The following is a 43,070-nucleotide window of genomic DNA, read 5'->3' as shown; positions in this document are numbered from 1 at the left end:
GGTGCGGGGCGCAACGGGTTGTGGCGGGCCACCTGCGGGGCAGGCATGCGCTCGCGGTCGGAGGTGGGGTCGCGGCTGCGATCGGTGAGCGTGGGGGTGTCGGCAGGGCCGCTCAGTGCCTCATGCCGACGCCGCAGCATGCGTTCACGCACATAGTCCTGAAAGGAGAGTGTGCTCATGGCCAGCTGCTCTGTGTCTTCTTCCACCGGATTGCGCCCAGCCGGAGTCGGGGTGCTTTGCACGGTGCGCGCCGCCCGTTGCGGTGCGGGTGTCAGCAGAGCCTGTGTGCCCAAAGCCGCGCTGCCGTTGTCCAGGGCCGACAGTGTGTCCTCGGCCGTGGCCACCACCTCCACACCATTGGCCGTGGGGCGGTTGGACAGGATGAGCGTGCCTTCGCCAAACGCCATGCGCGCTTTGGCCAGGGCCTCCCGTGACGTGGGAGCGTGAAAGCGTTGGATGTTCATGCGGATGCACCTTTGAGGATGGGCCCAATACGGATGGTGTGGGTCTCGGGAATTTCACTGTGCGCCAGCACCTGCAGGCGCGGCGCTACGCGGCGCACCAGCCGGGCAATGGCGGTGCGAATCTGGTCGGGAACCAGCAGGCAGGCGGGCAAGCCCATCTCTTCCTGCTTGAGCGCCACTTCGGCAGCTTTTTGCGTCAGGATGTCTGCCACGCCCGGGTCGAGTGCCGGGCCGGCCGCATTGCCCAGGGCCTGCACCAACAGGCGCTCCAGACCGGGTTCGATGGCGATGACGTTGAGCTCGCGCGTCGGGCCGTAGATCTGCTGCACGATGGCGGGCGACAGCGCAATGCGCACCCGCCGCGCCAGTTCTGCCGGATCCGAAATGCTGACGGCGTGCTCGGCCAGCGTCTCGATGATGGTGCGGATATCGCGAATGTGCACAGATTCCTCCAGCAGCAGCTGCAGGACTTTCTGGAACGTTGCGATAGAAACCATTTTCGGGACCACTTCTTCGATGAGCTTGGGGGCCAGCTTGGCCACATGCTCCACCAGCTGCTGGGTTTCCGTGCGGCTGAGGAGCTTGGCGGCCTGCACTTGCATCAAGTGTGACAAATGGGTGGCCATCACGGTTTCTGAATCAACCACGGTAAAACCCGCCATTTGTGCCGCTTCCTTCTGGCGTTCGTCGATCCAGTGCGCTGGCAGGCCGAAAGCGGGGTCGGTGGTGGGGGTGCCGATCAGCGGCGTGGTGATGCCGCCGGGGTTGATGGCCAAAAACATGCCGGGGAACGCCTCGCCTTCGCCCACCACCACGCCACGCAGCGTGATGCGGTAACCGCTGGGCTTGAGTTCGAGGTTGTCGCGCACATGCACGGCGGGCGGCAGAAAGCCCACCTCTTGCGCAAACTTGCGGCGCACGCCCTTGATGCGGGTCAGCAGGTCGCCCTGGCGGCTCTTGTCCACCAGCGTGATCAGCCGGTAGCCCAGCTCCAGCCCCAGCAGGTCCACCGGCTGCAGGTCGTCCCAGGTGGCTTCGCCGTCGCTCACGGGGGCGGGCGGGGCCTCGACGGCTGGTGGCACCTTCTGGCGCTCGTGCAGTACCCACGCGCCATAGCCCAGCAGCCCGCCCATGGTCAGGAACACGATGTGTGGCATGCCGGGAATCAGCCCCAGCAGCAGCAGGATGCCGGCGGTCACGCCCAGCACGCGCGGCGACAGGAAGAGCTGCTCCACGATCTGGCGGCCCATGTCATGGTCTTTGCCTACGCGCGAGATCACCATGGCGGCTGCCACCGAGATCAGCAGGCCCGGAATCTGGGCCACCAGCGCATCACCAATGGCCAGCAAAATGTAGCTGTCGGCGGCCTGCTTGGCCGACAGGTCGTGCTGCAGCACGCCAATGGCAAAACCGCCCACGATATTGATCAGCAAAATCAGGATGCCGGCCACGGCATCGCCGCGCACAAACTTGGAGGCGCCGTCCATCGAGCCGAAAAAGTTGGCCTCTTCGGCCACTTCGGCGCGGCGGCGCTTGGCTTCTTTTTCGTCGATCAGGCCGGCGTTCAGGTCGGCATCCACCGCCATCTGCTTGCCGGGCATGGCGTCTAGCGTGAAGCGGGCCGACACCTCGGCAATGCGCTCCGCGCCCTTGGTCACCACCACGAAGTTGATCACCACCAAAATGGCGAACACGATCAGGCCCACGGCAAAGTTGCCGCCAATCAGGAAGTGGCCAAACGCCTCGATCACGGCACCCGCCGCGCCGGGGCCGGTGTGGCCTTCCAGCAGCACCACGCGGGTCGAGGCCACGTTCAGCGATAGGCGCATCAGCGTGGTCAGCAGCAGCACCGAGGGAAAGGCCGCGAAATCCAGCGGGCGCAGCATGTACGCCGCCACCATCATCACCATCAGCGCCACCGCGATGTTCAGCGTGAAGAACGCATCGAGCAGCCACGGCGGGATGGGCAATACCATCAGCGCCAGGATGGCAACCACCAGCAAAGGGGCCGACAGGCCCTGCAGCGCGCCGGCGTTGCTGCCCGCCCATTGCCGAAGAGACTTTACGGAGGTGTTCATACGGCAGGGCCTTGCGGTGCCACCCGGTTCAGCGGGTCAAGCTCAGGGGGGACATGGGGTTGCACCAGCGCGTCGGGCATCTTGCCCTCGCCACGCAGCGCAGCCTTGAGGCGATACACATAGGCCAGCACCTGGGCCACCGCCGTGTACAGCGTGGCGGGGATGGCCTGGTCAAGCTCGGCGTGGGCATACAGGGCACGCGCCAGCATGGGCGACTGCAGCACGGGCACGCCGTGGGTGCCCGCCAGATCGCGGATCTTCAGGGCGATCAAGTCGGTACCACGGGCAATCACCTGCGGGGCGCTCATGGTCTGTTCGTCGTACTTGAGCGCTACCGCATAGTGCGTAGGGTTCATCACCACAAAATCTGCCTTGGGCACGGCGCCCACGCTGGCGCGGTCGGCCATCTCGCGCTGGCGTTGCCGAATGCGGCCCTTGGTATGGGGGTTGCCGTCCGACTCCTTGTGCTCCTGCTTGACTTCTTCGTGCGACATCTTCAGCCGCGACTTGAAGAAATATGCCTGCAGCGGCACATCAATCACCGCCGCCAGAAACACCACCAGCAGCAGCAGGCTGGTGCCAGATATCAGCCACTGCGCCACATCGCGAAGGGCCAGGGGCGAGGGCTGCAAAACCAGCCTGGCTACGCGGTCGATGCTGTTGCCCATGAAGTTCCACGCCACAAACGAAAGAATGGCGGTCATCAGCACCATCTTGGCCACATTGGCCATCTGCTGCTTGGAGAACAGGTTGGCTGCACCAGAGATCGGATTGAGCCGGCTGAACTGCGGTGTGATGGGCTTGGCGCTGAAAATCCAGCCACCCGCACCAATGGCGCTGAGCAGCGCGGCGCCACCAGTCAACACGGCAAAAACAAGGCTGGCCACCAGGCCCACCAGCACCATGTCCTGAAGGCGGGAGAGCATGCTGCCGGTGGCCATCACGGTGGCGGCATCAAAACTCAGCTGCTGCCCCATGGCGCGCTGCATGTGCTCCATCAACTCGGGGGTCCACACCATCAGGCAACCCGCCCCTGCGCCCAAAATGGCCAGGTGCGAGAGATCGCGCGAGCGGGCGCCCTGGCCGTCTTCGCGCGTCTTCTGGAGCTTTCGCTCGGTCGCGGGGAGGCTTTTTTCTTGGCTGGATTCCATGGTGGCATGACGGCTGGTGTCATGCCATTGTCGTGAGCGACCTGGAAATCTAAAGCCCGATAAGAGGCCCGCTGGGCCTGCTTATCGGGTGGCGTGGATCAGAAACCCAGGCTTGCCAGCAGGTCGTCCACCTGCGACTGGTTGGTCACCACGTCGGGCGTGCGCTCGGGGTCTACCACCGGCCCCGCCAAGTGCTCGCGCGGAACCTCAATGGGCGCAGACTGCACGCTGGGTGGCGCGGTTTGAATGAGCAGCTGCACCAGTTGCGCCTCAATCGTGGCAGCCAGGTTGACCACGCGGGCAATCACCTGGCCCGTGAGATCGTGAAAGTCCTGCGCCATCATGATCTCGGTCAGGTGCGAGTCGGCTTCCTTGGTGACGCGCTCCACATCGGTGAGAAAGTTCATGATCTCACCCTTGGCTACGGCCGCCACAGGGTCTTTCACCAGCGAGGTGACGACTCGGCGGGTCTCCTGCGCAATGAAATCGTGCTGCGCCTTGGCCTGCTCCACACGGTTGAGCACTTTCTCGGCCGCTTCTCCTGTGAGGCGGGCGATGTAAGAGAGCCGGCTTTGCGCATCGGGCAACTCGCCCATGGAGCCGCGCAGCTTCTCGGCATAGCCCAGCTCGTTGAGCGAATCGTGCAACTGGCGTGTCAGTTGCCCGATCTTGTGGTGAACGTCGGCGGAATCCGCCAACGAAATCTCGGTTGGCACCATGGCGTCATAACCCCATCTTCTTGAGAATCAGGGTGACCTTCTCCTCGAGGGTTGCCTTGGTGAAGGGCTTGACGATGTAGCCCGCTGCGCCACCTTGGGCTGCGGCCACGATGTCTTCCTTGCGTGCCTCTGCCGTCACCATCAAAACGGGCAGGTGCTTGAGCTTGTCGTCCTTCTTGATTTCCGCCAGCAACTGAAAGCCGTTCATGTTCGGCATGTTGATGTCGGTTACTACGAAGTCGAACTTGCTGTTGCGCAACTTGTTGAGTGCGGCCACGCCGTCCTCGGCCTCATCGGCATCGGCAAATCCGCTTTCTTTGAGCAGATTGCGAACAATGCGTCGCATGGTGGAAAAGTCGTCAACGATCAAAAAGCGAAGGGCGGTGGTCACTTGGGACCCTTTCGGTCGAAATTGGCTGTATGTATTGTCATGGGGCGCAGGGGATGTGACAAGTCGTAACGAAAGTCGCAATGTTTACCTGGCGGGATCGACATTTTCCTGCTTTTCTTCCATCAGCTCCGTGGAGGTGACGGTCGGAATGCCTTTGCCCATGAGTCTTTCTTCGGCCTCACGCGTCAAAATGGTGATGGTGATGCGCCGATTGGCAGGTGCGAGCGGGTTGTCGGGCTCCAGCAAATCGCTGGCGGCCAAGCCTACAACCCGCCCCAGTTTAGCGTCTGGCATGCCCGCCGAAACCAGTTCGCGGCGCGAGGCATTGGCGCGGTCGGCCGACAGTTCCCAGTTGCTGTAGCCCCGGTCGCTGTTGCCGTAGGGCGCGGCGTCGGTATGGCCGGCCAGGCTGATGCGGTTTTCCACCCCGCCCAGCGCCGCGCCAATTTCGCGAAGAATATCGCGCATGTAGGGCTTGACCAGGGCGCTGCCACTGTCAAACATGGGGCGGTTCTGGTTGTCCACGATCTGGATCTGCAGGCCGTCCGGCGTGACATCGATGCGGATTTGCGACTTGTATTCATTGAGCCGCGGGTTTTCCGTGATCATGGCGTCGATCTTGGACTGCAGGGTCTTGATGCGCGCTGCGTCTTGCTTGGCCCGCTCGGCGCGGGCCGCTTCAATGCTTGCGCGGCGTTGCTTGTCCAGATCACTGTCCGATCGCTTCACCTGCCCGTGCACCTTGGTCAGATCGGTGCCCCCGCCCGGAATCACACTGGAGCTGTTGCCCGCGCCATCACCGCCCGCCATGGCCACCTTCAGCGGCGAGCTGAAATACTCGGCAATGCCCTGCAGCTCGCCCTTGGCGGTAGAGCCCAGCAGCCACATGAGCAAAAAGAAGGCCATCATGGCCGTCATGAAGTCGGCGTAGGCAATCTTCCACGCCCCGCCATGGGCGGCATGGCCGGTCTTCTTGACGCGCTTGATGATGATGGGCTGGAGTTTTTTTTCTGCCATGGCGTGGTGTTCTGGCGCGGCGCGCGCTTACTTCCTGCCCTTCACATGGCTCTCCAGCTCCAGGAAGCTGGGGCGGTCACCAGAGAAAAGCACCTTGCGGCCAAACTCGATGGCCGTGGCCGGGTTGTAGCCCTGCATGCTGGCCAGCAGCGTGTTTTTGATGCACTGCAGCTCTTTGGCCGCATCTTCGGCTTTTTGCTCCACCAGCCCTGCCAGCGGCTCCACAAAGGCATAGGCCAGCAAAATCCCCAGAAAGGTACCCACCAGCGCTGACCCGACCATGCCACCCAGCACCGACGGCGGCTGGCCCACCGATCCCATGGTGTTCACCACCCCCAGCACGGCGGCCACAATGCCGAAGGCCGGCAAGGCGCCGGCCACACGGTTGAGCGCCGCCACCGGCGCATGGGCTTCCTGGTGGTGGGTGTCGATCTCGCTCTCCATCAGCGCCTCGATTTCGTGCGAATTGAGGTTGCCCGACACCATCATGCGCAGGTAATCGGTCATGAACTCGATCACATGGTGGTCGCTGCCCACTGTGGGGTATTTGTTGAAAATTTCGGACTCTGCGGGCGCCTCGACATCCTTTTCAATCGCCATCAGCCCCTCTTTGCGGGCTTTTTGCAGGATGTCATAAAGCATCGCCATCAGCTCCATGTAGCGCGCCTTGGTGTATTTGGACCCCTTGAGCGCCACGGGGATGGCCTTCATGGTGGCCTTGATCACCTTGGGCTGGTTGTTGACCACAAAAGCCCCAACGGCCGCACCGCCGATGGTGGCCATTTCAAAGGGCAGCGCCTTCAGCACCACGCCAATGTTTCCGCCATGCAAAATGAAAACGCCAAAGACGCAGACCAGGCTGACGATGTAACCAATGATGACGAACATGCTGGGCGTGGGTTGTCAGGGTGAAAAACGATGCAGGTAGACCCCTTGGGTCAGGGATCCACTGTATCTGATTGTGTTGTGCGCAACTGTGCGAGTAGAGGGGAAATGTGCGGCTCTTCAGTGCGAAACCCATGCATTCGCCCATTCCTCGAGGTGCATCCCTTCCAGCATCCATCCAGACAGCACGGCATCGCGCAGGCGGTCGCCCATGCGGGCGCTGGCGTCCAGGTCGCTGGTGTGGCTCCGTATGGCGTCCACCCAGTCCTCGAAGCGGTTGTGCACCCGGGTGACTGGCAGTGTGCCGCGGTAGGGTGTCAGGTCGCTGCATACCACGGGGACGCCGCAGGCGCCGTATTCCAGCAGGCGCTGGTTGCTCTTGCATTCATTGAGCAGGCCCGGCTCCAAAGGCGCCACGGCCAGGTCAAGGTTCAGGCTGGCCAGCTTGCGTGGGTACTGGTCAATGGAAACAGCCTCATGCAGTTCGTGTACGAAGGGTCGCAGCGGCGCGGGGCAGGCACCCAGGAACACCCATTCCACCTCGTCGGCCAGCTCATTGACCATGTCGACGAGCAGTTCGAGCCCGTCGTGGTTGCCGACGTCGCCCACCCAGCCCACGCGCGCCCGTGTGCCCGCACGCCGGCGGCAGGGCAGTCCCGTCCACCAGGCGGGCGGCAGGCGTGTGGGCACGACCCGGATGTCCGGGTGACTGCCCGCCAGCGCTTCGGCCAGGGCGTCGGTGGGTACGACGAGACGGTCCGCTAGGCCCAAGGCGTTGCGGGAGGCGACGGGTAGCCAGGTGTCCAGCTCTGCCACTTTGAAGGCCCGCGTGAACTGCGCATGGCGCCGGATGAGCGCGGCCTGTGCGTCGTTGATCGGGTGCTGCAGCACCCACGCATCAGGCTGCAGCCGCTCCAACTCGGCCAGCGAGTAGTGGCGAACGCTCACGCGCACGTCGGCCAGTCCGCCAGCCGCCATCGACAGCGCCGGGTCGACGATGCGGGCATGACCTCTGGCCTGCGTATCGGCGGCGATGGCCAGCACCACCGGCAGGGGGCGCCAGGGCAGCGGGTTCCAGTTCAGACCGGTGTCCATTTCCAGCTCGAACGCGGCGCCCTGCAGCGACAGGTTAGGGTTGTACATGGCGTCGCGCGCGATGGTGGGTAGCCATTTGCGGTATAGGGCGTCCTGCTCGCCCTGGAACCGCGCGGCCTTGGCGGCGAGCGCGGCCGTGTCCACTTGCTTCTGACTCACGCTGCCTTCGTGCAGCAGCATGGCGTGCGGAGTCCAGACGATGAGGTGGCCGCTTTCGCGCACCTTCAGGCACAGGTCCACGTCGTTGTAGGAGACCTGGAAGCCCTCGTCCAGTCCGTCAACCTGCTCGTAGAGCGCGCGGCGCACCATCAGGCAGGCGCCGGTGACGGCGCTGTAGTTTTGGTCGATCTCCAGCCGCTGCATGTAGCCGGATGCGTTGCCGTCCATGTCGATGAACGGGTGTTCCGCCGGACCGCGCAGCCCCAGCACCACGCCGGCGTGCTGGATGGTGCCGTTGGGGTAGAACAGCTTGGCCCCGACGATTCCCACCTCGGGCCGCAGCGCATGGTTGAGCATGGCGTCCAGCCAGTCTTCGTGCAACGCGGCGGTGTCGTTGTTCAGCAGCACTAAGTACTCGCCGCGCGCCGCGCGCGCGGCCATGTTGTTGATGGCGGAGTAGTTGAACGGGTGCGGGTAGCGCAGTACGCGGATGCGCTCGTCCTGCTGGGCCTCCAGCGCATCCAGCCAGGCGCAGGCGTCCGGTGCGGTGCTGGCGTTATCCACCAGCAGGATTTCGTAGTGTGGATAGCCAGTCTTTTCCAGCACGGTGCGCACGCAGCGCTCCACCATCGCGAACTGGTCCTTGGTTGGGATGATGAGGGAGACCATCGGCGCGGTCGCGTGGCCGTAGTGGATGCGGTAGCAGCCGGGCAGGCGCGAGTCCACTGCGGCGTTCTCGTAGCCGCGCGCATGCAGGTGCTTTTCGAGGGCGGCGATTTCGTGCGCGTTGCTGGCGAGCTGGGGAACGCTGGCAATTAGCAGGGGTTCGCTGACATGACCCAGGCCGTTGAGGCCGCCGGTTTCCAGCAGGCGCAGCAGTAGTTCGAACTCGGGCGCCTGCCAGTACACCGGGTCGAATCCGCCGGCCTGCAGTAACACCTCACGCTGGAACAGCCAGTGCCTGGAAATGCCGGCGGGGCACGAGAGGAGCATGTCCAGGTTGAAGTCCGGGCGGAACAGGGAGCCGAGGTCGCCAGCCTCCGTCTGGACCAGTTCGTCCGCATAGACCGCGCGGCAGCCGGGGGCGTCGAGCAGCTCCAGCGCTACCATGAGCAGGCCGCTCGGGGTGAAGGTCTCGCCAGCCTCTACGGCCAGCAGCCAATCGGCCGTGCTGGCCGCCGCTTGCGCGTTGACGGCGGCGGGCCAGTCCTCGGATCGCTCCAGCGGCACGTGGTGCGTGCCGGGCGCGAGGCCGTCGCTGTTGGGTGAAAGCACGCTCACCCGCACACGGCCCTGCAGGCCGTGGACGGCCCGCAGGCTGTCGAGGGTGTCCATGAGCTGGGGTAAACATCCTTGTGGCGCATGCACGAAGACGTGGATGCCGAAGCTGGGGGCGGCCTGCGCCAGGCGCGCTTCGACCATCCGCATCTGGGCGTCTGAATGGCACCGCTGGGCCAGCCAGTTGCGCAGCGGCGGCTCAGACGGTGGCTGGGGAACAGGCTCGGAGAGCGGATGCTCTCCCCGCAGCATGCGACCCAGCCGCTGGCCCAGGTCGACAACCTCGAACTGTTGCGATGTGTCCAGCGCCGCTACGCGCACGAGATGGTTGTCCTGGTCCCGCTGCCAGCCGAACGCGCGGATGGTGCGCTGGAAGTAGGCGTAGCGCTCCTTGCCGATGCCGGGGTTTATCCGGCCCGTATGGCTGGTCTGCTCTGCGGAAATGCGCAGGCAGGACAGGGGTTGCTCCAGGAGAGCGAGATGCCCCTGGCGCAGTAGCTGGACGTGCATTGTCATGTCGCCAAGCCAGTACACGGGCTCGCCGTCGAGCGAGAACGGCCCCCCCGCCAGAGGCAGAAGTTGCGCGCGCCTGAGCATGACGGTGCTGGGCTCGCCGATGAAGTTCAAGGTCCAGTCGGCGAGGAAGGATGTCAGGTCGGCTCCATCGATCAGCACGTCCTGGTGGAACGGGAACAGGGTAGCCGCGATGTCGGGTTGCGAGGCGCCTGTCTCGTCGATCACCTGCCGACGCGACGAGGCGATGGAAACATGCGGATGCTGGTCGAGCACTTCGGACAGGGTTCGCAGGCAACCGGGCAGCAGCAGATCGTCGTCGTAGAGGAATTTGACGTAGGCGCCGCGTGCCAGCTGGATGCACCGGCCGACGTTGGACTCCTCGCCCAGCGGATGTGGGTTGCGATAGTAGTGGACGGGTACACGAGCCGCGTTCTGCAGGTAGGGTGCGACGGCACGGGCCACGGAATCATCCGGGCAGTCGTCGCAGACCACGATCTCGAAGCTGTCGAAGTCCTGCGTCAGGGCGCTTTGCAGGGCGGCGTCGAGAAAGGTCGCCTTGTAGGCCGGTATGGCCACGGTGACCTGTACCGGCGCTGCGGCTTCGTCGTCATCGCTCGCCAGGGGCGGTTGTGGCAGCAGTCGGCTGGGATGCTTCTCTCCCGCTGCAGCTGGCTTACGGCTGATGTACAGCACGGAGCCGGGCCGGATTCCGTGCGCCTGAAATACCGCCTCGCCAAATTCGGTCTGGCTCCATTCCTCGACCGTGAATCCGCCGCTACGTAGGCGTGCCACGAAGTCGCCTTTGGCGTACATGCGCACGTGGTCGTTTTGCCCGAAACGGCGCCAACGCTCTTCCACGCGGGTTTCCGCCGGATCCTCGTCGGTCTCGGTGGCCGTGGTCAGGATGGGCACCATCAGAATGGCGCAGCCGCCAGGAGCCAGCACCCGGTGCATTTCGCGAATGGCGGCGGCATCGTCATCAACGTGCTCCAGCACGTGGGAACAGATGACGAGGTCAAAGGAGTTGTCGGCATAGACCCGCATGTCGGTCACGTCCACCCGTTCGTCGGCCAGCGGCGACGCTAGATCCGCCGAGCGATAGCCACGTCCGCCAATGCCGCGCAGCAGGTCCGACAGGGCGGGGGCGGGGGCAATGTCCAGGATGCGCAGCGGAGGCAGGCCGGGGCGCAACAGATGGCGCCGGATGAAATGCGCGTACAGGCGATCGCGGTCGGATGCCTGGCATGAGGGGCAGTTGTACTGCTCGATATTCAGCGTCTCGAAATCCGACAGCGAGAACGGCGCGTTGAACTGGCGCAGGGTCTGGGCGTACTGGTCGGGCAGGGGGAGGAAATGAGCAGCGTTCTTTCCGCAGACTGGGCAGGAGAGCATGGGGCTATGTACCGTCACGATTGAATTGAGATTCCAGTTCCAGCAGCCGCTTGGATCTGCTTTTCAGGCGTTTTACGGGGCTGCCGAAGAAAATGCCCCAGGGCGGAAGGCTCTTGTTCACGAGCGATTGCGCCCCTACGGCGGAGCCCTCCTCAATGCAAACTCCCGGCAGCACGACGCTGCCTGAGCCAATGATGACGTGGCGCCCGAGGGCCACGGTGCCTTTAGTGGTGTTCTTGTATTTTTCCGGAACGGTGGGGTTTGTGAGGCTTTCGCCGCTGTAGTCATCCGTCTGGCTGTAGATCCTGACGCCCTGGGAGAGGCCGCTGAAGTCCCTCATTTGAATGCCATGGCCGGCGGCCAGGAAACAATAACCTCCAACGTGGATGTGTGACCCGATATCCAGCCATCCGCAGCCATGGGCCGCCAGCGTGGTGAAACCATCGATACGGACGTTGTCGCCGATAGCGATGTTTTCCAGGCCGACAATCGTACAGTTCTTCGCTATCCGGACATGCCTGCCCAGTGATTTGAAGCCGGCCTTCTGAAGATCTTGCTCCGTGTAGTAGCCCGGGTCGAAGGGGTTCATGGCGCCGCCTCTGGTTGTCGCACGATGTCTGCGATGAACTTCACGGTTTCATCTTCCAGCGCTGGATACATGGGCAGGCAGATCACTGACGCCGAGGCGCGGTAGGTGCTGGGCAGCGTGTGCGGTTCCGCAGACGGCAGCGCCTTGTACATTGGGAAGCTGCTGATGGGCGGGTGGAAGTAGCGGCGGCCGTAGATGCCGTGGCGCTTGAGCAACTCGTAGAGTTCGTCGCGTGACAGCGGGTAGCCTTCTCCCACCAGGATGGGGAAGTAGGCGTGGTTGTGCTGGTGCGCCAGGCTGCGGGTGGCGGAGATGCCCTCGATGCCCTGCAGGTGGTGGCGGTACAAGGCGTCGATTTCGGCGCGCCGCTGCAGCGCCTGCGGGATGTGCTTGAGCTGCAGCAGCCCAAAGGCGGCGTTGACCTCGCTCATTTTTCCGTTGATGCCGGGGGCCACCACGGTGACCTCATCGACGAAACCGAAGTTCTTCAGGTGGTCGATGCGTTTCTTGGTGCGTGCGTCGGGACTGACGATGGCACCGCCTTCGAAGGTGTTGAACACCTTGGTGGCGTGGAAGCTCAGCACCGACATGTCACCGTGGCGCACGATGCTGCCGCCTTCGTCACAAACGCCAAACGCGTGAGCCGCGTCGTAGATGACCTTGAGCCCGTAATTGTCGGCGATGCGCTGAATTGCCTCCACGTCGCATGGGTGGCCGTAGCAGTGCACTGGCAGGATGGCGGTGGTTTGTGGCGTGATGGCTGCCTCGATCTTGGACGGGTCCAGATTGAGGGTGGTGGGGTCGATGTCTACGAACACAGGCTTGATGCCATTCCACATCAGCGAATGGGCGGTCGCCACGAAGCTGTAGGGCGTGGTGATGACCTCGCCCGTGATGCGCAATGCCTGCAGCGCCGTGACCAGAGCGATGGTGCCGTTGGCGAAAAGTGAGATGTGGGCAACGCCTAGGTGTTCCTGCAAACGCGCTTCCAGCTCCTGGTGGTAGGGGCCGTTGTTGGTCAGGATCTTGCGGTCCCAGATCTCCTGCAGGTAAGGGATGAATTCTTCCAGCGGCGGCAGGTAGGGCTCCGTGACGTAGGTGGTTGCGGGAGACGGCATGGCAGGGCCTCGGTTTAGTCGAAGATGGCGTGGAACCACGCCTCTGAATGGTCGTCCAGCACGTAGCGCCGGTGCAGCCAGTCGTTCAGGGCTTGGCCGTGCGCTCGGCGCAGTTTCGCGTCCTGGATCAGGCGGCTCAGGGCCTGGAGCCAGGCGACGTCATCGTCGGGCACGCGCAGCACGGGAGGGTTGTCGGTCTGGTACGGATAAACGTCCGAGCACACGACCGGCCAGCCCATGGCGCCGTATTCCAGCAACCGCAGGTTGCTTTTGCAGGTGTTGAAGGGGTTGTTCTCTAGTGGTGCGATAGCGATGTCCAGGTCCAGGCTGGCGAGCTTGGCCGGATAGTCCTTGTAAGAGACGAAGCCGTGAAACTCTTTGATGTAAGGGCGCAACTCGTCTGGGCACATGCCCATGAAAATCCAGTCCACCTCATCAGCCAGTGTTTGCACCACGCGCTCCACCAGACGCAGATCGCCCAGGTGCTGCGCGGCGCCAGCCCACCCAACGCGCAGCCGTTCGCGGGGCTGCGGTGTGCGCTGGAGGTGACCCCAGTATTGCGGATCGAGCGCGTTGGGCACGAGACGGATATCCCGGCAATACGGGGCATAGTAGTCCGCCAAGGGCTGGGTGGAAACGATCAGTCGGTCGCTCAACTCCAGCGCCTGCAATGTGCGGGTATGCCCCTCTCGCTGGCCGAAGACATGGTTGGGGTGCGATGCGGGCAAATCCGAAGTGAGATCGTCCATCAGTTGAACGATGAAGGCTTGAGGGTGCGTTTCGCGGATGGCGCGCAGATTGGCAATGTCCTGGTCCGAAATGGAGTGCTGAACCAGAATGCGGTCTGGTTTGAATCGCGCCACATCCAGGGGGGTCAAGACCCGGCGGCTGCTGCTTCCCGACTTGGGGGGCGCAACCACGCAGGTTTCGGCCATGCTGCGCATCTGCAGTGCGTCCAGAGGTTCGATCACGCGGTACTGCCCGGACCCGCTGGAAATCGGCTGGGCCAGCACCCGGGGGCGGGTCCGGTAGTCCTGGCTCCAGCGGTTCGCCAAGTGCATGTCCAATGCATAAGGTTTGCTGCCCGAAAGGTGCTTGCTATAGATCGGGTGCTGGCCTGCGAAGGACAGCCATCGATTGCGTAGCTGGCGTGCCTCTGCCACGACAGCCTGCGTGAGAGCCAGTGCCTGTGCGGGGTCTCGGCGCAATGCATTCACGGTCATGCCGCCGGCATGCAAAGCATTGGCCTGTGGCGTCCAGACCAACCGCCAGCCCGACTGCTGCAGGCGGTAGCCCAGGTCGGTAACTGCCTGGAAGGTCGGCGTGCAGACTTCGTCCAGTGCACCTGCTGCCAATAAGGCGCTGCGGCGAGCCATCCAGCATGAGCCGTGCACGCCGACGACGTCCTGTGCCATTTGCAGGCGGTTGTGGAGTCCGCGCTCTGTCAGGCCTTGGCGTTCCCCCACATAGTTTTGCAGCCGTGCATCCTCGCCTGCCACATGAGGGCCGGCCACCACCAAGGGGAATCGATCCTTCTGCAGTACCAGTCGGGGCGCAGCCAGGGCCACCGACTCCTGCGTGAAAAACCGGCGCAGCGCAGGCAGAGCCTGGGCGTCCAGCCATTCGATGTCGTCGTCGCATACAACCACCAGTTCAGTGCGGGCTGCATGCAGCCCCAGGTTGATGCTGCGAGCGTGGTTGTATGCGCCGCTCCCTGTGGGCAGCAGTCGCAATGGCAGCGTGTTGGTATGCGGCCAGCTCTGCACGAATTCCTGCATCGACGGCAGATCATCGTCCTGCACCAGCAGCAGCGCTTCTTCGAAAACACCCGCCGGGTAGTAGCGGATACAAGACTGCAACAGTGCCCGCAGATAGCCCTGTTGCTTGCCTGTGGGAATGATCAACGACAGCGCCGTTCCAGGGTCGGGATACTGAACCGTCCAGCATCCGAGCAGGCTGCTGGCGATCAGCTCCGTGCCGGGGTGCAGCCGTTGCAGCTCCTCTTGGGCGACGCTGAACTCCTGCGCCTCCTGGTGAGTCGCCAACTGTGGAGCGGAATGGGACAGTACCTGATCCACGTAATGCACACTGGCAGCTCCATTGAGCGCACTGCTGCGCAGCGCGAGTCGGTAGGCCGATGCGTAGCGGCCCGGATCTGGCAGCTGCATCCAGTCAGCGCAGCGCACCGCCACGATACCGCCAAGGTAGTTGGTTCCACGCAGCCATTCCAGGTTGGCGCCCCCCGTGAAGTGGGGCAAGTGCTTGTCTGCCGATAGGGCTGCGTCGTGCGCTGCATAAACCATGCGGGCACTGCTTTGGTGATAGGCGCAGGCCAGTAGCTCTATCAGCGTGTACGGCTCCAGCCGGGTACCGGCGTCCAGCAGGATGGCCCATTCATCGTCATCGTGGTGCGGCAGCGTCAAGGGCCAGGCTTCGCCCGGACCCATCCATTGCACGTCACTTCCCAGCTCCTCCGGGGTAAAGGGTGCTGCTACATCGGCATGGATCACGATGCGTCGGGGGGGCAGCCAGCTCTTGCCCAGTTCGTCCATGGTGTCGGCCAAGGCGCTCTGATCTCGGCCATGACCGAAGATGTGCACAGTGGGTGGCCGCACTTTGCCGGAGTTAACGAGTTCGGCGCAAATGTCGCTGTAAATCTCGGTAGGCGCGGCCTTGACTTTCCATGCCTCATATGACTTGCACAGCTGGTCAGTGGCTTGTGCATCAGCACGGGCGGCGCGACTCTCAGGTGTGGAGGGCAGCAGATCCTCCAGCGCGTGCAGCTGGTGGGCACTCCATGCCAGCTGCGGTGGCAGCGCAGCGGCTGCTGCCTGCGTGGTTTCAATCAGGCGGTGCAGCAAGGCGGGCGCATCCTGCAGGAGTGCAAACAGTTTCTCCCGCAATGCCTGCGGACTGTAGTCTCGTGCATCCAGAGGCGTTTGCGGTGTATTCAGGCTCGTGCCCCAGGTTTCCAGCGGGTGCCGGGGCAGGTTCTGGAGTTGGTGGTCGTTGGCCACGTACACCACCTGGCATCCCAAGATGCGTGCCTCCGTGACGATGCAGCCCGCCGCATAGGCGAATAGCACCTGCGCCCCGGCCAGCAGCTGCCAACGCTCCTTGGCGCCCACGGGCTGCTGCGCGAAGGGCGATACATCGGTCAGGGCCGCATGTTCGGGCCGCAGCTTGAACTGCGGGCCGGGCAGATGCCCCGAATACACCAGTGAGCCTTGGCGCTGCACCGCACCCGGCGCACGATCAAGCAGCGCCGTGTCAAACCAGGGCAAGGCGGCCTTGACGGTGTAGCTCTCCGTGGTGGTTGCAAGGGTTCCGGGCATGCTGAAGTGCAGCCGCGCACACGCGTCCGCAGAGCCGTCGTTATGCAGTGCGGGTTCAAAGCGCACTTGCAGGCCTGGCAGCATGGGGTCGCCGCCAGCCCGCAACTGGATGGATATGGGGGTGAGCCCCGCCATCTGGTGCGCGGCCATGGTCTGGGGCGTGAGGATAGGCGTCCACCACATGCCGTACACCGTGGGGGCAGACGTCAGGTAAGCAGGGTAGCCCGCCCGGTTGAGCTGGTGGCACAGCATATGAAGCTGCGCCGTCAAGGTGGCGCCCTCATCCAGCCCCTGTGGCGCGTGGATGTAATAAGGCGAGGGGTGGGCGGACGAAGACTGTGGCATGTGGCTTTTGTGGAGTGTTTGCAGCCGCCGGGCGTCAGCCCTGCAGCAGCTTCAGCACATTCTGTGGCAGCTGGTTGGCCTGGGCAACCATCGCGGTGCCGGCCTGCTGCAGGATTTGTGTGCGGCTCAGGTTGGCGGTTTCTGCGGCAAAGTCCGCGTCCATGATGCGGCCTCGGGCGGCGGACTGGTTCTCGCTGGCCGTGCGCAGGTAGCTGATGGTGTTTTCAAACCGGCTTTGCAGGGCGCCCAAGTATGCGCGGCGGTCATTCACTGCGGAAATCGCGGAATCCAAAGCGGCGATGTTGGCCGTATTGGCGGCGGCGGCGCTGGTGTTCAGCGCCGACGCAGCGCCGCCACTGATTGCAACTGCCGAGAACGCACCATTCCCACTCAGAGTGATGTCGGCTGAACTGATCGTGATTTGATTTTCCGTCGTTGCGTTTGCCCCGACTTGGAAGACATAGTCAGTGGAGCCGTTCAGAACACTATCACCATTGAACTGTGTGGCACTGAGCATGCGGCTGAGTTCGGCGCCCAGTTGCTTGTATTCGTTGTCCAGCTTGGAGATATCGCCTCCGGTGCCCACAGAGTTGGGGGCGTTGGAGGCTTGCACCGCCAGTTCGCGCATGCGTTGCAGCAGGTCGTTCATGGTTGACAGGCCACCCTCGGCCACTTGTGCCATGGAGATGGCATCGCCGGCGTTGCGCACGGCCACGGTCATGCCGCGCACCTGGGTGTTCATGCGGTCGGCAATGGCCAGGCCGGCGGCGTCGTCCTTGGCGCTGTTGATGCGCAGGCCCGAGGACAGGCGCTGCATGGTGGTGTTCAGGCTCGCGCTGTTGGTGGCAGTGTTGCGCTGTGCGTTGAGAGAGGCGGCGTTGGTGTTGATGGTCATCGACATGGATGGGCTCCTTCAGATTCGAAGAGATAGCTTTCCACTCGGATGCATGCGATCAGTCGGCTGCGACCGTGCCCCATGACTTGCCGGGTGTTAAGGGCAATTCTGGTGGGCGCGGCCCAAAAAAAAGCCCCGATGAACGGGGCTTTTCCTGGCTATTTTGCTAGGAGGCTGTCGGACTTGGAGCGTCGATAGCGAAAATCGGCCCCAGCGAAGGACAGTTTTTGCCGGATTTGCAGCCCCATAGCCGGGCTATGGGGCAAAAGGACGGTGAAAAATGGACCGCTGCGGTCGATTTGCAGCCGACGATTTCCAAGTCCGACAGCCTCCTAGTCAGCTTTTATTCCATTGGCTGATTTGCGAGGTCATGAAGGAGTTGAGCGAACTCATGCTGCCCAGCTTGGTGTCCAGGGCCTGGTATTGCTTGAGCATATTTTGCTGGCGTTGCTCCAGGCGAAGACTCATTGCGTCCTGGTCACTTTGGTTGCGTTTTTTGGCGGCTTCCAGTGCCTTGCTGCGGCCGGTGATGTTGCCGTCGACACCGTTGGCACCAAACACGAAGTCGCGCATGCGGGTCACAAGGCCGTCAGTGCCTGGATTGCCGGTGCTGGCAGTCAGGGTCTTCTCCAGCTTGGGCAAATCGTTCAAGGCAGCATCCAGCTTGGTGGCGTTGATGTTCAGTGAACCATCACGTTGCAGCTCCAGCCCCACATTGGTGAAGTAGGTGCCTGTGGCGTTGGGCCGCCCCAGCAAGCCGCGCAATGCATTTTGTAGCCCGGTGGCCGTGCTGTCACCCTGCAGGGGCTGTGCTGTCTTGCTGCTTTGGTCGTAGCGTGTCAGATCGGCGAGCAGGGTGTTGATTTTGTTGTAGGCCTGCTGAAAGGCCTCCACCTTGTCGCGCACAGCCTTTTTGTCGGCACTGACGGTGACTTCCACCGGAGTGGTGGAGGTTTTGAGCAGATTCAGCGTGACGCCTGGCACCACATCGGCCACCGTGTTGGTGGCCGATGTGGCCTCAATGCCATTGATGGTGAAGGTGGCGTCACTGGCCGCCACCGTGCGTGACATGCCCGCTTGCGCTGCGGAAACGGAGGCCTGGTCATAGACCAGCTTGTTCAGGGCGCTGCCCGGCGCGGGGGCCGCAGGGGGGGTGCCATCGTCGAGTACGGACATAGAAAACCCGTTTTCCTGTCCCGTTTTGGTGCCGCGCACCAGCAATTGGTCGCCGTTGCTGCCTTTGACCACCACGGCCGAAACCCCGGCGTTCGCACCGTTGATCTTGCTGGCAACGTCGGCCAGTGTATCGGTGGCTGCGATCGAGATATCCACCTTTGCTCCCGCGCCCGTGAAGCCGGTGCCGGCGGCATCCCAGCGCCCTGTTTGCAGGCTGAGTGTTCCTGCGGAGCCCATCACGGCGCCGCTGGCGAAGCTGCCAGACGCCAAAGACTGGCTGCTGGCCAGCGCCGTGACCTGAAGGGAGAAGTTGCCGGCCACGGCCGCCGTGGACACCGATCCGGTGACGGCATCCTTGTCGGTGGTGGCGAACTGCTTGCTCTGCCAGACGGACGAGCTCATCAGGCCATTGGCCGCGTCATACAGCGCCGACAGGGCCGATTTGATCTGGCCGTACGAAGAAATTTTGGTGTCGATGCTGCTGGCATTGGTTTGCAGCAGCTGCAGCGGGCGCTTTTCCACGGCCATCATCTGGCTGACAATGGTATTGACATCCAGGCCGCTACCGATGCCGGGAGATGAAATGGAAGCCATGTTTCGCTCCTGTGCCAGGTGAAGTGGGTTGCCGACGGGCTTTGTGAGCCCATCTTACGCCGTGCAGTATGCGCTGAAAAGTGAAAAAGCCGGGTGCTTGTGGGCACCCCGGCTTGGTTCTCAGGCCTGCCCCGCAGGGCTTGCCATCAGCGCAGCAGGGCCAGCACTTGCTGTGGCGCTTGGTTGGCCTGGGCAAGCATGGCTGTGCCGGCCTGCTGCAGGACCTGTGTGCGGCTCAGGTTGGCGGTTTCTGCGGCAAAGTCCGCGTCCATGATGCGGCCCCGGGCGGCGGACTGGTTCTCGCTGGCGGTGCGCAGGTAGCTGACGGTGTTTTCAAATCGGCTTTGCAGGGCGCCCAAGGAAGCGCGGCGGTCATTCACTGCGGAAATTGCGGCATCCAAAGCGGTGATGTTGGCTGTATTGGCGGCGGCGGCGCTGGCCAGCGCCGAAGTGGCACCACCGGCGGCAACTGCCGAGAACGCACCATTCCCATTCAGACTGATGTCGGCTGAATTGATCGTGATTTGATTTTCCGTCGTTGCGTTTGCGCCCACTTGGAACACATAGTTGGCGGAGCCGTTCAGAACACTATCACCATTGAACTGTGTGGCGCTGAGCATGCGGTTGAGTTCGGCGCCCAGTTGCTTGTATTCGTTGTCCAGCTTGGCGATATCGCCCGAGCCATTGGTGGCATTGGAGGCCTGCACCGCCAGTTCGCGCATGCGTTGCAGCATGTCATTCATGGCCGACAGGCCGCCTTCGGCCACTTGCGCCATGGAGATGGCATCGCCGGCGTTGCGCGTGGCCACGGTCATGCCGCGCACCTGGGTGTTCATGCGGTCGGCAATGGCCAGGCCGGCGGCGTCGTCTTTGGCGCTGTTGATGCGCAGGCCCGAGGACAGGCGCTGCATGGTGGTGTTCAGGCTCGCGCTGTTGGTGGCAGTGTTGCGCTGTGCGTTGAGAGAAGCAACGTTGGTGTTGATGACCATTGACATGGGAAGGCTCCTTGGTGGTAAGTGCGGATCTTGTCCGGTGCCAGCTGTGCCCTATGCGCCTCTGGCAACGAGTCATTTCGAAGCTCGTTGAGGTAGTTTTCGGGTGCTGGCCGGGAAACTTTAGGGTGATCGGATCAAAAAAGGTTGACCTGGCAGCGCTTTGGCGGCTTATTCGTGGCATAGCCGGGCTGCCGTAGCGCAGAGAATCTGGTTGGGCCCCGTTTTCAAAACGTTTTTTGCGGTGGAAGTCTTAATTTGGGTGCGCATATGCCGATAACTGGATCAGCTCATAACAATATGGATGGCTTTCGCATGTACACACCTCCCAGCGCCAGGGTTTCGGCTGCCTACCGGCAGGTCGATTTGAGTTCCCAGGTCATGAGTGCTTCGCCCCATGGGTTGATCAGTCTTCTGTTTACCGAACTGCGGACCTGCCTTGTAGGCGCCAGAGACGCCGTGGCGCGCAAGGACGTTACGGCCAAGGTGCGCCTGATCGGCAAGGCCAGTCGTTTGCTGGACGAGGGCCTGATTGCAGGCCTGGACATGCGCGCCGGCGGAGCGCTGGCAGAAAATTTGCACAGTTTGTATTCGTATTGCTTGGTGCGCCTGACCCAAGCCAATGCACAGAACGATGCGGCCGTGATCGATGAAGTGCTCAAGGTGCTGCAGCCCGTGATGGACGGCTGGACCGAGATCGGAAACCAGGCGCGCACATGAGTCCGAACATGCCAACAACCGTCAACGGGGCAGGGCCCGAAATGCTGATTGACTATTACAAAGCCATCGAAGACAGCAGCGCCAAGATGCTGCAAGCCGCCCAAAGCAAGGACTGGGACGGTGTGGTGCGCTATGAAGGCGCCTGCGCGGTGTTGATTGAGCAGCTGCGCTTCAAGGCGCAAGAGCACGAGCTGCTGCCCGAGCACCGCCGTGAAAAGACCCGCATCATGCAGCGCATCTTGCGCAACGATGCCCAGATTCGCTGCCTGGCCGAGCCCTGGCTGGCGCAGATGGAGCACATGTTTGAAGGCCAGCCGCACATAGTGCACTGACACGTGTGCGGGCCCTCGGGGTTCAATGGCGCTGAACCATAAAAAAGCCGACGCGTGGAGCAGTCGGCTTTTTTGTGAGTAAAAATGGGCTGTGGCGCTTATCTGGAAAGCGCTGATAGCTATGAAATCAGGAGCTCACACCTGCATGTTCATGATGTCGGTGTAGGCCTGCACCATGCGGTTGCGCACATGCAGCGTGGCCTGAAAGCCGATTTGCGCTTTCTGGATGGCCACCATGGTCTGCTCCAGGCTGACGGAGGGGTTCTCCATCTGCACTTCTTGCTGAAGGCCGGTGGCGTGGTTCTGGGCGGCGCTGACCGATTGCAGCGCGCCTTTGAGCGCCCCCGAAAACCCGACCTCGTTGCCTTCGGCCTGGGGCGCTGCGGCACGGCGCGCCAGGCCGGCACCCGTGAGGGGGGCGGTAGAGCTAGAAATGCGGAGGTCCATGGCGGTGTGGTTTGGGAAGGGGGGATGGCGCAATACTAGGCCCTGGGGCGCCGGCCATCCGGGGGAATTGATGGTCAAATGCGCGGCTTATCCAGCGAACGTCCGGGTGATGCGCCCGAATAATCGAGTCAACGCAAGGTGCGCCCGCCGTGCCTGCCCTACTGGAAAGCGAAATGTCTGCAGTTGCTGAAATCCCCGTCACTCCCCCCGCAAGCTCTGGCTGGCTGCAGCGCCTGTCGGCGCTCGACCGGGCGCAGCGCATGCGGCTGGGTGTGGGGGTGGCGCTGCTGGTGGCGGTGGCCATTGCGGCCATTGTGGTGGGCCGCCAGCCCGACTACCGGGTGCTGTTTGCCAACCTGAATGACAAGGACGGGGGCGCCATCGTGGCCCAGCTGTCGCAGATGAACGTGCCTTACAAGCACGCCGATGGCGGCGGCGCCATTTTGATTCCGGCCGACCGCGTGCACGACGTGCGCCTGCGCCTGGCCACGCAGGGGCTGCCCAAGGGGTCGGTGGCGGGTTTCGAGCTGATGGAGTCGAGCAAGTTCGGCATGACGCAGTTCCAGGAGCGGCTGAATTTTCAGCGCGGGCTGGAGGGGGAGCTGACCCGTTCCATTCAGGCGCTGTCGTCGGTGCAGGGCGCCCGCGTGCACCTGGCGCTGCCCAACCAGAACGGGTTTTTCCGCGAGCAGCAAAAGCCCTCGGCCTCGGTGCTGGTGAGCCTGCACCCGGGGCGCGTGCTCGACCGGGCGCAACTGGCGGGCATCGTGCATCTGGTGGCATCGAGCGTGCCTGAGCTGGCGCCCTCGGCCGTGAGCGTGCTCGACGACACGGGCAAGCTGCTGTCGCAGTCGCCCGACGCCGCGTCAGGCTCGGGCGTGGATGCGCAGCAGTTGCTGTATGTGCAGCAGATCGAGCAGCAATATGCGCGCCGCATCATGGACATCCTGGAGCCCGTGGTGGGGCGCAACAACGTCAAGGCGCAGGTGTCTGCCGAGGTGGACTTCAGCCAGACCGAATCCACCTCCGAGCAGCACCGCCCCAACCTGGCCGCCGATGCCAGCGCCATCCGCAGCCAGCAGGTGGTGGAAAGCAATGGCCCCCAGGGCGCTGCGCTGCCCACGGGCGTGCCCGGCGCGGCCTCGAACCAGCCGCCCGCGCCTTCTGCCGCGCCCATCAACGGCGCCAATCCGCCGCTGGCGGCGGCCAACGGCCAGCCACAGGGTGCACAGGGGGCGTTGGGCGCAGGGGGGCGGCGCGAGTCGGTCATCAATTACGAAGTGGACAAAACCGTCCGCGTGACGCGCGGCGGCAGCGGTGCCGTCAAGCGCCTGAGCGCGGCGGTGGTGGTGAACTACCAGTCTTCCGAAGACAAGGGCAAGACCGTGGCCAAGGCGCTGACGCCCGAACAGCTGGAGCAGATGACGGCGCTGGTGCGCGAAACCATTGGGTTCAACAAGGAGCGTGGCGATTCCGTCAATCTGATGAACACACCGTTCCAGGTGGATGTGACGCCGGTTACCGAGGTGCCGCTGTGGAAGCAGCCTGAAGTGCTGGACCTGGCCAAGAGCTTTGCCTGGCCGGTGGGAGCCGTGTTGTTTGCCGCGCTGGTTTTGCTGGGGCTGGTGCGCCCAGCCCTCAAGGGCGGGGCGGAGCGCCCCCGGGCCATCCCGATGGCGGGCGGCACGGTGGATGCCATGGAGGCCGAGCAGCCCGAGCGGCCCGCCTTGCCGGCGCCCACCAAAAAGGACGAGCTGCTGCCGGCGACACCCGAGCAGCTGCGCCTCGAAGATGCGCGCCTGCTGGCCAAGGAGAACCCCATGGCCGTGGCCAATATTCTGAAAACCTGGGTGAACGGCGATCCCGTCTGAGCCCGGATCTGAACGGACAACTTATCTATGGATGAGCAGGGCCTCAACGACGCCGCCATCATGCTGATGTCCCTCGGCGAGGAGGAGGCGGCCGAAGTGTTCAAGCACTTCTCGCCCAAAGAGGTGCAAAAGCTGGGCGAGACCATTGCGCGCATGCGTTCGGTGTCGCGCGACAAGGTGGACATGGTGATCAACCGGTTTTCCAACGCCGCAGCGGCGCAAAGCCTGCTGGTGTCCGACACCGGAAACTATGTGCGCGCGGTGCTCAAGCGGGCGCTGGGCGATGACAAGGCCGGGTTGCTGATCGACCGCATCTTGCAGGGCGGCGATGTGTCGGGCATCGAAAGCCTGAAGTGGATGGACCCCCTGTCGGTGGCCGAGTTGCTGCGCAATGAGCATCCCCAGATCGTGGCGGCCATTTTGGTGCACCTTGATGCAGACCAGGCCGCTGCCGTGCTGATGAATTTCACCGAACGCCAGCGCAGCGAAGTGCTGCTGCGCGTGGCCACCCTCGAAGGTATCCAGCCGACCGCGCTGAAAGACCTGAACGAGGTGCTGTTCAAGGTGCTGGCGGGGGGCGACAAGATTCGCAAAAGCTCGTTGGGCGGTGTCAAGGCGGCGGCCGAGATCATCAACATGCTGGGCGGCAACATGGACAGCGTGGTGCTCGAATCCATCCGCGGATACGACCCCGATCTGGCCCAGAAGATCATGGACAAGATGTTCATCTTCGACGATGTGCTCAAGCTCGATGACAAGGCCATCCAGTCGGTGCTGCGCGAAGTGGCGTCGGAGACGCTGATCGTGGCCCTCAAGGGCGCGGTGCCTGAATTGCGCGAGAAATTTCTCACCAACATGTCCACCCGTGCGGCAGATGCCTTGCGCGAAGACCTGGAGTCGCGCGGGCCGATGCGCCTGTCGGAAGTGGAAGCCCAGCAAAAGGAAATCCTCAAGACGGTGCGCCGCCTCTCTGACGAGGGCCAGATCGTGATTGGCGGTGGTGGCGGTGATGATGCCTTCGTCTAACCAGCGGGTGTATTCACGCTTCATCCCCAGCGAAGAGGTGGGGGATTTCACCCACTGGAAGTTCGGTGCGGTGGATGGCTCTGGCCTGGTAGAGCCCGCGCCCGACGCCGAGGCCGTGCCAGAGTTGCCGCCTGCACTTGACGAGGCGCAGCAGCAGGCCCTGATGCAGGCGGCCTGCGATGAGGCTTATGCGAGGGGCGTGGCCCAGGGTGAAGCGCAGGCCACGCTGGAGTGGCAACGCCGCATGGACGACTACGTGGCGAACCAGGGGCAAGAAGCGGCCGAGCGGATCAATGCCGTGGTGCAGTCGCTGCAGGCATCGCTGGCCGACATGCAGCAGCACATGGCGCAAGACATGCTGCACCTGGCATGTGACATTGCCCGCCAGGTGCTGCGCCACGAGCTGTCGGTCAACCCCAACGCGGTGCAGCCCGTGGTGCGCGAAGCCGTGGGCATGCTGGTGTCCGAGGGGCGGCCGGCGCTGGTGCGCCTGAACCCTGTGGACATGGAAACCATGGCGGGGTCTTTGCGCGAAGAGTTTGATGGCGCCGCCGTGCAGTGGATGGCGGACGCCGCAGTGCCAGCCGGGGGCTGCCTGGTGGAGTCGGCTGGCACAGTGGTGGACGGCAGCCTGGACAAGCGCTGGCAGCGCGCTGTGGCGGCGCTGGGGCTCGAATCGGCGTGGCAGGACGGTGGTGATGGCGATGACCACTGACACCCGTTCTGCCTGGGCCGATTTCATGGAAGACGCCCGGGAACGCGTGCAGGCCCAAGTGCCGCTGGAAACGCGGGGCACGCTCACCCGCCTGACGGGTTTGGTGCTGGAGGCTGCGGGCATTAGGGTGCCGGTGGGTTCGCAGTGCATGGTGCAGATGCCGGGCCACACACCCATCCTGGCCGAGGTGGTGGGATTTTCGGCAGACCGGGCTTTCTTGATGCCCGCTGGGGATATTCATGGCCTGTCCAGCGGGGCCAGCGTGGTGCCTGCGGCGCCTTACATTCCCATGCCCCGTCTGGGCGAGCCCCCGCGCCCGGTGCACCGCGCTGGCGTGCTGCGGCTGCCGATGGGCGACGGATTGCTCGGACGCGTGGTGGATTCGCAGGGTTTGCCGCTGGACCACGGCGGCCCGGTGCAGAACGTGGTTTCCGAGCCCATGGATCGCCGACAGATCAATGCCATGGACCGTGACCCGGTGCGTGAGCCCCTGGACACCGGCGTGCGCGCCATCAATGCGCTGCTGACCGTGGGGCGGGGGCAGCGGCTGGGTTTGTTTGCGGGTTCGGGCGTGGGCAAAAGTGTGTTGCTGGGCATGATGGCCCGTTACACCCAGGCCGATGTGATTGTGGTGGGGCTGATTGGCGAGCGCGGACGCGAGGTCAAGGAGTTTGTCGAAGACATCCTGGGCGAGGATGGCCGCGCGCGGTCGGTGGTGGTGGCGGCTCCGGCCGATGCGCCGCCGCTGCTGCGCATGCAGGGGGCCGCCTATGCCACGGCCGTGGCTGAGCATTTTCGTGACAAGGGCAAGCATGTGCTGCTGCTCATGGATTCGCTCACCCGCTATGCCATGGCCCAGCGGGAGATCGCGCTGGCCATTGGCGAACCACCGGCCACCAAGGGCTATCCACCATCGTGTTTTGCCAAGCTGCCTGCGCTGGTGGAGCGCAGCGGCAATGGGCTGCATGGCGTGGGTTCTATCACCGCTTTTTACACCGTGCTGTCGGAGGGTGATGACCAGCAAGACCCGATTGCCGATGCGGCGCGGGCCATTCTGGACGGGCACATCGTGCTGTCGCGGGCGCTGGCCGAAACCGGGCATTTCCCGGCCATCGATATTGAGCAGTCTGCCTCGCGGGTGATGCACAACGTGGTCTCGCGCGGGCATTTTGACCTGGCACGCCGGTTTCGCGCGGTGTATTCGCGCTACCAGAAGAGCCGCGATCTGGTGCAGGTGGGGGCGTATATGAGTGGCTCCGATCCGGCCCTGGACGAAGCGATCCGCCTGCAACCCCAGATGGCCGCTTTCCTGCAGCAGGACATGTTCGATGCGGCGTCCATGGAGCAAAGCCTCCACACCATGGCCGTGGTGCTGGATCACTGACGCACTGAACGATGGAGATTGAACGACCATGTCAACCCTGAACGCCCTGACGGTGGCCGTGGAAGTGGCTTCGCGCAAGCGCGATGAGGCCCGGCGGCTGTTGCAGGATGCGCAGGGGGCGCAGCAGGCCGCGCAAGACCAGCTCAACCAGTTGCAGGGCTACGCCCGGGAAACAGAAGGGCGCTGGGGAATGCGTGCGGACGCCGCAGTGCAGCCCGAGGTGATGTTCCACCACTACCAGTTCATGGACCGCCTGGGCCACGCCGTGGGCCTGCAAACAGGTGTGGTGAGTGACCACGCCAGCCGGGTGCAAGACGCCACCCGCACGTTGCTGGAGGCCGAACTGCGCCTGGCCAGCCTGCGCAAGGTGGTGGAAAAGCGCCAGCATGACCACGAGCGCCAGCAGATGCGCCGCGAACAAAAGCAAACCGATGAGCGCGCCTCGATACAGGTGCGCAATGCGATCAATGGCCCGCCGGGGCAGGAGTATTGAAAATGGAACCAACACGCATCTCTGGCCCACAGGGTAGTCAGGGCGCCCAGGGCACCCAGTCCGCGCGTGGAAAATCCCAGGCACAGCAAGCGGGTGGCCCCGTGGATCCGTCGGCCCAGGGGGGATTCCTGGCTTTGTTGGCGTCTTTGGAGAGCACGCTTCCAAGCGATGGGCTGCCGCTGGACACGGAGAGGGACAGCAGCGCTTCTCGGACGGCGATTTTGAGTTCAGACAATGCGATGGCCAGCAGCAGGGCGGATCCTGCATCACTGGCCGCCTGGCAGAGCCTGCTGGCGCCCGGGACGCAGCCAGGGGCTGCGGCGTCGGGCTCGGTAGCGGCTGGCGATGGGGGCATGTCTGCGTTGGCGGGGACCGATTGGCATGCGGCCGCCGATGGACTGGAAGCGCAGAAGGCAATTTCGAGAACTGCGGCGACCGGTTTTACGGTGGCAACTGGCAATGGGGGGGCTGTGCCTGGGGGTGGTGCCATGACCGGGTTGTCTGGGATGGCGGGTTCCGACTGGCTTGCGGCAGCCGATGGGCTGGTGGCGCAGACGGCGCTGCAGGATGGTGCCGCCGAGGCTGCGGGCGCGAAGCCTCCCAATGGCGCTGCGGTGGGCTATGGCCGCATTTTCTCGCGACACCACAATGCGCTGTCTCAGGGCAGGGGCGATGTGTCCGGCGTGGTTTCTGCAGCAGCGGCCGGCGCCAATGGGGCAGAAAAAAAGCAGGCCCTAGTCACGGCTTTCTCTGCAATGCAGGGCACTCAGGCGGTGGTGGACTCGCGGTTGGTAGGCGGGCCACTGGCCGAGGCCGGATCGCGTGGCGGGAGCAATTTGCTGGGGGACCTGGGCGGTGCGGCAGGAGCCCCAGCCCTGGATCTCTTTGCGGAAAGCCGGGTGTCCCCGCGCGGAGGCAGTGCCACCAGTGGTGACGCCGGTGGACGCCCGTCCGCAGACGCGGCTTGGGGTAGCCCGGGCGCTGTGCAGGCGGGCCCGGAGACGGCAGGCTTGGAGGGTGCCGCAGTGTTTGCGGACCCCACGCTGGCGGGGGCCGAAGAGCAGATTGCGGACCAGGTCGCCTACTGGGTGAACCAGAAAACGCAGAACGCTGAAATGACGCTGGACCGCGATGGACAGCCGGTGCAGGTGACCGTGTCGCTCTCGGGCAGTGAGGCCCATGTGACGTTTCGCAGCGACCAGGCGCAGACCCGTGAGTTGCTGGATTCGAGCATGGCCCAGTTGCGGGATTTATTGCACAACGAGGGCTTGGTGTTGGCGGGCACCACGGTGGGGACAACGGCACGGGATGGCGCTTCGCCGAACGATTCCGGACAGCGCCAGGGCCGGGGCGGTGAGCGGCGTGCGCAAGTGGTGGCGTCCGTGCCGTCCGCAGCGGTAACGGCGCGGCACAACGGCGGCGCATCTGACCGTGCGGTGGACATCTTTGTGTGATGTCCTGGCTCCGAGGCGCTGAGATTGCGGACGGGCGCAAGGATTTTTAACGCCCGCTCCCGCAGCGTTTGCGGGCTGAGGTGGTGGAATGCCGTGGTTTTGGGCTTTTATTCTGGCTATTATTGGTCGGCCCTTCGCCCAATAATGGGTTTCCAGTTGATCCTGCGTTCCTTCGGGCGCGGACGCTGTCTGCTTTCTACCCCAAGGAATTTTCAACGTGTCTGCCACTCCCCCCGCCGCCGCGCCGGTCAAGGCCAAAAGCAAGAAGCTGATCGTGATCGGCGCAGTGCTTGTCTTGCTGGTCATTGTGGGCGCTGGCGCCGCATGGTTCCTTGCCAGCCGGTCGCAGGCTGCCGAGGATGAAGAAGGTGCCGAACCAGTGCGCAAGGAGGCGGTCAAGGTGGTGCCCACTTTCCTGCCCATGGAAAACATGGTGGTCAATCTTGCCGACCCGGGTGGCGACCGTTTTGCGCAAATCGGTATCACGCTCGAAGTGTCGGACGCCAAGACGGCAGAGCAGATCAAGCAGTACCTGCCCAGTATCCGCAGCGGAATTCTCATGCTCACCTCGCAGCGCACCTCGGAAGAGCTCTTGCAGCGCGAGGGCAAGGAAAAACTGGCCGCCGATATCCTGCGAGAGGTCTCTCGCCCGCTGGGTTATTCGGTGTCGTCGGCGAAGCCCCGTCGCGAGGTGCAGGACGATGATTCTGAAGAGCCCGCTGCGCGTCGCAAGGTTGAGAAGAACCCTGTACAGCGGGTGTTGTTTTCCAGTTTCATCATCCAGTGAGCTGGCAAGGATTTCCCCATGAGTGATTCGTTTCTATCCCAGGAAGAGGTAGATGCCCTTCTGGAAGGGGTCACCGGAGAGAGTCAGAAATCGGTAGAGGAAGTCGCCGAGGCGGGGGCCGTCCGCAACTACGACATCTCCAGCCAGGAGCGTATTGTTCGTGGCCGCATGCCGACGATGGAAATCGTCAACGAGCGGTTTGCGCGCAACTTCCGCATCGGCTTGTTCAACTTCATCCGCCGCAGCCCCGAGATATCCGTGGGCACCGTTTCGGTGCAGCGCTACAGCGCTTTTCTGCGCGAGCTGGCGGTTCCCACCAACTTCAACATTGTGGCTATTCGGCCGTTGCGGGGCAGTGGGCTGATCGTGTGTGAACCCTCGCTGGTGTTCGGCATCATTGACACGCTGTATGGCGGCGTGGGCAAATTTCAGGCCCGGATCGAGGGGCGTGATTTTTCCCCCACCGAGCAGCGCGTGATCAACCGGCTGGTGGATGTCATCTGCACCGAATACAAGAAGGCGTGGCACGGTATCTATCCGCTGGAACCGGAATACCAGCGATCGGAAATGCAGCCCCAGTTCGCTAACATCGCGACGCCCAGCGAAATTGTGGTGTCTACAGCCTTTCAGCTGGAGATTGGCGACCTGTCTGGCGCCATCCACATCTGCATGCCCTATGCGACCCTGGAGCCGATCCGGGATGTGCTGTATTCATCCACGCAGGGTGACTCGATCGAGGTGGATCGCCGCTGGGTGCGGGTTCTGACCCGCGAAATCCAGGCGGCTGAAGTCACCTTGGTGGCGGAGCTGGCGCGAGCGGACGCCACCGTGGAACAACTGCTGGCCATGAAGCCCGGCGATTTCATCGAGCTGGACAGGGAACCCCGTATTCGTGCCTCCATTGGGGGAGTGCCTATTTTTGAGTGCCAGTATGGCACCCACAATTCCAAATATGCGATTCGCATTGAAGAATGCCTGCGCAATGCGGATATGAGCTGGCTTGGAGAAAAAGATGTCCACTGAAGACAACAACGACGGTAAAGACAACAGTGCGGACGATCCGTTTGCTGGTTGGGCCGAGGCGCTGGAAGAGCAAAAGCGCACCGATGACAAGCCCGGTGATGCGGAGCAGGGTGGTCCGTTGTCCGGCGAACCGGTTCGCCCGTTCTCTGGCGCAGGGGACGGAACGGTCAATGACATCAACATGGTGCTCGACATTCCCGTGCAGCTGTCTGTGGAGCTGGGGCGCACCAAGGTCCCCATCAAGTACATCCTTCAGCTGGCCCAGGGATCGGTGGTCGAGCTTGATGCGCTGGCGGGTGAGCCTATGGATGTGCTGGTCAATGGCTACCTGATTGCGCAGGGTGAGGTGGTGGTGGTGAACGACAAGTTCGGCATTCGTCTTACCGATGTGGTGACGCCATCGGAGCGCCTGCGGCGGGTCAGCCGTGGATAGTGCTGGCATGACCCAGACGCTTGTCATTGTGGTGCTGTTTGTGGCGGCCATGGCGGCATTGCCGTGGCTGGTGCGGCGCGTGCAGTTGCGCCAGGCGGCAGGTGGTGCCCCTGGGGGCGCTTCGTCTCGCGTGCTCTCGGCCGTGGCGGTTGGGCCACAGCAGCGCGTGGTGACCGTGGAGGTGGGGCCGGAAGGGGCCCGCGCGTGTCTGGTGTTGGGGGTGACGGCCCAGAGCATCACCTGTCTGCATGTCATCGGATCCCCTGCCCACCAGCAGGGAGCTCCTGCGGCCTCGTTTGCCGGTGCAATGGCGCTGGCCGCACAACCCCCCGAAAAGGCCTCCCATGTCTGAATTGGCCGGTGGATGCCGCAACAGGGCTTGGGGTGCATCGCGCCCGGTGGTATGGCTGGTGGGGTTTTGCGCGCTGACCATGGTTCATGTGCCGGCCATCGCTCAAAGTGGCGGTTCGTTGCCCCTGCTCGTCGGATCGGGCAACGCGGGAACCAGCTTTTCCGTACCTATACAGACATTGCTGTTCTTCACGGCGCTGTCATTCTTGCCGGCGGTGCTTTTGATGATGACGGGATTCACCCGCATCGTCATTGTGTTGTCGCTGTTGCGCCAGGCCCTGGGCACGCAGTCTGCTCCGCCCAATCAGGTCATCATCGGCTTGTCGTTGTTTCTCACGTTCTTTGTCATGGGGCCCACGCTGGACCGCGTCTACAAGGACGCCTATGTGCCGTACACCACCAACGCCATCAGTTTTGAGGTGGCGGTGGAAAAAGCAGAGGCCCCGATGCGGGAGTTCATGCTCAAGCAGACCCGCCAGTCCGACTTTGCGCTGTTTTCTCGCCTTGCGCGGCTGGACGCATCGGTCACGGCCGAAACTGCGCCCCTGCGCGTGTTGGTGCCGGCGTTTGTGACGAGCGAGCTCAAGTCGGCATTCCAGATCGGGTTCATGATTTTCATTCCCTTCCTGGTCATTGACATGGTGGTGTCCAGCATCCTGATGTCCTTGGGCATGATGATGCTGTCGCCGGTGCTGGTGGCGTTGCCATTCAAGCTCATGCTGTTTGTCCTGGCAGATGGCTGGAATTTGCTGATTGGCTCACTGGCCGCCAGTTTTGTGACCTGAGGAAGCCGTGTTATGACATCTCAGCTGGTTTTGACCATGGGGCGCGAGGCGCTTACCTTGCTACTGATGATCGCCATGCCCGTGCTGGGCGTTGTGATGGCGGTTGGCTTGCTGGTCAGTATCTTTCAGGCGGTGACGCAGATCCACGAGGCAACCCTGGCCTTTGTTCCCAAGCTCATTGCTGCCATGGTGGTCTTTGCGGTGGCTGGTCCGTGGATGATCAGTACGCTGGTGGATTACATCCGCCGGACCATTGAATCGATTCCGTCGGTGATCGGGTGATTTGGCCTGTGGTGCGCGGGAAGTGAGCATGTTGCGTCAACTGACGAGTGATGTGGTCATGTATCCGGGCTGCGCGGCTGGCGAGAGCTCTCCAGAACGTGTGAAAAGCACCTTTCACGGGGTTTCAGTGCGTCAGTCCTCCCCGGTGGGGTTTTCGTGATCACTTTCACCGAGGCACAGCTGGTTGCCTGGATTTCACCCATTCTTTGGCCGTTTTTGCGTGTGCTGGCCGTTTTTACGGTGGCCCCCGTGTTTTCCATGCGTGCCATTCCCATGCGGGTCAAGGTGGGGCTGGCTTTTCTGGTCGCACTGTGCGCGCAGGCGGTTTTGACGGACCAGCCGGTGATCAGTGTGAACGGGCGCGAGGCCTTGGGGGCCGTTGCTCAGCAAGTGGTGGTGGGCCTGGCCATTGGATTCGCAGTGCGGCTGGTTTTTTCGGCCGTGGAGCTGGCGGGCGAAATCATCGGTCTGCAAATGGGCCTGAATTTCGCTTCGTTCTTCGACCCGGCGAGCAACGCGCAGGTCAGCGCTGTGGCACGTTTCTTTGGGCACATGGCGACCTTGCTCTTTGTGGTCATCAATGGGCACTTGATGGTGCTGATGGCCGTGGTCAAGAGTTTTGACAGCTTTCCAGCCGACGGAAACTTTCTGCAGGCACTGGGGCAGATGCGCTTGCACGAACTGGGAGCATCGCTGTTCTCCAGCGCCTTGTGGATTGCGCTGCCAATGATCGCGCTGCTGACCTTTGTCAACCTGACCTTGGGCATCATTTCCCGCGTGGCCCCGCAGATGAATATCTACGCGGTGGGTTTTCCTGTGACGCTGACAGTCGGCTTGCTCGGCATTGCCGCCACATTGCCCATGCTGGAGCAGCCAGTGTTGACCCTGATGCAACAGGTCATGGATCTTTTTGCGGCTCAGCGCTAGCCAAAGGCGTCAAACCAGTTCGTTGCGGATGGCGTAGACCGTCAGTTCAGCATTGTTGGTGAGCTTGAGCTTTTCAAGAACGCGGGAGCGGTATACGCTGACGGTCTTGGGACTGAGCATCAATTCTTCAGCGATATCCGAAAGCTTGCGTCCCGAGGCAATCTTGACCAGCGTCTGCAGTTCCCGCTCGGAGAGCGCTGCATGGGGCACTTCGGGCGCTGGTTGTGCGAGGCTTTCCGCCAGCATTTGGGCGACTTCGGGGGTGAGGTATTTGCGCCCCTGCATCACGGTGCGCACGGCTGCAATGAGCTCGACGGGGTCACTTGCCTTGTTGGCATAACCCTGTGCGCCGGCACGCAGACAGCGCAGCGCATACTGGTCTTCTGGATACATCGAAACCACCAGCACCTTGATGGCAGAGTGGGTTTCGCGTACGCTGGCCAGCACTTCTAAGCCGCTGCGCCCCGGCATGTTCAAGTCCAGCAGCAGTACATCGCATGGGGCGGCACGCAGCACTTCGCGCAATTCCGAGTAACCACCCGCCTCGCCGGTGACAAGGATGTCTGGCGCCTCCGCCAGCGTATCGCGTATTCCGCGGCGCAAGACAGCATGGTCATCGCACAACACAACATGAATCACTGTGAGGCTCCTTCATCTGGTGCATTGTGGCGCGATGCAAGGGGAACGGAAAGAATCACGCTGGTGCCTTTTCCGGGGTGGCTGCTGATGTCCAGCCAGCCGTTCACGGTGCGTGCGCGCTCCTGCAGCCCCTTCAGCCCAAAAGCCTTGGGTTTTTCGCGCATGGCGGGTTCAATTCCGCACCCGTCGTCGGCGACCTCCAGTGTCAATACGCCTTCGCTGTCTGCAAGTTCGATGTGAACGGACTGGGGCGCAGCATATTTTGCAACGTTGGTCAGTGCTTCCTGAGCGGTGCGATAGGCTACCAACTGAACTTCGGCAGGAATGTCCACGGCCCCGCTGCTTGTGCGGACCACGGTTGTGACGCCGGTGCGGCGCTCGAAACTGCTGGCCAGCCACTGAACGGCGGCGACCAGGCCCTGATCAAGGATGGGTGGGCGCAGGTTCATCATGATGCGCTGGCTGGCGCCAATGGCATGCTGGAGCATGTCAGCTGCGGCCGTGGCGTGCTCCTGCATCGCGCGATCCTGGGCGTGGCGCCCGATCCAGGCAAGATCAAACCGGACAGCCGTGAGGGCTCCCCCGATATCGTCGTGGATCTCCCGGGCGATTGCTGCACGCTCTTGCTCAATGGAGGTTTGAAGGTGCTCGGTCAGGTCTGCCAGGCGTCTTTGGGAGGCGGCCAGTTCGGCCACCGCCTGTTCGCGCGTTATTCTCGCCTCGTGCACCTCCAACGCCCGGGATATGACATGGGGCAGGCGAGCCATGTCATCCTTGGAAAGATAATCCGCAATTCCCAGCCGCATGGCGTCAACTGCTGCGGCCTCCCCGATGGCCCCGGAGAGCAGGACAAAAGGCGGATGTTGATGCAATTGCGCAACATGCTGCCACGCATCAAGCGCCGTAAAACCTGCCAAACGGTAGTCCGCCAGAATGATGTCGAACGAATGGTGTGCCGTCAGGGTCTGAAAGGCCTCTAGCGTGTCGACGTGCTGAACCGTGCATGCCATCCCCGAGCGTCGCAAGGCAGCTTTGGCAAGCCCGTGGTCGGCGAGAGAATCCTCAAGATGAAGGATTTTTAGGTGATGGTCTTGTATTGCTTTGACCATAGGAGCGCTATCATAGGATACATATTGGAACAAATAGTGTTATCTCGTGGGGCATGTGCGGCGCGAGGTGTCAGATGGGCAGCACCTTGTAAGGTGTAAGTCTGGTGCTTGGCAATCGATTCCGCAGGGCCCATTTTTTCGCGTGCTTTGCAATATTTGCCGGGATGGAAAACGATGCAATCTACGCTCACACCCTCCGGAGGCCCCGGAGTACAGGTCCCCGTCATGGTGGCAGCGGAACTGCAGGATTCGTTGCTGGTGGTCATGCATGATTTGCATCGGCTTGAGGGGCTGTTGAACCACGCCACCGACAACTTGCTGGAGCGTTTTGACGAAGCCAATGCAGCGTTGTCCGATGCGGTGGTGAAGGATGCGCCAGAGTTGGTGGCTGCACGAGCAGCATTGCGCAAAGCAGTGACCGAGTTGCAGTTTCAGGACATGGCTTCTCAGTTGATCTGGCATACCACCAAGGTGCTTCAGGGCTGCGCCTTTCGGCTTGCATCTGAAGCCATGGGGCACGAAGAGGGTGAAGAGGCGGCTCCATTTGCTGAAATGGCCCCTGATCGCCCCAATCCCGTGACCCAGAGCGAGATGGATGCGGGTTCTGTGGATCTGTTTTGATGCTCGCATCACTGGTTAACCTATATACACAAGTTAGTTGGAGCCTTACATGCAATCGATCCTTGCCGTAGATGATTCACCTTCCATGCGAAAGATGGTGTCTTTTACCCTCACGGGTGCGGGCTACCATGTGGTGGAAGCCGTGGATGGGCAGGATGCCCTGGAAAAAGCAGAAGCTCACGACATCCACCTCGTACTGGCGGACCAGAACATGCCCCGGCTCGACGGCATTGGTCTCACGCGCAAGCTGCGCGAGCACCCCAAATTCAAGACTATTCCCATCCTGATTCTGACCACTGAATCCAGTGACCAGATGAAACAGGCAGGCCGTGCCGCAGGTGCCACGGGATGGCTGGTAAAACCTTTCGATCCGAACCGATTGATTGAAGTAATTCAGAAAGTTATCCGCTGATCCGCACGGACCGGGATAAGCAAGACAACAGGAGCCTCCATGGCGGAAACCTATCAAGAAGGATCGGGATCTGGCGCAGATTTTGATCTGAGCCAGTTCTATCAAATCTTTTTCGAAGAAGCAGGTGAAAACCTCGACCAGATGGAGCATATGCTGCTGAATCTGGACCTGGTCAATGCCAACGACGAAGAGCTCAACGGCATTTTTCGGTGCGCGCACTCCATCAAGGGCGGCGCCGCCACGTTCGGGTTTGCCGATGTGGCGGAATTGACGCACCAGATGGAGTCTCTGCTGGACCGCTTGCGGCGGCACGAACTTCAGCCCATTCCGCAAATGGTGGACGTATTGCTCGAATCGGCAGACGCCTCGCGCAGTCTGTTGGCGCGCCACCAAGCGGGAGAGCAGGGCGAGGCGGTCTCTACCACCGAGCTTGTGCACCGCATTAGCGAGCTGGCCGCAGGCCGGGTTCCAGCGGGGGATGCGCCTGCACCCGTGGTGCCGGCAGTGGTTCCTGAGGTCGCCGTTGTAGCGCCGCCGCCCGCTCTGGCGCCAGCACCGGCTGTGCTGCCCGGGCAGCCGCGCCAGCTCCATATCCAGATAGGCCCGCTGGAGCGACCAGCGCAGGCAGATGCCATCAAGGAACTCTTCCGAGACATCCCGGGTCTGGGTTCTATCAGCGATTTGCCCGTTATCGAGCCCGCCACCCGCCGATTTGCCGTTGAAACCACATCAACCAACGATGATCTGCTGGACCTCTTTGCGTTTCATGTTGCCAAGGAGCAGGTGGCCATCAGCGACGCAGCGAGGTCAGGTGCCATAACAGTCGAGCAGGCGGCGCCATCCGGCACCGCAGCAGAAGTGCCCTATGGTTTCTTTCATGATGCGCCTGGCGCGCCCGCCGAGACCGCCCCCGCGCTGGTGGCTGCGCCGCCCGTAACCGCAGGCGTCAAGCCAGCGGTTGCCAAGACGGCGGGAGAGCCCAAGGCGCAGAGTCAGGCCCAGATGGAATCGACGACGATCCGGGTGGCTGTGAACAAGGTGGATCAGCTGATCAACCTGGTGGGTGAGCTGGTAATCACCCAGGCCATGCTTGCGCAAAACAGCCGAGGCCTTGATGCGGGCGCCTACCAGCAGTTGCTGGCGGGGCTGGCGGATCTTGATCGCAACACCCGTGATCTTCAGGAATCGGTCATGTCGATTCGCATGATTCCCATGTCGATCGTGTTCAGCCGTTTTCCACGCATGCTGCGTGATCTGGCGAACAAACTCGGGAAGAAGGTGGATTTTGTGACGCTGGGTGAGGCCACCGAACTCGACAAGGGTCTGGTTGAAAAAATCACCGACCCGTTGACTCACCTGGTGCGAAACAGTTGCGATCACGGCATCGAAATGCCTGCCGATCGTCTGGCAAAAGGCAAACCGGAGCACGGCACCATTACGCTATCAGCCTCTCACCAGGGCGGCTCGATCGTGATCGAGGTGCGAGATGACGGCAAAGGGCTGTCGCGCGAAAAGATACTGAGCAAAGCGCAGGAGCGCGGCCTCGATGTGTCCGAGCACATGAGTGACGCCGATGTCTGGCAGCTTATCTTTGCACCGGGATTTTCCACCGCCGATGAGGTTACGGACGTGTCAGGCCGTGGTGTGGGAATGGACGTTGTCAAGCGAAACATTGCGGCGCTCAACGGCTCGGTCGAGATCGATTCGGCAGAAGGCTACGGGATGAGGGTGTCCGTGCGCCTGCCCCTGACGTTGGCCATCATGGATGGCATGTCCGTGGGCGTCAGCGACGAGGTCTACATTCTTCCGTTGTCGTCGGTGGTCGAGTCGTTCCAGGTCAACCCCGAAGATGTCAGCACAGTGGCGCAAGGGTCGCAGTTGGTCAAGGTGCGGGACGAATACATGCCCGTGATTGCCCTGGAAAAGATTTTCCAGGTGCCTCGCTTCGACGCCAGCAAGTCCAGCAACATCATGGTGGTAGTGGAAGCAGACGGTAGCCGTGTCGCCCTGCTGGTGGATGAGTTGCTGGGTCAGCACCAAGTGGTAGTCAAGAACCTCGAATCCAACTATCGCAAAGTTCCCAATGTGTCGGGGGCCACGATTTTGGGCGACGGCACTGTGGCCCTTATTCTGGATACGGGTGGGCTGGTGCGACGGGCACGCCACTAGATTCTTGCGCCTGCGCCGGTTGTTGCAGGCGCTGTCTTGAAAGGAAGAATCACCATGAGTGTGATGGAAAAATCAGAAGAAACCACTGCGTCCAGTGCCCGGGAGTATCTGACGTTCAGGCTCGACCAGGAAGAGTACGGCATCGACATCCTGAAGGTTCAGGAAATTCGGGGTTACGAGCCTCCCACCCGCATTGCCAATGCACCAGAGTTCATCAAAGGCGTGGTCAATTTGCGGGGAACGATCGTGCCCATCGTGGACATGCGCATCAAGTTCAACTGCACCCAGGCCGACTACAACACCTTTACGGTGGTGATCATTCTGAATCTGCGTCAGCGTGTGGTCGGGATTGTGGTGGACTCGGTCAGCGATGTCATGGAACTGGCCTCGGGCAGTGTTCGCGCCGCCCCCGATATTGAAAGCGCCATCGACAACAGTTGTATCTTGGGTCTGGGCTCGGTAGGCGAGCGCATGCTCATCCTGCTGGACATTGAAAAATTGATGTCCAGTGTGGACATGGGTTTGGTGACTACGGACGAGTAGCACGATTGGGCCATTCAAATGTTGGCCTAGGGAAACACAGGCCGGTGAGTTTTTTCACTGGCCCTATGGAGCGAACAGGAAACACATGTCCTCGACTGCCACCGCTTCAACTGCGGCGCGAACGCGCACTCTTTCCGGCAGGGCGGATACTGCCGTTGCTGCAACGGCGTCCTCCGGCCCCCTTTCGCAAGGGCGTGAATTTGTCTGGACAACGGCCGATTTCGCGCGGGTCCAGGGGCTCATTTACCAGCGCGCTGGCATCAGTTTGCACGATGGCAAGCACGCAATGGTTTACAGCCGACTCTCGCGTCGTCTCAGGGAGACGGGGCATACGAGCTTTAACGAGTATCTGAGCTGGCTGGAAAAGCATGACGGTCCCGAGTGGCAAGAGTTCGTGAATGCCTTGACCACCAATTTGACGGCATTTTTCCGTGAACAGCACCATTTTGAAATTTTTGCTGCGCATCTGAAGAGCAAGCCTTCTGGCACGCCGTGGCGGGTTTGGTGCAATGCAGCATCCACCGGGGAAGAGCCATATTCCATTGTCATGACTGCGCTGGAAGCGCTGGGCCCGAATGCGCCTTTCAAGCTGACGGCCAGTGATATCGACTCGCGCGTACTGGCGACTGCGGCACAAGGTGTTTATCGGGTGGATAACGTCAAAGGGCTCAGCCCCGAGCGCCTTCGGCATTTTTTCCTGCGTGGAAAGGCCGGCAATGAAGGCATGGTTCGCGCCAAACCCGAGATGCGTAAGGCAATCGAGTTCATCAGCGTGAACCTGATCCGCGACGACTGGCCTTTCCGGGAGCCTTTTGATGTGGTTTTTTGTCGCAATGTCATGATTTATTTTGACGCCCCGACCCAGCGGAAGGTGCTGGAGCGAATCCATCGGGTGCTCAAGCCGGGCGGAATGTTGTTCGTTGGCCATGCCGAAAATTTCAGCGAATCACGGGATCTCTTTACCCTGCGTGGCAAAACGGTGTACGAACGGCGTTGACAGCCTCACTGATGCCACGCAGTTTCCACGACCAACCTATGATCCGGCGCCATTTGGCCACTGGTCTTTCAGGGAGCCATTCCCATGGCATTTGACACCACAGAGCGGCGGCGTGCGCCGCGCATTGCCCCCTTGAGCGCAGACGTTTACTCCACTGGCACTGCGGTTGCGAAAGAGTCGTCGCTGCAGGGGTTGAAAGCCCAGGCGCGCAAACCTGGTGAGGCATCGTTTTTTTACGCCGACCATCATTTCCAGCACAACGCTGTGAAGGTGTTGCCGGGTGAATACTTTGTGTCGGACGAGAACATGATCATCATGACGGTGCTGGGGTCATGCATTGCGGCTTGCCTGTGGGACAGCAGAGCCCGCATTGGTGGAATGAACCATTTCATGCTTCCAGACGGGGATATGGCAGATGCCTCGGGCCGCTATGGGTCTTACGCCATGGAGTTGCTGATCAATGAGATGCTCAAGCTCGGCGCCCGGCGTGAGACGATGCAAGCCAAGATTTTTGGCGGAGCCCAGGTCATGCACAACTTCACCACGATGAATGTGGGAGAGCGCAACACCAATTTCGTGCTGAACTATCTTCAGACGGAACGTATTCCCATCATGTCTGAGGACGTGCTGGATATCTATCCACGCAAAGTGGTTTTTTTCCCCGTAACCGGCAAAGCCATGGTCAAGCGGCTGGCCCATACCCACCCCGAAACACTTGTGGCTCAGGAGGTTCGCGGCAATGCAGCGATCGTTGCCAAGACCACATCTGGTGGTTCGGTGGATCTGTTTTGAGGAAGGTGTGAGGGAATGAGCAAGAAAATTCGAGTGGTGGTGGTGGATGATTCGGCGCTGGTGCGCAGCTTGCTCGCGGAAATCATCAACCGACAGAGGGACATGGAGTGCGTTGGCACGGCGAACGATCCACTGGTCGCACGCGAAATGATTCGCGAACTGAACCCCGATGTGATCACCTTGGACGTTGAGATGCCGCGCATGGACGGCATTGATTTTCTTGGCCGATTGATGCGCTTGCGACCTATGCCGGTGGTGATGATTTCCACCCTGACAGAGCGCGGTGCAGAGGTCACCATGAAAGCGCTGGAGTTGGGTGCCGTGGATTTTGTGGCCAAGCCGCGCGTGGGGCTGGCGAGCGGAATCAATGAGCTCGCCTCCCTGATCGTAGACAAGATCCGGGTGGCCGCGGTGGCCCAGGTGCGCCGTTCTGCGCCGCGTGAGGTGGCTGCGTCCGCTTCGTCCGGTGGGGTTGCTCATCCTGCACCAGCAACGGCATTGCTGGGCCGGTTGTCGACAGAAAAGCTGATTTGCATCGGTGCATCGACCGGCGGCACGGAGGCAATTCGCGAAGTGCTGGTGCAGATGCCGGCAGACTCGCCGGCGATTGTGATCACCCAGCACATGCCGCCCGGCTTTACCACCAGTTTTGCGGCGCGGCTCAATGGCTTGTGTCAGATCACGGTCAAGGAAGCGGTCAATGGTGAGCGCATCCTTCCGGGGCATGCCTATATTGCCCCCGGTGGCACCCAGTTTCATGTGGCGCGCAGTGGCGCCAATTATGTCGCGGTGGTGGACGATGGCGCACCAGTCAATCGTCACAAGCCATCGGTGGAGGTGCTCTTCAAATCTGCGGCTGCCGTGGTGGGCCGCAATGCATTCGGCATCATGCTCACGGGCATGGGCAACGATGGAGCGGCTGCGATGAAGGAGATGAAGGACGCAGGCAGCTACAACTATGTGCAGGATGAAGCGAGTTGCATCGTGTTTGGCATGCCGCGCGAGGCCATTGGCCACGGTGCGGCAGATGAGGTGCTTCCGTTGAACCAGATTGCCTCCGCCTTGATCACGCGGTTGCGCGGAGCCACCGACCGCCTGCACCACCGCATCTGAGATGCTGCCCGCAAAGCGCTGGGAGCGCTTTGCGGCCTGTAAAAATCAGCATGTCAGGTGGAAAGCGCTGACCAGCGTTCGAGCGCTGCCATCAGTTGCTCCTCAATTTCTCCTTCGCGCGCGTGGAGGGTAGCTGCCCTGGCGGCGTCCTGGCTGTACACCTTGCCGTCGGCCAGTTCATCCTGCAAGGTTTTTTGCTCGGCCTCCAGATCGGCGATGCGTTGGGGCAATTGATCCAGTTCTCGTTGCTCTTTGTAGCTAAGTTTCTTTTTTGATAGCTGCTCAGGCTTATCTGATAAGCGCTCAGCCGTTGTTTCGCTCAAATTTTGTGTCGCGCGCTCCTTCGGGGTGGGCGCAGCCGCCGTCAGGGCCCGGCTTCGCTTGGATTGGATCAGCCAATCCTGCACACCGCCCTCGTATTCACGCCAGTTGCCATCGCCTTCGAAAGCGATGGTGCTGGTTACCACGTTGTCCAGGAAGGTGCGGTCGTGGCTTACAAGAAATACGGTGCCTTCATACGATTCCAGCAGATCTTCCAGCAAGTCCAGCGTGTCGATGTCCAGGTCATTGGTCGGCTCGTCGAGCACCAGCACATTGGCGGGGCGCGCAAACAGCCGCGCCAGCAATAGTCGGTTGCGCTCACCGCCGGACAGGGACCTCACAGGTGAATGTGCACGTGCCGGGGAAAACAGGAAATCGCTCAGGTAGCTTTTGACATGCTTGCGCTGTCCGCCAATCTCGATCCACTCGCTGCCGGGGCTGATGAAGTCCTCTAGGGTGGCATCCAGGTTGATCGCGTGTCGCATCTGGTCAAAATACGCCACCTGCAAGTTGGCACCCTGGCGGATCTGGCCTTCGTCAGGCTGAAGTTCACCCAGGATGAGCTTCAGCAAGGTGGTTTTTCCCGCACCGTTCGGACCAATCAGCCCGACCTTGTCACCGCGCAGGATCGTGGCACTGAATTTTCGAACAATGGTCTTGTCGCCAAATGCCTTGCTAACCCCGGTCAGCTCGGCAACGATTTTTCCCTGGTAGCCGTTTTGCGAACCCGTAGCGACATCCATCTTGACGCTGCCCACAACATCTCGCCGCGCCTCGCGACGAGCGCGTAGATGCTCAAGCCGGCTGATTCGGCTTTGGCTGCGGGTACGCCGCGCTTCCACGCCCCTGCGAATCCACACCTCTTCCTGCGCCAGCAGTTTGTCTGCCTTGGCTGAAATTACGGCTTCTTGCGCAAGCTGGTCTTCCTTCTGCACAAGGTACTGAGCGAAGTTACCGGGATACGAGCGCAGCTGTCCTCGGTCCAGCTCCACAATCCGGGTTGCGACCCGGTCCAGGAACGCCCGGTCATGGGTAATCGTGACAACGCTGCCCGGAAAGTCGAGCAGCAAGTCCTCCAGCCATTCAATAGAGTCAAGATCCAGATGATTGGTGGGCTCGTCCAGCAGCAGAACAT

General features: G+C 62.1%; 39 protein-coding genes and 1 pseudogene (1 of these 40 only partly in view). 22 read left to right on the top strand and 18 right to left on the bottom strand.

Annotation, left to right across the window (positions count from 1 at the left end; all coding sequences use genetic code 11):
* The 14 genes and pseudogenes from DTW89_RS07465 to DTW89_RS07400 all read right to left on the bottom strand — a co-directional run.
* Positions 1-464: pseudogene (locus tag DTW89_RS07465) on the bottom strand (flagellar biosynthesis protein FlhF); the annotation flags it as partial.
* On the bottom strand, positions 461-2,542 hold the full coding sequence (gene flhA / locus DTW89_RS07460) for a flagellar biosynthesis protein FlhA (protein ID WP_114655480.1): 2,082 nt from the start codon (positions 2,540-2,542) through the stop codon (positions 461-463). The gene flhA and the pseudogene DTW89_RS07465, both read right to left, overlap by 4 nt.
* A complete protein-coding gene (locus DTW89_RS07455; RefSeq protein WP_114655479.1) occupies positions 2,539-3,693 on the bottom strand; it encodes an EscU/YscU/HrcU family type III secretion system export apparatus switch protein in 1,155 nt (384 codons plus the stop codon). The genes flhA and DTW89_RS07455 overlap by 4 nt, the downstream gene beginning before the upstream one ends.
* Positions 3,694-3,791: 98 nt before the next feature.
* Positions 3,792-4,412 (bottom strand): protein phosphatase CheZ, encoded by a 621-nt coding sequence (locus tag DTW89_RS07450; protein ID WP_114655478.1) that lies wholly within the window; start codon positions 4,410-4,412, stop codon positions 3,792-3,794.
* 4 nt (positions 4,413-4,416) lie between these two features.
* Positions 4,417-4,803: a chemotaxis response regulator CheY gene (gene cheY, locus DTW89_RS07445; RefSeq protein ID WP_010466076.1), complete on the bottom strand. Its 387-nt coding sequence runs from the start codon at positions 4,801-4,803 to the stop codon at positions 4,417-4,419.
* Positions 4,804-4,887: 84 nt separating this feature from the next.
* Entirely contained in the window at positions 4,888-5,820 is a 933-nt protein-coding gene (gene motB, locus DTW89_RS07440; RefSeq protein ID WP_114655477.1) for a flagellar motor protein MotB, read from the bottom strand.
* Positions 5,821-5,847: 27 nt separating this feature from the next.
* Positions 5,848-6,708, bottom strand: a complete 861-nt coding sequence (gene motA / locus DTW89_RS07435; protein ID WP_114655476.1) for a flagellar motor stator protein MotA — start codon at positions 6,706-6,708, stop codon at positions 5,848-5,850.
* Between the two features lie 117 nt (positions 6,709-6,825).
* On the bottom strand, positions 6,826-11,145 hold the full coding sequence (locus DTW89_RS07430) for a glycosyltransferase (RefSeq protein ID WP_114655475.1): 4,320 nt from the start codon (positions 11,143-11,145) through the stop codon (positions 6,826-6,828).
* Between the two features lie 4 nt (positions 11,146-11,149).
* On the bottom strand, positions 11,150-11,734 hold the full coding sequence (locus tag DTW89_RS07425; protein WP_114655474.1) for an acyltransferase: 585 nt from the start codon (positions 11,732-11,734) through the stop codon (positions 11,150-11,152).
* Positions 11,731-12,852 (bottom strand): DegT/DnrJ/EryC1/StrS family aminotransferase, encoded by a 1,122-nt coding sequence (locus DTW89_RS07420; RefSeq protein WP_114655473.1) that lies wholly within the window; start codon positions 12,850-12,852, stop codon positions 11,731-11,733. The genes DTW89_RS07425 and DTW89_RS07420 overlap by 4 nt, the downstream gene beginning before the upstream one ends.
* Positions 12,853-12,866: 14 nt before the next feature.
* Complete coding sequence (locus DTW89_RS07415; RefSeq protein ID WP_114655472.1) at positions 12,867-16,532, bottom strand: glycosyltransferase; 3,666 nt, start codon at positions 16,530-16,532, stop codon at positions 12,867-12,869.
* Between the two features lie 34 nt (positions 16,533-16,566).
* Positions 16,567-17,433, bottom strand: coding sequence for a flagellin N-terminal helical domain-containing protein (locus tag DTW89_RS07410; RefSeq protein WP_114655471.1), 867 nt, complete (start codon positions 17,431-17,433; stop codon positions 16,567-16,569).
* Positions 17,434-17,763: 330 nt separating this feature from the next.
* Positions 17,764-19,197: a flagellar filament capping protein FliD gene (fliD, locus tag DTW89_RS07405; protein ID WP_114655470.1), complete on the bottom strand. Its 1,434-nt coding sequence runs from the start codon at positions 19,195-19,197 to the stop codon at positions 17,764-17,766.
* Between the two features lie 146 nt (positions 19,198-19,343).
* On the bottom strand, positions 19,344-20,192 hold the full coding sequence (locus tag DTW89_RS07400) for a flagellin N-terminal helical domain-containing protein (protein WP_114655469.1): 849 nt from the start codon (positions 20,190-20,192) through the stop codon (positions 19,344-19,346).
* Between the two features lie 312 nt (positions 20,193-20,504).
* Between DTW89_RS07400 and fliS the strand changes: the two genes are divergently transcribed.
* Together fliS and DTW89_RS07390 are read left to right on the top strand one after the other, a co-directional pair.
* A complete protein-coding gene (gene fliS, locus DTW89_RS07395; protein ID WP_114655485.1) occupies positions 20,505-20,909 on the top strand; it encodes a flagellar export chaperone FliS in 405 nt (134 codons plus the stop codon).
* Between the two features lie 8 nt (positions 20,910-20,917).
* Positions 20,918-21,241 (top strand): flagellar protein FliT, encoded by a 324-nt coding sequence (locus tag DTW89_RS07390; RefSeq protein WP_236637066.1) that lies wholly within the window; start codon positions 20,918-20,920, stop codon positions 21,239-21,241.
* A gap of 135 nt (positions 21,242-21,376) precedes the next feature.
* Here the strand turns inward: DTW89_RS07390 and fliE are convergent, their stop codons facing one another.
* Complete coding sequence (fliE, locus tag DTW89_RS07385) at positions 21,377-21,688, bottom strand: flagellar hook-basal body complex protein FliE (protein WP_114655467.1); 312 nt, start codon at positions 21,686-21,688, stop codon at positions 21,377-21,379.
* 173 nt (positions 21,689-21,861) lie between these two features.
* On the opposite strand from fliE, the gene fliF reads away from it, so the two are divergent.
* The 13 genes from fliF to fliR all read left to right on the top strand — a co-directional run bounded on the left by fliF (position 21,862) and on the right by fliR (position 33,219).
* Complete coding sequence (gene fliF, locus DTW89_RS07380) at positions 21,862-23,559, top strand: flagellar basal-body MS-ring/collar protein FliF (protein WP_114655466.1); 1,698 nt, start codon at positions 21,862-21,864, stop codon at positions 23,557-23,559.
* 27 nt (positions 23,560-23,586) lie between these two features.
* The gene (fliG, locus tag DTW89_RS07375; RefSeq protein WP_114655465.1) at positions 23,587-24,585 is read left to right on the top strand and encodes a flagellar motor switch protein FliG; all 999 of its coding nucleotides are present in this window, start codon (positions 23,587-23,589) and stop codon (positions 24,583-24,585) included.
* Positions 24,569-25,300 (top strand): FliH/SctL family protein, encoded by a 732-nt coding sequence (locus DTW89_RS07370; RefSeq protein WP_201740963.1) that lies wholly within the window; start codon positions 24,569-24,571, stop codon positions 25,298-25,300. Before fliG ends, DTW89_RS07370 begins: the two co-directional genes overlap by 17 nt.
* A gap of 25 nt (positions 25,301-25,325) precedes the next feature.
* On the top strand, positions 25,326-26,684 hold the full coding sequence (gene fliI / locus DTW89_RS07365) for a flagellar protein export ATPase FliI (protein ID WP_406560922.1): 1,359 nt from the start codon (positions 25,326-25,328) through the stop codon (positions 26,682-26,684).
* Positions 26,685-26,712: 28 nt separating this feature from the next.
* On the top strand, positions 26,713-27,177 hold the full coding sequence (gene fliJ / locus DTW89_RS07360; protein WP_114655463.1) for a flagellar export protein FliJ: 465 nt from the start codon (positions 26,713-26,715) through the stop codon (positions 27,175-27,177).
* A gap of 488 nt (positions 27,178-27,665) precedes the next feature.
* Positions 27,666-28,631: a flagellar hook-length control protein FliK gene (locus DTW89_RS19695; protein ID WP_236637065.1), complete on the top strand. Its 966-nt coding sequence runs from the start codon at positions 27,666-27,668 to the stop codon at positions 28,629-28,631.
* A gap of 217 nt (positions 28,632-28,848) precedes the next feature.
* Positions 28,849-29,418: a flagellar basal body-associated FliL family protein gene (locus tag DTW89_RS07350; RefSeq protein WP_114655462.1), complete on the top strand. Its 570-nt coding sequence runs from the start codon at positions 28,849-28,851 to the stop codon at positions 29,416-29,418.
* An 18-nt stretch (positions 29,419-29,436) separates the two neighbouring features.
* Positions 29,437-30,441: a flagellar motor switch protein FliM gene (gene fliM, locus DTW89_RS07345; RefSeq protein WP_114655461.1), complete on the top strand. Its 1,005-nt coding sequence runs from the start codon at positions 29,437-29,439 to the stop codon at positions 30,439-30,441.
* Entirely contained in the window at positions 30,431-30,874 is a 444-nt protein-coding gene (gene fliN / locus DTW89_RS07340; RefSeq protein WP_024813983.1) for a flagellar motor switch protein FliN, read from the top strand. Before fliM ends, fliN begins: the two co-directional genes overlap by 11 nt.
* Before the next feature lie 7 nt (positions 30,875-30,881).
* Positions 30,882-31,226 carry a FliO/MopB family protein gene (locus tag DTW89_RS07335; protein ID WP_114655460.1) on the top strand — a complete coding sequence of 115 codons (345 nt, stop codon included), beginning with the start codon at positions 30,882-30,884 and terminating at the stop codon, positions 31,224-31,226.
* Positions 31,227-31,305: 79 nt separating this feature from the next.
* Complete coding sequence (fliP, locus tag DTW89_RS07330; protein ID WP_114655482.1) at positions 31,306-32,010, top strand: flagellar type III secretion system pore protein FliP; 705 nt, start codon at positions 31,306-31,308, stop codon at positions 32,008-32,010.
* 12 nt (positions 32,011-32,022) lie between these two features.
* Positions 32,023-32,292, top strand: coding sequence for a flagellar biosynthesis protein FliQ (gene fliQ / locus DTW89_RS07325; protein WP_024813986.1), 270 nt, complete (start codon positions 32,023-32,025; stop codon positions 32,290-32,292).
* Between the two features lie 156 nt (positions 32,293-32,448).
* A complete protein-coding gene (gene fliR, locus DTW89_RS07320; RefSeq protein ID WP_114655459.1) occupies positions 32,449-33,219 on the top strand; it encodes a flagellar biosynthetic protein FliR in 771 nt (256 codons plus the stop codon).
* A 9-nt stretch (positions 33,220-33,228) separates the two neighbouring features.
* Here fliR and DTW89_RS07315 read toward each other — a convergent pair whose 3' ends face one another.
* Positions 33,229-33,858 carry a response regulator gene (locus tag DTW89_RS07315; RefSeq protein ID WP_024813988.1) on the bottom strand — a complete coding sequence of 210 codons (630 nt, stop codon included), beginning with the start codon at positions 33,856-33,858 and terminating at the stop codon, positions 33,229-33,231.
* Entirely contained in the window at positions 33,855-34,967 is a 1,113-nt protein-coding gene (locus DTW89_RS07310; RefSeq protein ID WP_114655458.1) for a hybrid sensor histidine kinase/response regulator, read from the bottom strand. The genes DTW89_RS07315 and DTW89_RS07310 overlap by 4 nt, the downstream gene beginning before the upstream one ends.
* Positions 34,968-35,141: 174 nt before the next feature.
* On the opposite strand from DTW89_RS07310, the gene DTW89_RS07305 reads away from it, so the two are divergent.
* From DTW89_RS07305 to DTW89_RS07275, 7 genes are all read left to right on the top strand, one after another.
* Positions 35,142-35,588 carry a hypothetical protein gene (locus DTW89_RS07305; protein ID WP_114655457.1) on the top strand — a complete coding sequence of 149 codons (447 nt, stop codon included), beginning with the start codon at positions 35,142-35,144 and terminating at the stop codon, positions 35,586-35,588.
* Between the two features lie 49 nt (positions 35,589-35,637).
* Complete coding sequence (locus tag DTW89_RS07300; RefSeq protein WP_024813991.1) at positions 35,638-36,000, top strand: response regulator; 363 nt, start codon at positions 35,638-35,640, stop codon at positions 35,998-36,000.
* Positions 36,001-36,039: 39 nt separating this feature from the next.
* Entirely contained in the window at positions 36,040-38,169 is a 2,130-nt protein-coding gene (locus tag DTW89_RS07295) for a chemotaxis protein CheW (protein WP_114655456.1), read from the top strand.
* A 54-nt stretch (positions 38,170-38,223) separates the two neighbouring features.
* Positions 38,224-38,712 (top strand): chemotaxis protein CheW, encoded by a 489-nt coding sequence (locus DTW89_RS07290; RefSeq protein WP_024813993.1) that lies wholly within the window; start codon positions 38,224-38,226, stop codon positions 38,710-38,712.
* An 85-nt stretch (positions 38,713-38,797) separates the two neighbouring features.
* A complete protein-coding gene (locus DTW89_RS07285) occupies positions 38,798-39,709 on the top strand; it encodes a CheR family methyltransferase (protein WP_114655455.1) in 912 nt (303 codons plus the stop codon).
* A gap of 84 nt (positions 39,710-39,793) precedes the next feature.
* On the top strand, positions 39,794-40,501 hold the full coding sequence (gene cheD / locus DTW89_RS07280; RefSeq protein WP_051463464.1) for a chemoreceptor glutamine deamidase CheD: 708 nt from the start codon (positions 39,794-39,796) through the stop codon (positions 40,499-40,501).
* Between the two features lie 15 nt (positions 40,502-40,516).
* A complete protein-coding gene (locus tag DTW89_RS07275; protein WP_024813996.1) occupies positions 40,517-41,614 on the top strand; it encodes a protein-glutamate methylesterase/protein-glutamine glutaminase in 1,098 nt (365 codons plus the stop codon).
* 53 nt (positions 41,615-41,667) lie between these two features.
* Here DTW89_RS07275 and DTW89_RS07270 read toward each other — a convergent pair whose 3' ends face one another.
* Positions 41,668-43,070, bottom strand: partial view of an ATP-binding cassette domain-containing protein gene (locus DTW89_RS07270; RefSeq protein ID WP_114655481.1) — the 3' portion only. 496 nt of this gene lie beyond the right edge of the window; only the last 1,403 of its 1,899 coding nucleotides appear in the window; the start codon falls outside the window, past its right edge; the stop codon is at positions 41,668-41,670.

It is taken from the genome of Acidovorax sp. BoFeN1 (genome assembly GCF_003345135.1).
In the GTDB taxonomy this organism is placed as follows: domain Bacteria; phylum Pseudomonadota; class Gammaproteobacteria; order Burkholderiales; family Burkholderiaceae_C; genus Acidovorax; species Acidovorax defluvii.
Note: the sequence above shows the minus strand (reverse complement) of the source record. Positions and strands in the feature narration are given on the sequence as shown.

Bases quoted from the DNA above. Each gene is read 5' to 3' on its own strand.
- cheD (WP_051463464.1), top strand. From the start codon at position 39,794: ATGGCATTTGACACCACAGAGCGGCGGCGTGCGCCGCGCATTGCCCCC.
- DTW89_RS07290 (WP_024813993.1), top strand. From the start codon at position 38,224: ATGAGTGTGATGGAAAAATCAGAAGAAACCACTGCGTCCAGTGCCCGG.
- DTW89_RS19695 (WP_236637065.1), top strand. From the start codon at position 27,666: ATGACCGGGTTGTCTGGGATGGCGGGTTCCGACTGGCTTGCGGCAGCC.
- fliM (WP_114655461.1), top strand. From the start codon at position 29,437: ATGAGTGATTCGTTTCTATCCCAGGAAGAGGTAGATGCCCTTCTGGAA.
- DTW89_RS07370 (WP_201740963.1), top strand. From the start codon at position 24,569: ATGATGCCTTCGTCTAACCAGCGGGTGTATTCACGCTTCATCCCCAGC.
- DTW89_RS07400 (WP_114655469.1), bottom strand. From the start codon at position 20,192: ATGTCAATGGTCATCAACACCAACGTTGCTTCTCTCAACGCACAGCGC.
- fliQ (WP_024813986.1), top strand. From the start codon at position 32,023: ATGACATCTCAGCTGGTTTTGACCATGGGGCGCGAGGCGCTTACCTTG.
- fliJ (WP_114655463.1), top strand. From the start codon at position 26,713: ATGTCAACCCTGAACGCCCTGACGGTGGCCGTGGAAGTGGCTTCGCGC.
- DTW89_RS07285 (WP_114655455.1), top strand. From the start codon at position 38,798: ATGTCCTCGACTGCCACCGCTTCAACTGCGGCGCGAACGCGCACTCTT.
- DTW89_RS07425 (WP_114655474.1), bottom strand. From the start codon at position 11,734: ATGAACCCCTTCGACCCGGGCTACTACACGGAGCAAGATCTTCAGAAG.
- motA (WP_114655476.1), bottom strand. From the start codon at position 6,708: ATGTTCGTCATCATTGGTTACATCGTCAGCCTGGTCTGCGTCTTTGGC.
- motB (WP_114655477.1), bottom strand. From the start codon at position 5,820: ATGGCAGAAAAAAAACTCCAGCCCATCATCATCAAGCGCGTCAAGAAG.
- DTW89_RS07420 (WP_114655473.1), bottom strand. From the start codon at position 12,852: ATGCCGTCTCCCGCAACCACCTACGTCACGGAGCCCTACCTGCCGCCG.
- DTW89_RS07335 (WP_114655460.1), top strand. From the start codon at position 30,882: ATGACCCAGACGCTTGTCATTGTGGTGCTGTTTGTGGCGGCCATGGCG.
- DTW89_RS07415 (WP_114655472.1), bottom strand. From the start codon at position 16,532: ATGCCACAGTCTTCGTCCGCCCACCCCTCGCCTTATTACATCCACGCG.
- fliP (WP_114655482.1), top strand. From the start codon at position 31,306: ATGGTTCATGTGCCGGCCATCGCTCAAAGTGGCGGTTCGTTGCCCCTG.
- fliF (WP_114655466.1), top strand. From the start codon at position 21,862: ATGTCTGCAGTTGCTGAAATCCCCGTCACTCCCCCCGCAAGCTCTGGC.
- DTW89_RS07310 (WP_114655458.1), bottom strand. From the start codon at position 34,967: ATGGTCAAAGCAATACAAGACCATCACCTAAAAATCCTTCATCTTGAG.
- fliD (WP_114655470.1), bottom strand. From the start codon at position 19,197: ATGGCTTCCATTTCATCTCCCGGCATCGGTAGCGGCCTGGATGTCAAT.
- fliG (WP_114655465.1), top strand. From the start codon at position 23,587: ATGGATGAGCAGGGCCTCAACGACGCCGCCATCATGCTGATGTCCCTC.
- DTW89_RS07300 (WP_024813991.1), top strand. From the start codon at position 35,638: ATGCAATCGATCCTTGCCGTAGATGATTCACCTTCCATGCGAAAGATG.
- fliN (WP_024813983.1), top strand. From the start codon at position 30,431: ATGTCCACTGAAGACAACAACGACGGTAAAGACAACAGTGCGGACGAT.
- flhA (WP_114655480.1), bottom strand. From the start codon at position 2,542: ATGAACACCTCCGTAAAGTCTCTTCGGCAATGGGCGGGCAGCAACGCC.
- DTW89_RS07295 (WP_114655456.1), top strand. From the start codon at position 36,040: ATGGCGGAAACCTATCAAGAAGGATCGGGATCTGGCGCAGATTTTGAT.
- fliI (WP_406560922.1), top strand. From the start codon at position 25,326: ATGGAAGACGCCCGGGAACGCGTGCAGGCCCAAGTGCCGCTGGAAACG.
- fliE (WP_114655467.1), bottom strand. From the start codon at position 21,688: ATGGACCTCCGCATTTCTAGCTCTACCGCCCCCCTCACGGGTGCCGGC.
- DTW89_RS07410 (WP_114655471.1), bottom strand. From the start codon at position 17,433: ATGTCGATGACCATCAACACCAACGCCGCCTCTCTCAACGCACAGCGC.
- DTW89_RS07305 (WP_114655457.1), top strand. From the start codon at position 35,142: ATGCAATCTACGCTCACACCCTCCGGAGGCCCCGGAGTACAGGTCCCC.
- DTW89_RS07430 (WP_114655475.1), bottom strand. From the start codon at position 11,145: ATGCTCTCCTGCCCAGTCTGCGGAAAGAACGCTGCTCATTTCCTCCCC.
- fliS (WP_114655485.1), top strand. From the start codon at position 20,505: ATGTACACACCTCCCAGCGCCAGGGTTTCGGCTGCCTACCGGCAGGTC.
- DTW89_RS07455 (WP_114655479.1), bottom strand. From the start codon at position 3,693: ATGGAATCCAGCCAAGAAAAAAGCCTCCCCGCGACCGAGCGAAAGCTC.
- DTW89_RS07275 (WP_024813996.1), top strand. From the start codon at position 40,517: ATGAGCAAGAAAATTCGAGTGGTGGTGGTGGATGATTCGGCGCTGGTG.
- DTW89_RS07390 (WP_236637066.1), top strand. From the start codon at position 20,918: ATGCCAACAACCGTCAACGGGGCAGGGCCCGAAATGCTGATTGACTAT.
- DTW89_RS07450 (WP_114655478.1), bottom strand. From the start codon at position 4,412: ATGGTGCCAACCGAGATTTCGTTGGCGGATTCCGCCGACGTTCACCAC.